This is a genomic window from Sulfuriferula sp., assembly GCF_054605375.1.
On the sequence record NZ_JBTSEG010000008.1, the window covers coordinates 1 to 56,942 of the forward strand.

General features: G+C 56.2%; 55 protein-coding genes and 1 tRNA gene (1 of these 56 running past the window's edge). 28 read left to right on the forward strand and 28 right to left on the reverse strand.

The genetic code is table 11. The features are described 5' to 3' along the window. The first annotated feature begins 169 nt into the window (after positions 1-169). The 3 genes from ACYCZJ_RS06435 to ACYCZJ_RS06445 are packed head-to-tail and all read left to right on the forward strand — an operon-like array spanning position 170 to position 3,463. Positions 170-1,876: a glycoside hydrolase gene (locus ACYCZJ_RS06435; RefSeq protein WP_461553399.1), complete on the forward strand. Its 1,707-nt coding sequence runs from the start codon at positions 170-172 to the stop codon at positions 1,874-1,876. 19 nt (positions 1,877-1,895) lie between these two features. Then, on the forward strand, positions 1,896-2,948 hold the full coding sequence (locus tag ACYCZJ_RS06440) for an alpha-amylase/4-alpha-glucanotransferase domain-containing protein (protein ID WP_461553400.1): 1,053 nt from the start codon (positions 1,896-1,898) through the stop codon (positions 2,946-2,948). A gap of 23 nt (positions 2,949-2,971) precedes the next feature. Next, a complete protein-coding gene (locus ACYCZJ_RS06445) occupies positions 2,972-3,463 on the forward strand; it encodes an FKBP-type peptidyl-prolyl cis-trans isomerase (protein WP_461553401.1) in 492 nt (163 codons plus the stop codon). 109 nt (positions 3,464-3,572) lie between these two features. Here the strand turns inward: ACYCZJ_RS06445 and ACYCZJ_RS06450 are convergent, their stop codons facing one another. From ACYCZJ_RS06450 to ACYCZJ_RS06480, 7 genes are all read right to left on the reverse strand, one after another. After that, positions 3,573-4,097 (reverse strand): SCP2 sterol-binding domain-containing protein, encoded by a 525-nt coding sequence (locus ACYCZJ_RS06450; RefSeq protein ID WP_461553402.1) that lies wholly within the window; start codon positions 4,095-4,097, stop codon positions 3,573-3,575. A gap of 75 nt (positions 4,098-4,172) precedes the next feature. Then, positions 4,173-4,337 (reverse strand): hypothetical protein, encoded by a 165-nt coding sequence (locus ACYCZJ_RS06455; protein ID WP_461553403.1) that lies wholly within the window; start codon positions 4,335-4,337, stop codon positions 4,173-4,175. An 8-nt stretch (positions 4,338-4,345) separates the two neighbouring features. Continuing rightward, on the reverse strand, positions 4,346-5,422 hold the full coding sequence (gene tal, locus ACYCZJ_RS06460) for a transaldolase (RefSeq protein ID WP_461553404.1): 1,077 nt from the start codon (positions 5,420-5,422) through the stop codon (positions 4,346-4,348). A 55-nt stretch (positions 5,423-5,477) separates the two neighbouring features. After that, a complete protein-coding gene (locus ACYCZJ_RS06465; protein ID WP_461553405.1) occupies positions 5,478-6,164 on the reverse strand; it encodes a hypothetical protein in 687 nt (228 codons plus the stop codon). After that, positions 6,161-7,108 (reverse strand): MlaD family protein, encoded by a 948-nt coding sequence (locus ACYCZJ_RS06470; RefSeq protein WP_461553406.1) that lies wholly within the window; start codon positions 7,106-7,108, stop codon positions 6,161-6,163. Before ACYCZJ_RS06470 ends, ACYCZJ_RS06465 begins: the two co-directional genes overlap by 4 nt. Next, on the reverse strand, positions 7,105-7,482 hold the full coding sequence (locus ACYCZJ_RS06475; RefSeq protein WP_461553407.1) for a hypothetical protein: 378 nt from the start codon (positions 7,480-7,482) through the stop codon (positions 7,105-7,107). The genes ACYCZJ_RS06470 and ACYCZJ_RS06475 overlap by 4 nt, the downstream gene beginning before the upstream one ends. 77 nt (positions 7,483-7,559) lie before the next feature. After that, complete coding sequence (locus tag ACYCZJ_RS06480; protein ID WP_461553408.1) at positions 7,560-8,354, reverse strand: MlaE family ABC transporter permease; 795 nt, start codon at positions 8,352-8,354, stop codon at positions 7,560-7,562. Positions 8,355-8,451: 97 nt separating this feature from the next. Between ACYCZJ_RS06480 and ACYCZJ_RS06485 the strand changes: the two genes are divergently transcribed. The 11 genes from ACYCZJ_RS06485 (at position 8,452) to ACYCZJ_RS06535 (ending at position 21,632) form a co-directional block, all read left to right on the forward strand. Continuing rightward, positions 8,452-9,000 (forward strand): SH3 domain-containing protein, encoded by a 549-nt coding sequence (locus ACYCZJ_RS06485; protein WP_461553409.1) that lies wholly within the window; start codon positions 8,452-8,454, stop codon positions 8,998-9,000. After that, positions 9,000-9,893: a M48 family metalloprotease gene (locus ACYCZJ_RS06490; protein WP_461553410.1), complete on the forward strand. Its 894-nt coding sequence runs from the start codon at positions 9,000-9,002 to the stop codon at positions 9,891-9,893. The genes ACYCZJ_RS06485 and ACYCZJ_RS06490 overlap by 1 nt, the downstream gene beginning before the upstream one ends. Before the next feature lie 9 nt (positions 9,894-9,902). Next, positions 9,903-12,107, forward strand: coding sequence for a CHASE2 domain-containing protein (locus ACYCZJ_RS06495; RefSeq protein ID WP_461553411.1), 2,205 nt, complete (start codon positions 9,903-9,905; stop codon positions 12,105-12,107). 13 nt (positions 12,108-12,120) lie between these two features. Further along, on the forward strand, positions 12,121-12,885 hold the full coding sequence (locus ACYCZJ_RS06500; protein ID WP_461553412.1) for a 3',5'-cyclic-nucleotide phosphodiesterase: 765 nt from the start codon (positions 12,121-12,123) through the stop codon (positions 12,883-12,885). Positions 12,886-13,060: 175 nt separating this feature from the next. Beyond that, the gene (locus ACYCZJ_RS06505; protein ID WP_461553413.1) at positions 13,061-13,342 is read left to right on the forward strand and encodes a metal-sensing transcriptional repressor; all 282 of its coding nucleotides are present in this window, start codon (positions 13,061-13,063) and stop codon (positions 13,340-13,342) included. Between the two features lie 121 nt (positions 13,343-13,463). Further along, positions 13,464-13,814, forward strand: coding sequence for a hypothetical protein (locus ACYCZJ_RS06510; protein WP_461553414.1), 351 nt, complete (start codon positions 13,464-13,466; stop codon positions 13,812-13,814). A 168-nt stretch (positions 13,815-13,982) separates the two neighbouring features. Further along, positions 13,983-15,095, forward strand: coding sequence for an efflux RND transporter periplasmic adaptor subunit (locus ACYCZJ_RS06515; RefSeq protein WP_461553415.1), 1,113 nt, complete (start codon positions 13,983-13,985; stop codon positions 15,093-15,095). After that, positions 15,095-18,178: an efflux RND transporter permease subunit gene (locus tag ACYCZJ_RS06520; protein ID WP_461553416.1), complete on the forward strand. Its 3,084-nt coding sequence runs from the start codon at positions 15,095-15,097 to the stop codon at positions 18,176-18,178. The genes ACYCZJ_RS06515 and ACYCZJ_RS06520 overlap by 1 nt, the downstream gene beginning before the upstream one ends. Further along, the gene (locus tag ACYCZJ_RS06525; RefSeq protein WP_461553417.1) at positions 18,171-18,473 is read left to right on the forward strand and encodes a DUF3240 family protein; all 303 of its coding nucleotides are present in this window, start codon (positions 18,171-18,173) and stop codon (positions 18,471-18,473) included. Before ACYCZJ_RS06520 ends, ACYCZJ_RS06525 begins: the two co-directional genes overlap by 8 nt. After that, positions 18,470-19,711, forward strand: a complete 1,242-nt coding sequence (locus tag ACYCZJ_RS06530) for a TolC family protein (RefSeq protein ID WP_461553418.1) — start codon at positions 18,470-18,472, stop codon at positions 19,709-19,711. The genes ACYCZJ_RS06525 and ACYCZJ_RS06530 overlap by 4 nt, the downstream gene beginning before the upstream one ends. Positions 19,712-19,745: 34 nt before the next feature. Beyond that, entirely contained in the window at positions 19,746-21,632 is a 1,887-nt protein-coding gene (locus ACYCZJ_RS06535) for a heavy metal translocating P-type ATPase (protein ID WP_461553419.1), read from the forward strand. Between the two features lie 38 nt (positions 21,633-21,670). Here ACYCZJ_RS06535 and mutS read toward each other — a convergent pair whose 3' ends face one another. The 3 genes from mutS to ACYCZJ_RS06550 form a co-directional block, all read right to left on the reverse strand. Beyond that, entirely contained in the window at positions 21,671-24,226 is a 2,556-nt protein-coding gene (gene mutS / locus ACYCZJ_RS06540; RefSeq protein WP_461553420.1) for a DNA mismatch repair protein MutS, read from the reverse strand. 170 nt (positions 24,227-24,396) lie between these two features. Next, the gene (locus tag ACYCZJ_RS06545; protein ID WP_296891922.1) at positions 24,397-24,729 is read right to left on the reverse strand and encodes a helix-turn-helix domain-containing protein; all 333 of its coding nucleotides are present in this window, start codon (positions 24,727-24,729) and stop codon (positions 24,397-24,399) included. Beyond that, positions 24,726-25,070: a type II toxin-antitoxin system RelE/ParE family toxin gene (locus ACYCZJ_RS06550; protein WP_461553421.1), complete on the reverse strand. Its 345-nt coding sequence runs from the start codon at positions 25,068-25,070 to the stop codon at positions 24,726-24,728. Before ACYCZJ_RS06550 ends, ACYCZJ_RS06545 begins: the two co-directional genes overlap by 4 nt. A gap of 463 nt (positions 25,071-25,533) precedes the next feature. Here ACYCZJ_RS06550 and ACYCZJ_RS06555 point away from each other — a divergent pair, with 463 nt between their 5' ends. The 9 genes from ACYCZJ_RS06555 (at position 25,534) to ACYCZJ_RS06595 (ending at position 35,674) form a co-directional block, all read left to right on the forward strand. Next, entirely contained in the window at positions 25,534-26,223 is a 690-nt protein-coding gene (locus ACYCZJ_RS06555; RefSeq protein WP_461553422.1) for a Bax inhibitor-1/YccA family protein, read from the forward strand. A 379-nt stretch (positions 26,224-26,602) separates the two neighbouring features. Then, positions 26,603-28,165: a type I restriction-modification system subunit M gene (locus ACYCZJ_RS06560; RefSeq protein ID WP_461553423.1), complete on the forward strand. Its 1,563-nt coding sequence runs from the start codon at positions 26,603-26,605 to the stop codon at positions 28,163-28,165. Beyond that, complete coding sequence (locus ACYCZJ_RS06565; RefSeq protein WP_461553424.1) at positions 28,162-29,226, forward strand: PDDEXK nuclease domain-containing protein; 1,065 nt, start codon at positions 28,162-28,164, stop codon at positions 29,224-29,226. Before ACYCZJ_RS06560 ends, ACYCZJ_RS06565 begins: the two co-directional genes overlap by 4 nt. Positions 29,227-29,307: 81 nt before the next feature. Continuing rightward, positions 29,308-30,498 carry a restriction endonuclease subunit S gene (locus ACYCZJ_RS06570; protein WP_461553425.1) on the forward strand — a complete coding sequence of 397 codons (1,191 nt, stop codon included), beginning with the start codon at positions 29,308-29,310 and terminating at the stop codon, positions 30,496-30,498. Continuing rightward, positions 30,495-31,523, forward strand: a complete 1,029-nt coding sequence (locus ACYCZJ_RS06575; RefSeq protein ID WP_461553426.1) for a virulence RhuM family protein — start codon at positions 30,495-30,497, stop codon at positions 31,521-31,523. Before ACYCZJ_RS06570 ends, ACYCZJ_RS06575 begins: the two co-directional genes overlap by 4 nt. Next, positions 31,516-31,680, forward strand: coding sequence for a hypothetical protein (locus tag ACYCZJ_RS06580; protein ID WP_461553427.1), 165 nt, complete (start codon positions 31,516-31,518; stop codon positions 31,678-31,680). Before ACYCZJ_RS06575 ends, ACYCZJ_RS06580 begins: the two co-directional genes overlap by 8 nt. Positions 31,681-31,791: 111 nt before the next feature. Continuing rightward, positions 31,792-32,223: a putative toxin-antitoxin system toxin component, PIN family gene (locus ACYCZJ_RS06585; protein ID WP_461553428.1), complete on the forward strand. Its 432-nt coding sequence runs from the start codon at positions 31,792-31,794 to the stop codon at positions 32,221-32,223. Beyond that, complete coding sequence (locus ACYCZJ_RS06590; RefSeq protein ID WP_461553429.1) at positions 32,210-32,458, forward strand: YlcI/YnfO family protein; 249 nt, start codon at positions 32,210-32,212, stop codon at positions 32,456-32,458. Before ACYCZJ_RS06585 ends, ACYCZJ_RS06590 begins: the two co-directional genes overlap by 14 nt. 3 nt (positions 32,459-32,461) lie before the next feature. After that, on the forward strand, positions 32,462-35,674 hold the full coding sequence (locus ACYCZJ_RS06595; protein WP_461553430.1) for a type I restriction endonuclease subunit R: 3,213 nt from the start codon (positions 32,462-32,464) through the stop codon (positions 35,672-35,674). Between the two features lie 298 nt (positions 35,675-35,972). Here the strand turns inward: ACYCZJ_RS06595 and rlmD are convergent, their stop codons facing one another. The 3 genes from rlmD to ACYCZJ_RS06610 form a co-directional block, all read right to left on the reverse strand. Next, positions 35,973-37,277, reverse strand: coding sequence for a 23S rRNA (uracil(1939)-C(5))-methyltransferase RlmD (gene rlmD, locus ACYCZJ_RS06600; RefSeq protein WP_461553431.1), 1,305 nt, complete (start codon positions 37,275-37,277; stop codon positions 35,973-35,975). 57 nt (positions 37,278-37,334) lie between these two features. Further along, positions 37,335-38,636, reverse strand: coding sequence for a hemolysin family protein (locus ACYCZJ_RS06605; protein ID WP_461553432.1), 1,302 nt, complete (start codon positions 38,634-38,636; stop codon positions 37,335-37,337). A 328-nt stretch (positions 38,637-38,964) separates the two neighbouring features. Beyond that, on the reverse strand, positions 38,965-40,320 hold the full coding sequence (locus tag ACYCZJ_RS06610) for an EAL and HDOD domain-containing protein (RefSeq protein ID WP_461553433.1): 1,356 nt from the start codon (positions 40,318-40,320) through the stop codon (positions 38,965-38,967). 129 nt (positions 40,321-40,449) lie between these two features. Between ACYCZJ_RS06610 and pgl the strand changes: the two genes are divergently transcribed. Then, a complete protein-coding gene (pgl, locus tag ACYCZJ_RS06615; protein ID WP_461553434.1) occupies positions 40,450-41,172 on the forward strand; it encodes a 6-phosphogluconolactonase in 723 nt (240 codons plus the stop codon). Further along, positions 41,169-42,602, forward strand: coding sequence for a DUF4139 domain-containing protein (locus ACYCZJ_RS06620; RefSeq protein ID WP_461553435.1), 1,434 nt, complete (start codon positions 41,169-41,171; stop codon positions 42,600-42,602). The genes pgl and ACYCZJ_RS06620 overlap by 4 nt, the downstream gene beginning before the upstream one ends. A 47-nt stretch (positions 42,603-42,649) precedes the next feature. Here ACYCZJ_RS06620 and ACYCZJ_RS06625 read toward each other — a convergent pair whose 3' ends face one another. From ACYCZJ_RS06625 to merR, 11 genes are all read right to left on the reverse strand, one after another. Then, complete coding sequence (locus tag ACYCZJ_RS06625; protein ID WP_461553436.1) at positions 42,650-42,997, reverse strand: hypothetical protein; 348 nt, start codon at positions 42,995-42,997, stop codon at positions 42,650-42,652. Between the two features lies 1 nt (position 42,998). Then, positions 42,999-43,682, reverse strand: coding sequence for an electron transport complex subunit E (locus ACYCZJ_RS06630; RefSeq protein WP_461553437.1), 684 nt, complete (start codon positions 43,680-43,682; stop codon positions 42,999-43,001). A gap of 5 nt (positions 43,683-43,687) precedes the next feature. Continuing rightward, the gene (gene rsxG, locus ACYCZJ_RS06635) at positions 43,688-44,335 is read right to left on the reverse strand and encodes an electron transport complex subunit RsxG (RefSeq protein WP_461553438.1); all 648 of its coding nucleotides are present in this window, start codon (positions 44,333-44,335) and stop codon (positions 43,688-43,690) included. After that, the gene (gene rsxD / locus ACYCZJ_RS06640; RefSeq protein WP_461553439.1) at positions 44,332-45,366 is read right to left on the reverse strand and encodes an electron transport complex subunit RsxD; all 1,035 of its coding nucleotides are present in this window, start codon (positions 45,364-45,366) and stop codon (positions 44,332-44,334) included. Before rsxD ends, rsxG begins: the two co-directional genes overlap by 4 nt. Before the next feature lie 44 nt (positions 45,367-45,410). Beyond that, entirely contained in the window at positions 45,411-47,057 is a 1,647-nt protein-coding gene (gene rsxC, locus ACYCZJ_RS06645) for an electron transport complex subunit RsxC (RefSeq protein ID WP_461553497.1), read from the reverse strand. Continuing rightward, the gene (rsxB, locus tag ACYCZJ_RS06650) at positions 47,057-47,605 is read right to left on the reverse strand and encodes an electron transport complex subunit RsxB (RefSeq protein WP_461553440.1); all 549 of its coding nucleotides are present in this window, start codon (positions 47,603-47,605) and stop codon (positions 47,057-47,059) included. The genes rsxC and rsxB overlap by 1 nt, the downstream gene beginning before the upstream one ends. Before the next feature lies 1 nt (position 47,606). Next, positions 47,607-48,188, reverse strand: a complete 582-nt coding sequence (gene rsxA / locus ACYCZJ_RS06655) for an electron transport complex subunit RsxA (protein WP_461553441.1) — start codon at positions 48,186-48,188, stop codon at positions 47,607-47,609. Positions 48,189-48,341: 153 nt separating this feature from the next. Further along, positions 48,342-49,442, reverse strand: a complete 1,101-nt coding sequence (gene ald, locus ACYCZJ_RS06660; RefSeq protein WP_461553442.1) for an alanine dehydrogenase — start codon at positions 49,440-49,442, stop codon at positions 48,342-48,344. Between the two features lie 40 nt (positions 49,443-49,482). Next, the gene (locus ACYCZJ_RS06665; protein ID WP_461553443.1) at positions 49,483-51,615 is read right to left on the reverse strand and encodes a transglycosylase domain-containing protein; all 2,133 of its coding nucleotides are present in this window, start codon (positions 51,613-51,615) and stop codon (positions 49,483-49,485) included. A 68-nt stretch (positions 51,616-51,683) separates the two neighbouring features. Then, positions 51,684-52,724 carry a quinone-dependent dihydroorotate dehydrogenase gene (locus tag ACYCZJ_RS06670; RefSeq protein ID WP_461553444.1) on the reverse strand — a complete coding sequence of 347 codons (1,041 nt, stop codon included), beginning with the start codon at positions 52,722-52,724 and terminating at the stop codon, positions 51,684-51,686. Between the two features lie 22 nt (positions 52,725-52,746). Continuing rightward, positions 52,747-53,148, reverse strand: a complete 402-nt coding sequence (gene merR / locus ACYCZJ_RS06675; RefSeq protein ID WP_461553445.1) for an Hg(II)-responsive transcriptional regulator — start codon at positions 53,146-53,148, stop codon at positions 52,747-52,749. 159 nt (positions 53,149-53,307) lie between these two features. Between merR and ACYCZJ_RS06680 the strand changes: the two genes are divergently transcribed. Then, positions 53,308-53,667: a mercuric ion transporter MerT gene (locus ACYCZJ_RS06680; protein ID WP_461553446.1), complete on the forward strand. Its 360-nt coding sequence runs from the start codon at positions 53,308-53,310 to the stop codon at positions 53,665-53,667. A gap of 27 nt (positions 53,668-53,694) precedes the next feature. Next, on the forward strand, positions 53,695-53,997 hold the full coding sequence (gene merP / locus ACYCZJ_RS06685) for a mercury resistance system periplasmic binding protein MerP (protein WP_461553447.1): 303 nt from the start codon (positions 53,695-53,697) through the stop codon (positions 53,995-53,997). A 499-nt stretch (positions 53,998-54,496) separates the two neighbouring features. Here merP and ACYCZJ_RS06690 read toward each other — a convergent pair whose 3' ends face one another. The 4 genes from ACYCZJ_RS06690 to ACYCZJ_RS06705 form a co-directional block, all read right to left on the reverse strand. Further along, a complete protein-coding gene (locus ACYCZJ_RS06690; RefSeq protein WP_461553448.1) occupies positions 54,497-54,946 on the reverse strand; it encodes a hypothetical protein in 450 nt (149 codons plus the stop codon). A 2-nt stretch (positions 54,947-54,948) separates the two neighbouring features. Beyond that, positions 54,949-55,281, reverse strand: coding sequence for an STAS-like domain-containing protein (locus ACYCZJ_RS06695; protein WP_461553449.1), 333 nt, complete (start codon positions 55,279-55,281; stop codon positions 54,949-54,951). 3 nt (positions 55,282-55,284) lie between these two features. Beyond that, positions 55,285-56,346 carry a hypothetical protein gene (locus ACYCZJ_RS06700; RefSeq protein WP_461553450.1) on the reverse strand — a complete coding sequence of 354 codons (1,062 nt, stop codon included), beginning with the start codon at positions 56,344-56,346 and terminating at the stop codon, positions 55,285-55,287. Between the two features lie 259 nt (positions 56,347-56,605). Continuing rightward, positions 56,606-56,681 (reverse strand) — tRNA-Arg (locus ACYCZJ_RS06705). A 56-nt stretch (positions 56,682-56,737) separates the two neighbouring features. Between ACYCZJ_RS06705 and ACYCZJ_RS06710 the strand changes: the two genes are divergently transcribed. Then, positions 56,738-56,942, forward strand: the 5' portion of a protein-coding gene (locus ACYCZJ_RS06710) for a hypothetical protein (protein WP_461553502.1). 131 nt of this gene lie beyond the right edge of the window; only the first 205 of its 336 coding nucleotides appear in the window; the start codon lies at positions 56,738-56,740; the stop codon falls past the right edge of the window.

The window sequence follows — 56,942 nt, forward strand, 5'->3', positions numbered from 1 at the left end:
AGGGCGAAGAACGCCAAAAGCAGTGAGGAAAATTGCATTTCCTGAGCATTTCACATTGTCGTTTGAAAATTTGAAGCGGAGCCGTCTGCTGCTGCGCGGCAGGCGGGGTTGTTCAGAGCATCCCTAGGGTGATTTATTTTTTGAGTGATGAATTTTTCAGGGTTAATTGATGGCCACACGTTGTCTTGATCTCATCCTGTGCTGGCATTTTCACCAGCCGGATTACCGCGATTATGCCACTGGCGAGTACCGCCTGCCGTGGACCTATCTACACGCCATCAAGGATTACAGCGACATGGCAGCGCATCTCGAGGCGCACCCGAAAATGCGCGTGACGTGTAATTTTGTGCCGGTACTACTTGACCAGCTGGAGGACTACGCCAGTCAGTTCAGGGAAAACAAACCACGCGATCCACTACTGGCTTTGCTGATCGAATCCGATCTGGAGCACATTACGCAGGCGCAGCGCGATTTGATTCTGGAGTATTGTTTTCGCTGCAATCATTTAACCATGGTACGGCCTTACCCGGCCTATCAACAGCTGTCCGAATTGTTCCAGCTGGCTGAGCGACAGGGGAACGATGCGCTGAACTATCTTTCAGGACAATATCTTGCCGATCTGGTGACCTGGTATCACCTGGTCTGGATGGGCGAGACAGTGCGACGCAGCTATCCATGGTTACTGGATATGTTGAAAAATGGGCGTGGATTCACCCTGGCAGACCGCCGCAGAGTGTATCAACTGGTTGGTGAGGTGATTTCCGGCCTGATTCCACGTTACAGCAAGCTCGCTGCATCAGGTCAGATGGAAATATCCAGTACACCTCATTACCACCCGATTGCGCCGGTTCTGATGGATTTTTCTACGGCCCGCGAAGCCTGGCCGAAATGTGAATTGCCGGTTGAACCGATTTATCCCGGCGGGGAGCTGCGCGTACGGCGTCATCTCGATTCCGCACTGGCCAGTCATAAGGCGCGCTTTGGTACGCACCCCCGTGGCATCTGGCCAGCTGAGGGCGGAATATCGACGGCATTGCTTGGGGTGTTCGATGAAGCCGGGATGATGTGGAGTGCGAGCGGTGAAGCTGTGCTTGCCAATAGTCTGCATGCGGCTTCGGTCCCGGATGCCGAGCAGCGCCAGCTGCGTTATCGCCCATACCGCGTGGCTGCGCACAAGACCCTGTGTTTCTTTCGCGACGACAAATTGTCGGACATGATCGGTTTTGAATTTTCCAAGTGGCATGCCAATGATGCTGTCAGCCATTTTGTCGCCGAACTGGAAACTATTTTGCAGCAGACGCCCGAGAATGAGACACCGGTCGTCAGTGTTATCCTGGATGGAGAAAATGCCTGGGAATACTATCCCTATAACGGTTATTTTTTCCTTGATGAACTTTACTCTGCGCTGGAAAATCATCCAGACATTCATCCTCACAGCTTTTCCAGCTATCTGGACGAGCGTGCCACCCATCCTCACCCCGCGCAACTTGGCGAGTTGCCAGGCCTGGTAGCGGGCAGTTGGGTATATGGCACCTTTTCGACCTGGATAGGCGAGCCGGAAAAAAATCAGGCATGGGATCTGCTGACACGCGCCAAGCAGCAGTATGACCTGATCATGGCCGGCGATACGTTGAATGATGAGGAAAAAACGGCCGCAGAAGCACAGCTGTGCGACTGCGAGAGTTCCGACTGGTTCTGGTGGTTTGGCAGTTATAACCCGCGTCACAGCGTAGAGAGCTTTGATCGCCTGTATCGTGCCAATCTGGTTCAGCTCTATCACCTGCTCAAGTTGCCTGCGCCGGAAGCATTGAGTATTCCTGTCAGCCACGGCGGCGGCGAAGCGGAGGCGGGTGGAACCATGCGCCGGGTAACCTGATCCAGACGAAACGACCATTATGCAGATAAACTCGACGGTTTTTTTCACCGAGGAGGATGACCGCCGTCTGGATCTGTACCCTATTTCAGAAGCGTTGCGGTATCGGCTGCCATTCTCGCCTGCGCATGAAGCCCAGGCCAACGATGCCTGCTGGCATGGTCTGTTTGGCGGTCTGTACCTGCCGCATCCGCGTCGTGCCGTGTACAACGCGATCGTCGAACTCGAACAGTTGCTGGGTATTGCCGCCCCACGCCTGGCAGCATTGCGTGTGGATATGGATATGGATGGCAACGACGAGTTATTCCTGCACAATGCCAGCCTGCAGGCAGTAGTGCGACTGGATGGCAGCGCCAGTGTGATCGAACTGGATGCTTACCGTCTGCATCACAATTTTGGCGATACGCTGCGCCGTCAGCCAGAGCATTACCACCATAAAACCCTGGCCAATGATGCCGGAGCAGTGCATCAGGGTGAGGGCATCAGCTCGGCGCATGACCGCGTCAGTTTCAAACACATCGTGACGCAGGACGATCTGGCCTACGATCAGACCGGCCGTAGCCTGTTCAGGGATACGTTACATGCCGATGGGGGCGTAGTTGGGCTGGATTACGTGCTGCAGGAAGGCACAGGCGATATACTGGACTTTGTTGCCGAGACCAGCGCAGGCGCACTACACAAACGTATTGCCTTGCGGAAGGGAAAGCTTCAAGTGATTTACACCTTTCCGCAGGGTTTGCAGGGGCAGTTCATCACGGAAATCAATCTGGCCATGCCCAGTTGTGATGGGCCGGCGGGCCGCTTTGTACTTGGGGATCAAATAGTCGGGGGATTCGGCCAGCCCCTGATCGTGGAGGCGACGGATCAAATCAGGCTGGAAGATGAAGTGCTGGGAGGCAGTGTAGCGCTGAATGCGAACCAGTCCGTCAGATTGGCTTCGCATCCCCTGTTTACGGTATCGCAATCCGAAGCCGGATTTGAGAAAATCATGCAGGCTGTGACGCTGCAACTGGGCTGGCAACTCCCGGCAGGTGAAAATCAGTTGGAGCTCAATCTGATCATCAAGCCTGTTTGATTACCCTATAACCGGAGTCGTGAATGCTTAAAAAAACAATTGAAAAGAACAAGGTGGTGTACCTGACCTACAGTATTATTGACCAGAATGGAGCGGTGTTTGAACAGTACGATGTGCCCATCGGTTATGTGCATGGCGCGAATAACGGATTGTTCGAGAAAATCGAAGTAACACTGACGGGACATGAGGCAGGCGAGCGCGTGGAAGTCGTACTGCCGCCTGCCGATGGTTTCGGACAGCATCAGCCGGAGCTGACTTATACGGATAGTATTGATAACGTCCCCCCCCAGTTTCGTCACGTTGGCGCTGCCGTCAGTTTTGAAAATGATATTGGCGAGAGCAAGGAATTCCACGTGACCAAAATCGAGGACGGCAAACTCACCGTGGATGGAAACCATCCACTGGCCGGCCAAACCGTGCGCTTTGTTGTCAATATAGTGGATATACGCGATGCAACCGCGGAGGAAATTGCCAACGGCAGACCGGAAGACGCCAGCGCGCCCAGATTGCATTAAGAAAACATAGGCACGCTGGGATTTTTGAGTCACAGCGGCAGTGTTTCGTTAATCCCCGCGACCACAAAAAAAAGCCCAGCTGGGAGGGCGCTTTCTGCGGGTATGAATATTATTCCGGGCAGCCGGTGGTCGCCGAAGGCACTGTTCCGATCAGTTTCAGAAAGCTGCCCAACGGGCCAAGTATGCCAATAGTCTCCATGCGTGGGCCCGATAATTTGAGGCGGCCGAACAACATGGCTTTCATTGGGCCGTAGTCGCCAGCGCCCATTTCAACCCAACGTTGAGTTGTTGCGTGCATCAGATAATCTACCGAGAAGTCGGGTTTTGCAGTTTCCAGTTTGCCGCCGTAAATGCATTTGGCATTGTCATCCTTGTCGGCAATGCGTATTTCCACCGGAGGACTGCTTTCACAATCGGTGCGATACATCTGGATGACTTTGTAGCCTTGGTCATGATCATTTTTGATCCATTTTCCGGCCAAGCCGGTGGTCAGGCTGGCGTCCTTGTTCCATGCTTCACAGGTCTGCGCAGCCCATTCTGCTGACATCAATACCTGTGCTGCATATACTTGGCCTGCAAGCATGGACAAACCGAAACCGGTTAGGGTAACGAGGCGCTTGAATCCAGCATGCATGTGTCATTCCCCGAAGTTTAAAATCATTTGAATCCATCGTGTCCGACAGGCACCGAAGGCAAAAACTTACCTGCTTCAATCCCGGCTGTCAATTTGATCCGGGCCGCAATATCCGGCCTTCAACACGGTATTTTTCAGGTCGTGGTTACCTTGTTTGGTTTGACCGAAATTGTACCGGTCCGGTTCAAAACTGCTTGCGTGCAGCAGAAAACAATCCGGTGATACTTCATTGGTGGTCACACGCTACCTCAACTGGATGCAAGCACCTTGTCAAAGGCGTCAGAAAACAGTTTCAATCCATCGGTCTGCAAAGTATCACCGACAGCATTTAGATCAATGCCGATTTTTTCCAAAGCAATATACTCGGCCTCGACGGCGGCTATGTCATCATTCAGCGTCACCTCGACATAGCCGTGATCGCGAAACGCCGTAAGGGTGGCATCAGGTACGGTGTTGATGGTTTCGGTACCGATCAGGGCTTCCAGATATTTTACGTCGGAATAGGCCGGATTTTTGGTTCCGGTGCTTGCCCACAACAGATACTGAGGCCGAGCCCCCGCCTGTGCCAGTTCCGCAAACATGGCGCCATGAAAAATATCCAGGTAACGTTGATACGCGAGTTTGGCGGTCACCACTGCAGCACACCCGCTCAGGGCTTGCGCTGCATCGCTGTCAATTGAGGAAAGACGTTGATCCACCAGCGTATCCACGCGTGATAAAAACAGGCTGGCAACCGCTTTCACGCTACGCACATCATTACCCTGTGCCAGGCGCTGTTTGAGGCCGCGAATGTACGCCTCAAACACACGTACCGTCTGGCGTAGCGAAAACAGCAGCGTGATGTTGATGCTGACACCTGCGCTAACCAGTTGCTCAAACGCGATTAGTCCAGCCGCTGTGCCGGGTATCTTGATCAACAGGTTGGGGCGGTTTACTGCGGCGCGCAGGCGCTGTGCGGCAGCAATCGTGGCAGCGCTGTCATGTGCCAGTTGCGGGGAGACTTCCAGGCTGACATAACCGTCGTCACCCTGGGTACGTTGAAACGTGGACAAAAGCAGATCGCAGGCTGCCTGGATGTCGGGAATGACCAGCGCCTCATAGCGTTTTTCTGCATCCGCTTCACTGCTTTTAAGACGCGACAGATCATCATGATAGTAGGGGCTGTCGGCCAATGCTTTCTGGAATATGCTGGGATTGGAGGTCACGCCGGAGATGCCGTCATTGTCGATGAGTTGTTGCAATCCGCCTTCACGCAGCAAGGTGCGCGAGAGATTGTCCAGCCAGATAGACTGACCTGATTGATTGAGTTTGCGCAGTGGGTTCATGGCCTGATTCTCCAAAGAATTGGAATGCTCTTCGACTCAATATAGCCTGTGGTATTTACTTTGGTGTGACTGCAGGTTGGGCAGCAGGTTGCATGGATTCCTCCACCAGCCGGATGCGCGCTGCTATGGCCGCCAGTGTGGCCGGATCGCCGCCTTGTTTTTCCTGCAAGCCGAGATAGGTCAGGAGCGGACGCCGCCAGCCTTGCTTCGAAGCGGTATCAATGGCTCCCTGCAAGGTGGCTGTGTCGAATTGCGCGCGCCTGATCATGATTCCGCTGGCGACAAGACGGGAAACGGGATCCTCAATAGCGGTGATGCTGCGATTGATGCTGACCTGCGGCTGGCCTTCACTCGCGATCAGCGAGACATACTGGGCAGGCAGCAATTGGGCATCAATGCCTTTCCAGTCGCCGCTGATAAAACGTGCATAAGCATGGTCAGCCGGGGTGGTGTTGATCGCTGCGAGTTCGGTATAGCCAGTGCATGGCGTAAAATCCAGGGCGGCTACATGCAGGCCGCAGCGCAGGAGTTCGATATGCCCGACGGCCGCGACCTCACCGGTTGCGGCAACCGCGCTACGCGCTTGATGGAAGCTGGTCTCGGCCAATCTTACGTCACCTGCGAGGTAGTGTTGCGTATACCGTTCGGCCGCAGATTGCGCATCGTATTGCCAGTCGGGCGCAGACTGGCCGGCACAGGCACTGAGCAAGCCGCTCAAAATCAGGATAAAAATGATTTTCATGGCAGTTTCACCGTGCCGGGTTTAGAGGAGGGCAGGATGCGGTTGATTTTGGTGATGAGCTGATTGGCTTTGCTCACCGCCTCATCCACTTGTCCGCGCAGTTGCACCAGATCATTGGTGCCGTCTTTCAGATTGGCGGTCAGGCCGTTGACGTTGACCAGAATGGCATCCAGTTTGGCCACGCTCGTGTGCAGGTCGTCCAGCATGGCCTTGATCTGTGCCAGCGACTGGTCAGCCTTGTCGGCCATGCCACCCTGGGAGAATGCCCAGGTGTCCAGTTTGTTCGATATGGTATCCAGCCTGGTCGTTAGTCTTTGAACATTGGTGAGTGAGTCCATCAGCACCTGGGCATTTTTTTCGCTACCCAGTAAACCCTGGGCAATGCCGTATTTTCCCGACATCTGGGTGGTAATGGTTTTGACGTTGACCAGCGCAGTATCAATTTCGCCATTCTTGCGTGTGATGTAAGCCAGATTTTTACTGACGCCGCCAAGTTGATCAAGGATGCCATTGACCTTGGCCACCAGTGCCGGTACATCCAGCGGTGGGTTGAGTATGAGCGGCACACTCGCGTTACTAACGAGTTCAGGATCATCCAGGCTCGACGTATCAAGACGTATCACGGCGGCACCCACCAGTGGCTTATCCAGTGTGAATTGACTGGTGTTACGTATCCAGCGGTGCTCGCGTTCGGGTACGGTGATCGCCACCATCGCCAGACCGCGATCGCTGAGCGACACTTCGGTTACCCTGCCCACTGCAATGCCGCGATAGACGATGGGTGTGCCTGGCGCGATACCGGTCGCATCGGCGGAGATGAGGGTGAAATTGGCTTCGCGTTCAAAGGTGCCACGCGAATACAGGAGATAGAGCAACGCAGCCGCGCTCACAATGGAAAAAATGACCAGGAACAGGCCGGTTTTGAATTGTATGGATGTATTCATATCGAGCCCGGATACAAGGGTTTATTCCAATCGTAATCGAGTATCTGATAGTCGGGAAGCCTATCAGCCAACTTGTCCAGCATGGCGGCCATTAAGTGCGGGTAGGGCGCATCCGGCAGCAGCTCGGCAGGCCTGTCTATGACCAGCAAGGGCCGTGCAAGCATGATGGCACGCACTGTTTTGACAGCAAAGCGCTGCGTGGGGGTCAGGTCTTCATCGCGTTTCAGGGCAATATCAGCATGACCGCATTGATCCAGGAGTTGCTGAGCTTCAGCGCTGGCCTGCGCCCATGTATGGTTGAGATGAAACTGCTTGATTAGCGCAATGTTCTCCAGCGCGGTCAAATTCACCCGCAATGGCAAGTCCGGTGACACCAGCGCACAAGCATCGCCCTGTTCACCCAGCAGTGTTGCCAGTTGGGTGGCGCGTGCAGGCTCGTTGGCGCACCAATTTATATGTATTTGAAAGCTAATGATGCGACCTCGATCAGAACGATGGCAAAGAATACCCGCATCATGCCCTTGAGTACGGCTACCGGTACCAGAAACAGGCGCTTGGGAATTTCCAGTCCGGTTTTGATCGGAATCAGCGTCACGCTTAATCCGAACAGCATGGTCTTGAGTACCAGCCAGCCCAGCAACGGTAAGGTCAATAACTGGCCGATGGCCCGCGCATAGGCAGGAAAATTAGCCGGTTCCAGACCATACATCACGAAAAAGGTGACGCCGAATGCGGTCAGCACCGACAGGCCAGTGAGTGCAAGTACAGATAGCACGCCGCCCACCACGCGTGGCATGAATTCATAACGGACAGGATCAATATGTGCATGTTCGAACGATGCCAGTTCGTTGTTGACATGCATCAGCGCGATCTCGGTATTGATTGCCGCCCCGGAGCGCAGGGCGACAAACAACACCGATAGGAACGGTAGCAATTCCATCACCAAGAAACCGACAATCAGACCGGGCACATACTCCGATAATCCGAAATTGCGGGCTACCGTTACCATGATCTGGATAATCACGGTACTGATGACCAGCGAATAGGCAATGTATATGGGCAGTGCCTGAACAGCCGTAAAGTAAATCTGTTTGACAATAATCCAGCGCGTGGCGCTGTCATAAGTCCGCGGATTGAGTGTCACCACCAGCAATTTCCAGCCGAAATCAGCCAGCCCGACAGCGGAGCGCAGGCGGGTGATCGCGGCATTGCCAATGGTTTCGATCCAGGTGACCAGCATGTTCATTGTCTGGAATAATTATTGAACAGGGAAAGTAGGTGGTGCAAGGTTACCATGCGCAAGTATGCCGGGATGAGGTTAGAATGTTCTACAACAGGAGATCATGAAGATGAAAATCAGACAGGCAAAATGGCTATTGCTGGTCGGCACGCTATTTACCTCGCTGGCATTTGCGGCATCCAGTGGCGTACTGATCAAGAACGAAACACTCTATGCCAAACCCGCCGTGCGCAGTGCCACGGTTGGCAAAATAACACGTGGAACCCCGGTTACCGTGGTAACACGCCAGGGTGGCTGGGTGGAAGTGAGCAGCGGACGCACGCGCGGCTGGGTGCGCATGTTCTCGGTACGCAGCCGCGTCGGTGGCGGCGGTAATGCAGCATCTGAACTGGCCGGCCTGGCACAGGTCGGGCAGCGTCGTCCCGGTAACGTTGTCGCTACAGCAGGTGTACGAGGACTCAATGAAGAAGACCTCAAGACGGCCAAATACAATGCGCGCGGCATTCAGGAACTCGCATCCTACGCAGTTTCAGCAGGGGCAGCGCGTCAATTTGCAGGCAACGCCGGGCTTGTCCGTCAACCCGTCACATTGCTGCCGGATCCATCCGGGTCTAACGACACAAGCAGTAAAAACTCCTGGGAGGTGCAGTAATGAAAAAAACCATTTTGATTATTGCGGTTGGCGCCCTGTTCGCTAGCAGTGTTGTACAGGCAGCCAATTGGCAGGATTTGTTGAAAGATGAGCTGAACAAGCAAATTGCACCACAACAAACCGAGCCCAAGCAGACAAATCCGGCGGATGCCGGTGCGCAAGACAACACGGTCACGACAGTGTTGGGCGCCTTCTCGAAAACCTCCACCGAGGACGAAATTCGTATCGGGCGTCAGATTTCCGGCGATTTGCTGGGGGCCGCACCGCTGGTGCCGGATCCCAAGCTGCAGCGTTATGTCAATGAGGTGGGGCGCTGGGTTGCGTTGCAAAGTGATCGTCCGGACCTGCCCTGGCATTTCGGGGTGATAGATACGGCCGACATCAATGCTTTTGCTGCCCCCGGCGGGTATGTGTTCGTCACCAAGGGTCTGTATCAAAAGCTCAACAGCGAAGCTGAGCTGGCCGGTGTGCTTGCGCACGAAATCAGTCACGTGGTGCACCGCGACCACCTTAAAATTCTGCAAAAAACCCAGTTGCTCAACCTCGGTGCGCAATACCTCGGCAAACAGGCAAATGATCAGGCTGCGGTGCAGAAGCTGATAGGTAGCGGTGCCGAAATCGTGGCGCGCGGACTCGATAAAAATGCCGAGTTTGCTGCCGATCGTATGGGCGTCGTGCTGGCTGCCCGCGCCGGATATGATCCCTACGGCTTGCCTGCCGTACTCGAAGAGATCGGGCATAGCTCACCGAACGATAACCGCGTTGCGCTGCTGTTCAAAACCCATCCGGCGCCTGCCGAGCGTTTATCCAGGCTGGGTGATGCGATCGGCACCCATTTTGATGGCCTTACCGCAGGCAAGGAACTCAAAGACCGCTTCTACCGGATTCGTTAACGAGTCTGGATGCAGTTCGCCAAGCTTAAACGTGCCTTTCCGCGCATCGTAGTTAGCCTGCTGATTACCTTGTTGCTGGTGCTCGCCATTCAGGGTAGCGTGCGGCTCGGTTTTCTAGATCGTCTTGAAGCCTGGGCCTACGATACCCGTCTCCAGCTCACCATGCCGCACACGGTTGATCCACGTGTGGTGATTGTGAACATCGATGAGAAAAGCCTGAAACAGATCGGACGCTGGCCGTGGGGGCGCGACAAACTGGCTGAGCTGACGACGCGTTTGTTCGAGCACTATAGTGTCGCTGCGGTGGGGTACGACGTGGTATTCGCCGAACCGGATACCAGCTCGGGCTTGCCCGCGCTGGAAAAGCTTTCCGCGACACGCTTCAAGCATGACCAAAGCTTTGCCCATGCGCTCAAAAATGCCCGCCCGTTGCTGGATTATGATGGCCGCTTTGCAGCGTCGCTGCATTCCGGCCCGACCGTGCTGGGCTACTATTTCACACCGTATCCGGGGACGTCGGGAGTACTGCCAAAACCGGCATTTGCACCGGGCGCAATGGCAGGGCAGGACAAGGGCTTTATCAATAATCAGGGGTATGGCGGTAATCTGTCTGCCTTGCAGGCAAACGCGGCGGGCGCCGGTTTTTTCAACATGCTGGCGGATTTCGATGGCGTCACCCGGCGTATGTTGATGTTGCAGAAATATCAGGGCGCGGATTACGAAGCGCTTTCGCTGGCTACCCTGCTGACCGCGTTCGGCTCACCGCTGAGTTATGAGCGCGTCGCCGATGCCGGCTCGCACTACACCCATCTGGCATTGGTTGCCGATGGCTTGCGTGTACCGGTGGACAGTCAGGCGGCAGTATATGTGCCGTATCGTGCTTACCCCGGCTATCGTTATTATTCAGCGGCTGACATATTGGCGCAGCGCATTCCGGCCGGTGAGCTGGAAAATGCCATTGTGCTAGTGGGCACCACTGCGCCCGGCCTGCTTGATCTGCGCGTCACGCCGGTAGCACGCAGTTACCCCGGTGTGGAAATCCATGCCAATCTGATTTCCGGCATTCTCGATGACACCATCCGTTATACGCCGGGCTATGCGCGGGATCTGACCATGGCGATACTGGGTGTGCTGGGTGTATTGCTGGCGCTGATATTGCCGCGCCTGACCCCGTTACGCGGCGCGATCTTGTCGCTGATACTGGCCGGACTGATGGTGGCAGGTAATTACTGGGCATGGCAGCACAGGCTGGTATTGCCGCTGGCTGCACCGCTGGTGCTGATACTGGGCTTGATGCTGCTCAATATGGCGTGGGGGTTTTTCTCCGAAACCCGTGCCAGACGCCAGATTACCGGCCTGTTTGGCCAATACGTGCCCCCCGACCTGGTGGAAGAAATGAGCCAGGATCCGTCGCGCTTCAATATGCATTCCGAAAGCAAGGAACTTTCCATCCTGTTCTCGGATGTACGCGGTTTTACCACCATTTCCGAGACGCTTGCGCCGCAACAGCTATCTGATTTACTGAACGAATTCCTCGGCGCCATGACCCAGGTGATTCATCAGCGTATGGGGACCATCGATAAATACATGGGCGACTGCATCATGGCATTCTGGGGCGCGCCCATGGATAACCCCAATCATGCCCGCGATGCAGTATTGGCGGGAATGGAAATGCAGGCTGCATTGACCGAGCTGAACAAAACCTTTGCCGCCAAAGGCTGGCCGGAACTGCACGTGGGGGTCGGTATCAATACCGGCCGGGTCAGCGTGGGTAATATGGGTTCCAAATTCCGTATCGCGTATACCGTGATGGGCGATGTAGTCAATCTCGCATCGCGTCTGGAAGGCATCACCAAGTTTTATATGGCGCCGGTGGTGGTAGGCGAAGGTACGCGCGCTGCGCTGCCTGACATGGAATTCATCGAACTAGACCTGGTGCGTGTCAAAGGCAAAGAGCTACCGGTCGCCATCTTCCAGCCGCTGGGTCTGCAAGGCGAGGTGGACGCTGCCACACTTGCCGCCGCGCAACGCTTCGCCGGCGCGCTGGCCGCATACCGCGCCCAGCGCTGGGACGAGGCGGAAACGCTCCTGAGTGCGCTGCAAGCTGAAACGCCTTCGAAACTCTACACCCTGTATATTGAACGCCTCACCCACCTGCGCGACAATCCACCCGGCGAGGATTGGGACGGTGTATGGATCTACGAATCGAAATGAAAGACAGGACACATTGAAAGTCACCATCCTCGGTTGCAGCGGCGGCATTGGCGGCGCTCGGCACACCACCGCGCTGCTGGTGGATGACGACATTCTGATCGACGCCGGTAGTGGCGCGACTAAACTTTCATTGGAACAGCTCGCCGCGATTGATCATGTATTCATCACCCATACCCATCTGGATCACATCCTGGCATTGCCGCTGATGCTCGACTCGGTGGGAGCGATGCGCGACCGCCCGGTGACGGTATACGCCATTGATAGCGTGATCGAGATCCTGCGCCAGGATATTTTCAACTGGCGCATCTGGCCGGATTTCACTGAATTGCCGGAGGGGCAACCCTACTTGCGTTACCAGGCGGTCGAAGTCTATCAGCCAACCCGTTTAGGCAAGCGCAGCATCACCGCGCTGCCTGCCAGCCACACCGTTCCGGCAGTCGGCTACCAGCTCGACAGCGGCGCGGCCAGCCTGGTGTTCAGCGGTGACACCGGCCCTAACCCGGCATTATGGGATTGGGTTAACCGCATCGAAAACCTGTGCACGGTTATCATCGAAACCGCTTTCCCGCAGGACGAACACAGCGTTGCCGTCGCATCCAGGCATCTTTCCCCCGTGTTGCTGGCAGCCGAACTGGCGCAACTCAAGCGGCCTGCGCAAGTCTATATTACGCATCTCAAACCCGGGCGCGAACAGGTCATCATGGAAGAAATCGCCCAGTGCGCCGGCAATGACCATCAGCCCCGTGTACTGGAGGAAGGCCATGTTTTCGAGCTGTAATCAGAATCGGAGCGCGAGTTACTGTAAAACCAACGCATTGGCTGAGCGGGTTGCAATAACATCCGGGCCTCTCTATTGTTAATCAGCATCCCGGTAATGAATCTATTATTTGGCTTTATCCAGTGCTGTCAGTACCTGTTGACACATCCTCTCCAGGAGGATAGGATAAATCAGTATGAGTGAGCATCATAATATCCACCAAGCCCAGCCAGAGATCGTTAAGCGTTTAAAACGTGCAGAAGGACACCTTCGGACAATCATCGCCATGCTTGAAGAACAGCGCCCCTGCCTCGATGTCGCGCAGCAATTGCACGCGGTCGAGAAGGCGGTAAGTGCCGCCAAAAAAGTGCTGATTCACGATCATATCGATCATTGCCTTGAGCACGTAGTTGGCGTATCTTCCGGTGAGGGACGTTCGGCCATTGATGAGTTTAAGGAAATTACCAAATATCTATGAAATTGGCCATGTACTCCGCAATCTCCTGATCTGGCTCGGCTGTACCCAATATTGGTATGAGGAAATGATAAAGTCATAAAATGAAATGAGTAGGCTATTCACAAAATATCTCGCGCTTGCAATGCTCGTCATTTTCATGACGAATATGGGCGTATGGAGTTTTCATTCGAACTGGCTTGCGCATGAACTTGAACACAGCGGCACGCTCGAACTGACGACGGCATCGGTCGACCATACCGATGTGCACGAGATCGGCGCATTGGCCGATGACGATGAGAAATCAACCGGCGCCATGGAGCATCAGTTGATGCACGCTGTCGACCATCTGCAGCTTTTACACGGTGCGGTCATTGACGGGATTTTTTCATTCCTGCCCAGTGCCGTCCGCTATCATTTCACCTCCTTCGATGTGGCGCTTGCGACATTCGAAGCGCCATTCCGTCCCCCCTCGCACTACCCTTCCTTAAGCTAGCCGCACGTCTGAGCGTTGGGCACAGGCGAGTCTGTGCCTGGAATTTCGTCCGTGGAGTAAGGATGCGCATCCTTTTGCGCACCTTCATGGGCCAGTTCCGACTATCCGTTTCCATGCCGTTCCGGCGCATATTTTTTGCGTTGCCGGGTTATTCAGGATGAATGAAATATGAAAAATAGCGATTTTGTCTCGCACCTGTGTCTCGCTGTTGTGCTTGCATTTGGCCCGGTTGCAGGGGCAGCTGAACGGCAAGCCAAATTTTCTGTTACCGACAAACAAATGCAGACGCTGGCTATCCGGGTCATGCCCTTGCAGAGCCAGGCAGCACCGGTCATGTTGAGTTTGCCGGCGCAAGTCGTGGTGCCGCCAGGTCGCGAGCAAGTCGTTAGCGCGCCCCTCGCCGGTTTGGCGGTCCAGCTGTTTGTGCAACAAAATCAGGTGGTGAAGCGAGGCGCACCGCTGTTGCGGCTGGTCAGCCCGGAATTGGGGCAGTTGCAATTACAGTTAATGCAAACCGCCACCCGCGCCACACTGGCGCGCCAGGCCGCGCAGCGCGAACGCGCCTTGTTCGACGAAGGCATCATTCCCCGGCGGCGCGTACAGGAAACGCATGCAGCATTGCAGGAAAGCGAAGCGGCGCTACGCCAGGCCAAGGCGGCGTTACGCCTGGCCGACATGTCAACAGCGGCGATTAACCGGATTGCCGCCGGCAAGCTGGAGGACAGCCTGACATTGCGCGCGGCGCAGGCAGGCACCGTCACCAGTATCGACGTCAAGCCCGGTCAGCGGGTGGAAGCGAGTACCGCGCTATTACGTCTGGCTCAGACCGATATCTTGTGGCTCGATATCCAGGCGCCGGTTGCCGACGCCGCCAACTGGCAGCCGGGCGCCAGACTGAAAATCCAGGGGCGCGATAGTGCGGCACGTATCGTCAGCGTCGGTTCAAGCGTGTCGGCCGGCAGCCAGACCGTTGCGCTGCGCGCCGTGGTTGAAACGGGCGCAAAGGGTCTGCGTGCCGGTGAATTCGTTAGCGTCGAATTGCCATCAGCCAGCACCTCGGAAGGATGGGATATCCCGCTGTCGGCGGTCGCTCATGACGGCAACCAGGCTTATGTATTCGTCCGCAGCCCAGATAGCTTTGAAGCCCGTCCCGTTAAGGTGATAGCCAGTGCCGGCCAGCGCGTACGCATACAGGGCGCCCTCAAGGCCGGAGAAAATATCGCTGTGAGCGGCGTAGTCGCGCTCAAGGGTGCCTGGCTCGACGAGAAGGGAGGCAACTGATGCTTTCCCGTCTCGTTCAATTCTCCTTGTCGCAGCGCCTGTTCATCCTGCTGGCGACGCTGATTGTCGCTGGTGCGGGATGGATGGCCTACCTCGGATTGCCGATTGACGCGTTCCCCGATGTGTCGAGCACCCAGGTCAAAATTATCATGAAGGCTCCCGGCATGACGCCGGAGGAAGTCGAAAGCCGTATCGCGGTGCCGATCGAAGTGGAAATGCTCGGCATCCCGAAAACCAAAATCCTACGCTCGATCACGAAGTACGGCCTGGTTGATGTAACCATCGACTTCGAGGACGGCACCGACCGCTATTGGGCGCGCCAGCAAGTCAGCGAACGCCTGGGCGGGCTGACGGGGAGTCTGCCGGCCGGTATCACGGGCGGTATGGCGCCGATCACGACGCCGCTCGGGGAAATGTTTATGTTCACCGTCGAAGGCGAAGGGTTGTCTCTGGCAGAACGGCGCAGCCTGCTTGATTGGGTCATCCGACCGGCACTGCGCACCGTGCCCGGCGTCGCCGACGTGAATGCGCTGGGTGGCGTCGTTCGCGCCTTCGAGGTCGTGCCCGATTTGCTCAAAATGGCTGCCAGCGGCGTGAATATGGCGCAGCTCAAGGAGGCGATTGAAGCCAACAATCGCAACGACGGCGCAGGACGGCTCGGCGAAGGCGACGAAGTGCTGCTGGTACGCAGCGAAGGCAGCATCAAGAGCCTAGACGACCTGCGTGCAATCGTGGTGACGATAAAGGACGGCTCGCCAGTCCGACTGGGCAATTTGGCCGAGGTCAAGATCGGCACCGTCACGCGCTACGGTGTGGTGACGCAAAACGGCAAGGGCGAAGCCGTCCAGGGGCTGGTGTTGGGATTGGCCGGCGCCAACGCGAAACAGGTGGTCGAAGGGGTGCGCAAGAAGCTGGAAGAGCTGCAACCGACGCTACCCAAAGGCGTGCAGATCAAGACGTTCTACGATCGCGCCTCCCTCGTCAGCAAGGCGGTCAGTGCGGTCTCGTCCGCGCTGCTTGAAGCGACCGTCTTGGTCGTCGTGTTGCTGGTGTTGTTCCTGGGTAATCTCCGGGCGGCATTGACGGTCGCTCTGGTATTGCCGCTGGCAGCACTGATTACTTTCATTTTAATGCGCAGCTTCGGCATGTCGGCGAACCTGATGAGTCTGGGCGGCCTGGCGATCGCGATCGGCATGCTGGTCGATGCCGCCGTGGTGGTGGTCGAAAACATCGTGCAGCGGCTGGCGACCGACCCTACCGCCGGCAAGCTGCCACGGCTGCATACGATTTATCGCGCGGTGCGCGAAGTGGCGGTGCCGGTGACGTCGGGGATTTTGATCATCATTACCGTGTTCCTGCCATTGCTTACCTTGCAGGGGCTGGAAGGTAAATTCTTCGTGCCGGTGGCGCTCACTATCGTGTTCGCGCTGGCCGGGTCTCTGGTATTGTCGCTGACGGTCATTCCTGTGCTGGCGTCGTACCTGCTGCGCGAGGTCAAGCATGAAGACCCGTGGCTACCGCGCAAGCTGCTGGCGCTCTACGAGCCGGCGCTTGCCTGGGGCCTGCGTCGGCAGCGCGTCGTCGCCGCGGTGGCGGTGGCGATGCTGCTGGCGGCTGGCGTGATCTACACTCAGGTCGGTAAAACCTTTATGCCGACCATGGACGAAGGCGACCTGATCGTCGGCATCGAGAAACTGCCCTCGGTCAGCCTGGAACAGAGTGCCGCGCTTGATCTGAAGATTCAACAAGCCATCATGCAGGCCATCCCGGAAGTGCATGGCATCGTTGCCCGTGCCGGCTCCGATGAAATCGGCCTCGACCCGATGGGCCTCAACCAGACCGACACCTATTTGTTGTTGAAGCCGAAAGGCGAATGGCGCATGAAGAGCAAGGAAGCGCTGATGGACGAAGTGCGCAAGGTGCTCGACCCCATGCCCGGCATCAAGTACAGCTTCACACAGCCGATCGAAATGCGGGTATCCGAAATGATCATCGGCGTGCGCGGCGACCTGGCGGTCAAGATCTTCGGTCCCGACCTCGGCAAGCTCAATGAGTATGCAAGCCAGGTTGAAGCGCTCCTCAAGACGGTTCCCGGCAATCAGGACGTTTACACCGTCCAGAACGACGGCGTGCAGTATCTGCGGGTGACTGTGGATCGCTTGCAGGCCGGACGTCTGGGCCTGAGCGTCGAGGAAATCCAGGACGCGCTGCGCACGCAGATCGAGGGTCAGCGGGCCGGCATCGTGATCGAGGGCAACCGGCGCACGCCGATCGTATTGCGCGGCGCTGAGGCGGTTCGCATGTCGCCAGCCGAGTTTGGCGCCATGCGGATCACGACCAAGGACGGCAGCACGGTCCCATTGACCAGTGTCGCAAAACTGGAGCGTGCCGCAGGTCCTGTCAAGATCGATCGGGAAATGGGTAGCCGCTATAGCGTGGTCATCGCCAACGTCGGCGGCCGGGATCTGGTCGGTTTCGTCGAAGATGCCAGGGCGCTCGTTGCGCAGAAGCTGCCCCTGCCCACCGGCTACCGTATCACCTGGGGTGGACAGTTCGAGAACCAGCAGCGCGCGGCGGCACGTTTGACGGTGGTGGTGCCGGTCGCACTCGGGCTGATCTTCGTATTACTGTTTGCGACCTTCGGTTCGGTGCGCCAGGCGCTGCTGATCCTCAGCAATGTCCCGTTCGCGCTGGTCGGCGGCATTGTCGCGCTGTGGGTCACCGGTGAATATCTGTCGGTACCGGCGTCGGTCGGCTTCATCGCGCTGCTGGGGATCGCGGTACTGAACGGGGTCGTGCTGGTCAGCTATTTCAATCAATTGCAAAGCGAAGGAATGAAATTGGCCGAGGTCGTCGTTCAAGGGGCGAAACGACGCTTGCGACCGGTGATGATGACTGCGGCGATTACCGCGTTTGGCCTGATCCCGCTGCTGTTCGCGACCGGGCCGGGTTCCGAGATTCAGCGGCCGCTCGCCATCGTGGTAATCGGGGGTTTGATTACTGCCACGGCGCTCACGTTGATGTTGCTCCCCATTCTGTATTTACGCTTCGCATTTTCGAAACGAGAGGTTCCCCATGTCTGAACTTTGTTTAACCCTGCTGTGTCCGCCAGAAGCCGAAGAAAGATTGCTCGATCTGCTGCTGATGCTGCCCAATACGACGGTCTTCACCAGCACACCTACCGCCGCGCACGGCCTGACCCACGAGAATATGGATCAAACCGAACAGGTGTTGGGCCGCGCGCGCGCCACCGAGGTGGAAGTCATCTTTGCTGTAGCCGACAAAGCGGCGCTGCTCGAAGCCATTCGCCAGCAATTTGCCGGCGCAGGCCTGCGTTATTGGGTGACGACGGTCGTCGAAGCGGGAGAGATCGCATGATGATTCGATTGCTCCTGATCGGCCTGTTGACCGTCTCTGGTACCACGCAGGCGGTGCAGCCTGTGAATCCGCCAGGACTCTTGCCAACCGAAATTGCACGCCCGCTGCTCGAACAGGACCCCGGCGTTGCCGCCGCGCGCGCCGGCTTGGAAGTGGCACTGCAAGAGGCGGGCATCCTCGATAAATCGCCGTATGAATGGACCACACGCGTCTTGAGTCAGCAGCGGAGATTGGAAAACGGCCCCCGCTATAACGAATGGAACGCGGGCATAGAGCGGACGATCCGGTTGCCCGGCAAAGCCGCAGCCGATCGCAACCTCGGCAAGGCAACCGTCGAAGAGTCCCAGGCGCGCTATGGCGAGGCACTGCACGAATCGGCGCGTGAACTGATGGCATTGTGGGTGGACTGGCTGGCGACGGAACGTGCCCGCGAGCTGGCCGAGAACAGTCTTCAGTCGACACAGGCCAGCCTTGCAGCCGTGGAAAAGCGCGCCCGCGCCGGCGACGCCTCGAAATTGGACGTGAACATCGCCCGCGCCGAACTGGCCGAGCAAAGGCGTATGGACAATGATGCGAAGACGCAGGCTTCCGCCGCTTGGTCGCGTCTATCCACGCGCTTTCCCGGGGTGAAGCGTCAGGTCACGGCCTTGCCCATCCCATTGCCGATCGGGGAGGACGCGGCGTCTTGGCGCGACCGCATCCTGGAGCAAAGCGATGAGTTCAAGGTCGCCAAAGCGCAAATGCAGAAGGCTCAGGCTCATGCAGAACGGGCGCGTGCGGACAAGATCCCCGATCCGACGCTCGGGGTCTATACGGCCTCGGAGATCGGTGGTCGGGAACGCTTTTCCGGGGTCATGATCAGCATTCCGATCCCAGGGGGTATACGTGACTTGCGCAGTGCCAAGGCGGTTGCTGCGGTAGAGGTTTCACGCCAGGAAGTCGAACTAAAGAAGCGCCAGCTTGAGACCGGGATCGCGAGCGCGGTCATGACTGCGCGAGGCGCCTATGACAGCCTGCTAATCGCCAACGAAGGCGCGGCGGCTATGCAAGAGAACGCCGGTCTGATGCAGCGGGCTTATGCGCTCGGTGAAGCAGAGCTGCAAGCTTTGCTGCTGGCACGTCGCCAGGCGACCGCTGCGATGAACAACGCGCTGCAAGCGCAAGTCACGGCGCTGAAGGCTTACTACGGCTTACTCGTCGACGCGCATCTCATTTGGGATTTGGAACACGACGACTAAACATTATACGGATACATCAAAAGGAGAGGTCAAAATGAATGTGAACAATGCAGAGGTAAACGAACAAACAAGCGCGTTGGGATGGCGCGGGTTGATGACGCATGAACGCTGGATCGAAGTCGGGCGCATTGTATTGACCGGCTTGATTGCGTTTTTGTATTGGCGGCAATGGGTGCCCATCGAGCTGCTGTGGGGAGCGGTCGCGATTGGTTTGTATCCGCTGGTCAAAACCGGTGTGATCGACCTGGTGCGCGAACGCAAAATCGGTACCGAAATTTTCGTCACAGTGGCCACGCTGGTCGCGATGTTCGGCGGCGAAACGGTGGCAGGCGCGGTGCTGATGGTGATTATTCTGATCGCGGAATTCATCGCCGACCTGAATATGGATCGCGCCCGCGCGTCGATCAAGTCGCTGATTGGCTCGGTGCCGCAGGTGGCGTTGATGCGCGGGGCGGACGGTGAACGCGTAGTGCCCATCGAGCAACTGAAAACAGGCGATGTGGTGCTGGTACGTGAGGGTGAAAAAATCCCGGTGGACGGCAGCATCATCGGTGGGGCGGCGTCGATCAATGAAGCACCCATCACTGGCGAAAGCCTCCCTAAGGACAAGACTATCGGCGACATTGTGTTCGCGGGCACCATCGTCGCCTCGGGCGCAGTGGATATTCAAACCGAAAAGGTCGGCGGCGATACCACCTTTGCCCGCATTATCGGCCTGGTAGAAAACGCCGAAGCGGCGCAAGCCCCGGTGCAAAAACTCGCCGACAAAGTGGCGTCGTGGCTGATCCCCGTGGTGTTTGTATTCCTGATCGCGGTCTACTTCATCACCGGCGACGTGCGCATGATTGTCACCTTGCTGATTTTTACCTCGCCTGCCGAGCTGGGGCTGGCGACGCCTTTGGTAATGATCGCCGCCATTGCGCGTGCTGCCCGCCATGGGATTTTAGTCAAGGGTGGACTGTATCTGGAGTCGCTGGCGAAAGTGGATGTGATGGTGTTCGACAAAACCGGCACGCTGACTGCGAATAAGCCTGAAGTCGTTCGAGTGGAGGCACGCGACACCCGGTTTTCCGAGCTGGAACTGTTGAGCCTGGCTGCTGCCGCCGACCGCCGTTCAGCACATCCGCTGGCCAAAGCCGTGGTGGATTACGCCACGCTTAAACAGATCGCCGTGCCGGAGCCGGACCAATATGAGCAGCTGCAAGGTCGCGGCGTTAAAGCAACCGTCTCGGGTCGCGCCGTGCTGGTCGGCAATGCTGCATTGCTGCGTGAAAACGGCGTGCAACTTACCGCAGCAATTGAAGACGGCGGACAAACGCCGGTTCATGTGGCAGTTGATGGACAATTTGCCGGGGTCATCTTTATTGCCGACTTGTTACGGCCGGGTGCGCGTGAAGCGCTGGAAAAGTTGAAAGAGACTGGCGTCAAGCGCATCGTGATGTTGACCGGCGACAACGAGGCCACCGCACGCGCGGTGGCCACGGAACTCGGCGTGGACGAAGTGCGCGCCGACTTGATGCCAGAAGACAAAGTCACCGCGATTGAAGAGTTGAAAAAGCAGGGGCATCGCGTCGCAATGATAGGTGACGGCATCAACGATGCGCCAGCATTGGCACGCGCAGATGTAGGCATCGCGATGGGCGGCGGCGGCACCCAGGCCGCGCTGGAAGCGGCTGATATTGTTTTGATGACGGATGATTTATCTAAAATAGTCAGTGCCCGTGCCATTGCCCGTCGCGCTTATCGCACGATTCAAGAGAACTTGTTTGTTGGCGTCGGCGTAGTCCATGTGTTGGGTATCACGGCAGCGCTGATGGGCTGGATTGGCCCTATCCAAGCCGCACTTCTGCATCTGGGACCGGATGTTCTGGTGTTTGTGAACTCTGCCAAATTGCTGCGTGTTCGGATTGATGGAGCTTGAACCTCCTTATATGTGCAAACAAAAAGTCGCCGCAAGGATTACTCTGCCAGCAGGTTTTTGAGTTGGTAGAGTGCCTCCAACGCAACCTTCGGGCTGAGGCTGTCCGGTTCAATCCCGGCTAGTTGTATCAGTGCCGGGTGCGGTGCGGTTTCAACAGCGGGTGCGGCGAACAGGTCGGGCTGCAGGTCGTTGCGTGTGGCGCCTTGCTCCAGCGTTACCAGATGCCTGCGCGCAGCCTGGATGACGTTGCCCGGCACGCCCGCCAGTGCGGCCACCTGCAGGCCGTAGCTCTGACTGGCCGGGCCTTCTTTCACGCTGTGCAGAAACACGATCCGGTCCTTGTGTTCGACGGCTTCGACGTGCACGTTGGCGATCTGGCGCCATTCCAGCGGCAGCCGGGTGAGCTCGAAATAGTGCGTGGCGAACAGGGTGTAGGCGCGGGTTTTTTCCGCCAGCTGGCGTGCCACCGCCCAGGCCAGCGCAAGGCCGTCAAAGGTGGAGGTGCCGCGTCCGATTTCGTCGAGCAGCACCAGGCTATTGTCGGTGGCGTTGTTCAGGATATGCGCGGTCTCGGTCATTTCCACCATGAACGTGGAACGCCCCCCGGCCAGATCATCGGAACTGCCGATACGGGTAAAAATCTGGTCGACCGGGCCGATACGCGCACTTTCTGCCGGCACCAAACTGCCACAGCAGGCCAGCAGCACGATCAGCGCTGTCTGGCGCATGTAAGTGGATTTTCCGCCCATGTTGGGGCCGGTAATCAGCAGCATCTGGCGCGTGCGCGACAGCAGCGTGTCGTTGGGGATGAAGTCGTCGATACGCGATTCCACCACCGGGTGACGTCCGCCACAAATCTCGATCACCGCCTCGTCGGTGAATTGCGGTACGCAGTAGCCCAGCGTCTGGGCGCGTTCTGCCAGGGTGCACAACACATCCAGATCGGCCAGCGCGGTCGCCAGAATTTGCAGTGCCGACAGGCCGGGCAGCAGCGCCTGCAGCAAGGCTTCGTAGAGCAGTTTTTCCCGTGCCAGTGCGCGCTCGGAGGCCGACAACGCCTTGTCCTCGAAGGCTTTCAGCTCCGGTGTGATATAGCGCTCGGCATTTTTCAGGGTCTGGCGGCGCCGGTAATCGTCGGGCACCTTGTCGCTTTGTGCGCGGCTCACCTCGATATAGAAGCCGTGCACCTTGTTGTATTCGACCTTGAGATTGGCGATACCGCTGCGTTCACGTTCGCGCGCTTCAAGGGCGATCAGAAACTCGCCGCTGTGGGTTTGCAGGCCGCGCAGTTCGTCCAGATCGGCATCGTAGCCGTCGGCAATCACGCCGCCCTCGCGGATGATGCTGGCGGGTTCCGGGCGGATGGCGCGGGTGAGAAGTTCATGCATCGCGTGTTGCGGCGTACAGGCAGCCGCGGCGGTGGCCAGCAGCGGGCTATCCCATTGCGCCAATTGGGTACCGATGTCCGGCAACAGGGCCAGGGTATCGCGCAGGCCGGACAAATCGCGCGGACGCGCGCTGGCCAGCGCGATGCGTCCGCCGATGCGCTCGATATCCACACAGCCTTGCAGCACGCGGTGCAGCTTGTCGCGCGCGCCGAATTGTTCCAGCAGGCGGCTGATCGCATCCTGGCGCTGGCGCAGCATGTCACGATCCCGCAGCGGATGATGCAGCCAGTGGCGTAGCCGCCGCGTACCCATGCTGGTGACGCATGTATTGAGTAAGGAGAGCAGGGTGGGACTGGCTTCGCCGCGCAGGGTTTCGGAGATTTCCAGATTGCGGCGGGTAGCGGCATCCATCAGCACAAATTCGCTCAGGCGTTCCACTGCCAGCCCGTTGATATGCGGCAACAGGCCGCGTTGGGTGGCCTGTGCGTATTGCAGCAAGGCCCCGGCGGCGGCAATCGCCGCAGGCATCTGCGCGCAGCCGAACGCCTGCAGGTCATGCGTGCCGAATTGCCGGGTGAGCAGTTCGGCCGCGCGTTCATTGTCAAACTGCCAGGCGGGCAGGGCACGCAGCGCGGGGTAAGTCGCCAGCGCCGCATGGGCAAAACCTTCCGCCAGCAGCAATTCGGCGGGGCGGATGCGCTCCAGTTCGGCGGCGAGCTGCGCAGCAGGGATTTCGGTCACGCGGAGGCTGCCGCTGGACAAATTCAGCCATGCCAGCCCCAGCGTGTCGCGCGCGGCGCATATCGACAGCAACAGGCTGTCGCGCTGGTCGTCGAGCAGCGCTGCATCGGTCAGCGTGCCGGGCGTGACAATCCGCGCCACGCGGCGCTCCACCGGACCTTTGCTGGTCGCCGGGTCGCCCACCTGTTCGCAGATGGCGACCGACAGTCCGAGTTTCACCAGGCGCGCCAGATACTGCTCGGCCGCGTGGTAGGGGACCCCGGCCATTTTGATCGGCGTGCCCGCCGATGCGCCGCGCGTGGTCAGGGTAATCCCCAGCAATTGCGAGGCGCGCGCGGCATCCTCATAAAACAGCTCGTAAAAATCCCCCATGCGGTAGAACAGCAGCATATCGGGATGTTCGGCCTTGATGCGCAGGTATTGCTGCATCATCGGGGTGTGCGTAGATAAGTCTTCTTTACCCATAAAATCAATTATCTATATTGTTTTATTATTTTTATTGGGGCAAATTTTGGGCAATTTGAACGAGTTTTTTCATGCCCTGCCAGATGCGCCCCAGCACGGCTGCTTTCGTTTTCCAGGTGTGGCCGTTGGACAAAATGATCGCTATCGCCATGTAACACCCAACATCGACATCAACCGATGGCCAGCTTGACCGGCTTGCCGACGCGGCTGAGCATTTCGACCAGCGTGTCGATGGTGAACTTGGCCGTTTTCTTGTTCACCACGTCGGACACGCGCGGGCGCGAGACCATCAGGATCTCGGCGGCCTCGGCTTGCTTCAGGTGATGCTCGGTAATCCAGGTGGACAGTTCTTCCATCAGTTGCTGCTTCAGCAACTGGGTGTCGTTGATCTGTTTGCGAGAGGCTGCCTGCAAACGCTTGGCTTCAGCGGGTGCGAAGCCAAGCTCCAGGAAGAGGTTCGCTCCCGGCTTCGTCACATGGCGGATTTCGGTGTCGATCTTCATTTCTGTGCCTTTCTCGCGTTGACCACGGCGCGGTAGCGCGCCTCGGCAATGCCCTTGTCCTGCTTGTTGGTTGCCTGCGTCTTCTTCTGGAAGCAGTGCAGGACATACACTGCTTCCTCAAACTTGGCGACGTACATCACCCGATAGATGCCGCTGGTTTCACGAATGCGGATTTCTTTGGTGCCGACCCCGACATCATCGAACGGCTTCCAATCGTCCGGGTCCAAACCAACTTGAACCTTGCCCAACTGGAAACCGGCAGAGCGACGTGGCTCGTCCGGGAATTCCAGCAAGTCGTCATAGGCCGAGCCCACCCAGCGAATTTCCTTTTCGTTGCTCATCGCTTCATTCCGTATAAAATATTATACGCGCCAGGGACGCAGGTCAAGCTCTATGCGACGAGTGCGAGTCAGACAGTTACTCTTGTGAGAACGTCAATCGCGCACCGTCAAAGCCCGGCGCGGCACCGCGTGCCTCTCGAAAACTACGCTCGCACACGACTGTCTATGCCCCAGTATTCGGCCCGATTTCGTGGGGCAAATTTGGGGCAATTTGAGCGCCAAACCATGCCAATCCGGGGCTTCGGCGTGGTTGGGCATAGTTGAAAGTAAGATGTTGTGTATAAATAAAAATACTCTATTCGTGGCAGTTGGTGATCGTTGCAGCTACACAATCGGGGTGTGGGCGGCGGGTGCATTCATGGTGATATTTTACCGTGCCGGCGGCATGTTCCTAATAGTGTTTGCAACTTAATGCCACGTCGGCTAGTCTGTATCAGTGTGTACTGAATAAATGGAGGTAACCATGCAACCTGATCTGCAAATGAACAGCCAGTCCGCTCAACTGGCACAGGCGCAAAACAAAGTCCTGCGCAACACCTATATGATGCTGAGCCTGACCATGATCCCGACGGTGATCGGTGCTTGGATCGGCCTGAGCCTGAATTTTTCCTTTATGGCAGTTCATCCGGTGCTGTCCATAGTCGGCATGCTGGCCGTCATGTTCGGCATGTTCTACGGCATCCAGAAAAATCGCAACAATAGCCTGGGCGTGATTCTGCTGCTGGGGGTGACCTTCCTGTTCGGCTTGATGCTGGGTCCGATCCTGCAGGCGGCGCTGCACTTCAGTAATGGCGCGCAGCTGATCGGCATGGCGGCGGGCGGCACTGGCGTGATTTTCTTCACGCTGGCCGGTATCGCCACGGTGACCAAGAAAGACTTCAGCTTCATGGGCAAGTTTTTGTTCGTGGGCCTGGTAATGCTGGTAATCGCCTCAGTGGCGAATATTTTCTTCCAGGTACCGGCTGCATCGCTGGCGATTTCGGCCATCGCCATCATGATTTTCTCCGGCTATATCCTGTATGACGTGAGCCGGATCGTGAATGGCGGCGAGACTAACTACGTGATGGCGTCGCTGGCACTTTACCTGGACATCTACAACATCTTCGTCAACCTGCTGAACTTGCTGATGGCATTTTCCGGCAACCGCAACTGACCGGTATGGGTCAGCAAAAAAGGCGCACTTCGGTGCGCCTTTTTTATGGGTATCTATTTCGGGGCTGGAAACGTCACGACAAAGGCCGACGGCTTCAATTTGCGTAAATCGGGATTCTGTGGTGCTCAGATTGAGGATACGATTGGTGCCATGAGCGGTAGGTCACGTGAGGCAGGTTTCTGGCAATAGAAAAATAAGATATCTTTTTACGGTCAAAATTAATGTCTATGGTGGTTTTTGTATGCCGTTTGGATTGAACTTTCTTTATTCGGCGTGCAAGATGTTGCCCCACAAGCTGGTACTTAGGTTGGTAAATACTTGTTACCCCTCTACACTCCTAGGCACATCCCACTGCTAGATAAAGAAATCAAAAACAATCATGGCTAAAGCAGCAAAAGAAAACAAAGACGAGCCGCTGGAAAAGCAGCTCTGGAAAGCCGCCGACAAGCTACGCAAGAACATCGACGCCGCCGAATACAAGCATGTGGTGATGGGGTTGATCTTCCTGAAATACATTTCCGATTCCTTCGAGGAAATGTTTGCCAAGCTGCAAGCAGGCGTAGGCGAAATGGCTGGTGCAGATCCCGAAGATAAAGACGAATACAAGGCGGAGAATGTTTTCTTCGTACCATCCGAGGCGCGCTGGTCTTTCCTTGTCGCCAAAGCCAAGCTGCCCAACATTGGCAGCGTGGTCGATGAGGCGATGGATGCCATCGAGAAGGAAAACCCCTCGCTCAAGGGCGTGCTGCCCAAGGTGTTTGCGCGGCAAAATCTTGACCCCGCCAGCCTCGGCGGCTTGATTGATCTGGTGGGCAATATCGCGCTGGGCGATGCCAAATCGCGCAGTGCCGATGTGCTGGGGCATGTTTTCGAATATTTCCTCGGTGAATTCGCGCTGGCCGAAGGCAAGCAGGGCGGGCAGTTCTACACGCCGCGCAGTATTGTGGAATTGTTGGTGATGATGCTTGAACCGTACAAAGGCCGTGTGTTCGACCCCTGCTGCGGCTCGGGCGGCATGTTCGTGCAGTCGGAAAAGTTCGTCGAAGAACATCAGGGCCGCGTCAACGACATCTCCATCTATGGGCAAGAGAGTAACCAGACTACCTGGCGGCTGGCCAAGATGAACCTCGCCATCCGCGGTATTGATTCATCCCAGGTGAAATGGAATAACGAAGGCTCCTTTCTCAATGACGCTCACAAAGACCTGAAAGCCGACTTCATCATCGCCAATCCGCCCTTTAATGTCAGCGACTGGAGCGGCGAACTGCTGCGCGGCGATGGCCGCTGGCAATACGGCGCGCCGCCAGCGGGCAACGCCAACTTCGCCTGGTTGCAGCACTTCGCCTATCACCTCAACCCACAGGGCAAGGCGGGCGTGGTGCTGGCCAAAGGCGCGCTCACCAGCAAAACCAGCGGCGAAGGCGAGATACGCAAGGCGCTTATCACCGACGGCAACCTCATCGACTGCATCGTCAACCTGCCCGCCAAACTGTTTTTGAATACGCAGATACCGGCAGCGCTCTGGTTCATGAATCGCGCCCGCAACAATGGCCACCCGCGCAAAAACGAAATCCTGTTCATCGACGCACGCAATCTCGGCCATTTGATCAACCGCCGCACTAAAGAACTCAGTCACGAAGACATCCAGCAAATCGCCGACACCTACCACGCATGGCTCAACTCCTCCGTCATTCCCGCGCAGGCGGGAATCCAGTTGTATGAGGACATCAAAGGCTTTTGTGCTTCCGTGCCGCTGGCGCGAGTGCAAGAACTGGACTATGTGCTTACGCCGGGGCGCTATGTCGGCCTGCCCGATGAAGAGGACGACTTCAATTTTGCCGAACGCTTTGCTGCGTTGAAAGCCGAGTTCGAGGCGCAGTTAAAAGAAGAGGCAGCGCTGAATAAAGCCATTGCGGAGAACCTGGCGAAGGTGAAGATATGAAACCGCCAATTCAGCCGCTCCCAACCCACATTGACACCCTGCATGGAGAGATCAGGCAACTGATTGAAACGGCCAAAATCCATGTGGTCTCGCAGGTCAATCAAGCACTGGTGCTCACATATTGGCAAATCGGGAAGAGGATTAAAATAGAGGTGCTGGAAGCTGGGCGGGCGCAGTATGGCGCTACCGTACTGAAACAACTGGCACAACGCCTGACCCGCGAATATGGCAGCGGTTTTAGCCACTCCAGCCTAACTAGGATGGCGAAGTTTTATGACTATCTGCCCGGTCACGAGATTGTTGCGACACTGTCGCAACAATTGAGCTGGTCGCATTTTGTCGAACTCATCAAGATTGAAGAGGATGTCAAGCGCGAGTTTTACACCAGCATGTGCGTCAGCGGACGCTGGTCGGTGCGCACACTGCGCGAGCGCATGGACAGCATGCTCTTTGAGCGAACAGCCATTTCCAAACAACCCGATGAGGTCGTGCAAAACGAGTTGGCTTCGCTACAACAGCACCAAACTTTTGCCCCACAACTGTTTCTGAAAGACCCGTATCTGCTGGATTTTCTCGACCTGAAGGATAACTTCACCGAAAAGGATTTGGAAAATGCCATCCTGATGGAGCTGGAGCGTTTCATTCTGGAGCTGGGCAGCGACTTTGCCTTCATGAGCCGCCAGAAGCGCATCCAGATCGGCGGCAACGATTACTACATTGACCTGCTTTTCTACCACCGCAAACTGCGGCGACTGGTTCTGCTTGAACTCAAGCTGGGCGACTTCAAACCCGACTACAAAGGCCAGGTAGAGCTGTATTTGAAATGGCTCGCCAAGCACGAACAACAGCCCGGTGAACAATCTCCCATCGCCATCATTCTGTGTAGCGGCAAGGATGCCGAAGTGGTGGAACTGATGGATTTGGAGCCAGACCACATCCACGTTGCCGAATACTGGTTGCAACTCCCGCCCAAGGAAACCCTGCAAGCCAAGTTGCACAAGGCCATGCAGGAAGCCAAGGCGCGGCTGGAGTTCCGGCGTAACGGAGAGCAGGATGAATAAGGCGTGGAATTTCGAGGCGCAGTTGCTGGAAGAGGCGGCGCTAAATAATGCCATAGCCGAGAATTTGGCGAAGGTGAAGGCATGAGCGAGTGGGTTAAAACTTATCTAGGTGAGTTAACAGAGTTAGTAACTAAAGGAACCACACCATCTGAAAAAGATGGTGCTTTTTCTGACTCCGGTATCAATTATATAAAATCAGATGCGGTTAATTATGACGGCAGAATAGATGCGTCAAAATTTGTATATATAAGTAAAGATATTCATGAAAAATTTAAGAGATCACAGTTAAAAGTAGATGATGTTTTGTTCTCAATGGCGGGCGCTTTCTTGGGTAAGACCGGGATAGTCAAGGAAGATATGCTTCCAGCCAATACAAATCAGGCTATCGCAATAATTAGGCTGGATAAGTCCAAAGCGCAGCCAAGATTTATTAATTATTTTTTGAGACAGGATGCTGTTGTTGACTTTGTTAACAACATGTCAGGACAGTCAGCACAGCCAAACATAAATTTCCAAGAAATCAAGAGTATTGAAATTGATCTTCCGCCGCTGGAAGAACAAAAAGAAATTTCTGCCGTGCTCAGCAGCCTCGACGACAAAATCGACCTGCTGCACCGCCAGAACCAAACCCTCGAAGCCATGGCCGCAACCCTGTTCCGCCAGTGGTTCGTGGAAGAGGCGCAGGAGGATTGGGAAGAGGTTGCTGTAGGTGATTATGTTGAGCTAAATCGTGCAAGCATCGACAAAAACTATACGCATAAAATAATTGAATATTTAGATACAGGTTCACTGACAGAAGGACAAATTGAGGACCTTCAATTGCTTACTTTGGATGAAGCACCAAGCAGAGCAAAGCGTATTGTGGAGCATAACGATGTTCTGATCTCAACGGTAAGACCTGACCAAAATCACTATGGGATTATTAAAAATCCAATTGATAACTTGGTGGTCTCTACTGGTTTCTGTGTTTTAACATGCACGAAAATTGACCCGCACTTTATCTATTTGCTGTTGACAAATGATGAGATGACGGACTATTTGCACACGATTGCTGAAGGTTCTACATCAACTTATCCATCTTTGAAGCCTTCCGATATTAGCGCTATTGTTTTTCAATTACCGCCAGATGACAGGTTGAAAGAGTTTGCAGTCATTGCCCACAATTCTTGGGAAAAAATCGAGAAGAACCATATTCAAATCCACACCCTCGAAAAACTCCGCGACACCTTGCTGCCCAAGCTGATGAGCGGCGAAGTTCGGGTGGTCGCATGAAAAAAATGCCCCCCAAAACATTGCAAATCCGCAACAGCACCGCCGAATTCCTGATCTTTACATCGCAGGTAGGCGAAAACAGCATCGAGGTGCGGGTAGAAGAAGGGACGGTATGGCTGACGCAGAAGCTGATTGCGGAGCTGTTTGATAAAGGCCGAAGCACTATCACGGAACATTTGCGCAATATCTTCGACGAGGGGGAGTTGGAGGAAGATTCAGTCTGTCGGGATTTCCGACAGACTGGCCCGGATGGCAAGAATTACCAAACCAGGTTCTATAATCTGGAGGTCATTATTTCGGTGGGCTACCGGGTAAACTCCCTCCGTGCAACGCAATTTCGCCAGTGGGCAACTGGAGTACTGCGGGAATTTGCCATTAAGGGCTATGTGCTCGACAAACAGCGTCTTAAGAATGGCAGCTTTTTGGGCGAGCAGTATTTTGAGCGTCTGCTGGAAGAAATCCGCGAGATACGCCTGAGCGAGCGCCGCTTCTACCAGAAGATCACCGACATCTATGCCACCAGCCTTGATTACAACAAGGATGCAGGAATCACTCAGGCATTTTTTGCCAAGGTGCAGAACAAGCTGCATTTTGCGATTCATGGCGGCACGGCGGCAGAGCTGATAGTGCAGCGCGCGGATAGCGGCAAAGACTACATGGGACTGACCAGTTGGGAAAAAGCGCCGGATGGCAAGATACTGAAAACTGATGTGGTCATCGCCAAAAACTACCTGAATGAAACCGAGCTATCAGCCTTGAGCCGCATCGTGAGCATGTATCTGGATTATGCCGAAGACATGGCGCTGCGGAAGATACCGATGTCCATGGAAGATTGGGCTATTAAACTGGACGCCTTCCTGCAATTCAACGAGCGCGATATTCTGGATAACCCCGGCAAGGTGACGGCGGAAATGGCCAAAGCTTTTGCTTTGACGGAATTTGAGAAATACCGTGTGGTTCAGGATCGCTTGTTCAGCTCTGATTTCGACAAGGCCGTACAGGCGTTGGGAAAAAAAGATGACTAAGTTGACCGAATCCGCCATCGAAGACTTCGCCATCAAGCTGTTCGAGCGCATGGGCTGCGACTGCATCCATGACCGGATGGCTATAGATTGTAGTCAACTGAAAATGGCAGTGACGAATGACAGGGGCATCAGTTGTCCGGAATTGCCGGACAACTGATGCGGAGGGCACGTCATAGAGTCAACTGTTCGGTGATTCCAGACAGTTCAAGGGCGATCAACAACGGGATGGTTGCCATGTTTACCGATTAAGAATAATATTGCTGGCAATATGATAATAATTCTTGATACCAATGTTTTAGTGGCGGCTGTGCGTAGCCCCGCAGGGGCTGCGGCGGAAATCATGCGACGCATCTTGCGGAGCGAAATAAAAGCAGTTGCAAGCGTACCGCTGTTTATGGAGTATGAGGCGGTGTTGCTTCGCCCCGTTCATTTAAAGGCGGCGCGGGTTTCGGCGGCGGACGTGAATAATTTGCTGGATGTGTTGGCTGGCGTGGTTGTGCCGGTTGAGGTGTTTTATCTGTGGCGTCCGCAACTCAAGGATGCCAACGACGACATGGTGTTGGAGGCGGCGGTGAGCGGCCAGGCCGATGCCGTTGTGACGTTTAATATCAGGGACTTTTTGCCATCGGCGCAAAAATTTAATTTAAAAGTGATGAAGCCGAGTGACTTTTTAAAGGAGCTACGCGATGGGAACCACTAGCAATTACGCTTTGCGTTTGCCTGCTTCACTCAAGCATTCCGTTGAGCAGGTCGCGCGGGATGATGGCACTTCGCTCAACCAGTTTATTGTGACTGCGATTGCAGAGAAACTGGCAGCGATCAAGACGGCGGGTTATTTTCAGGAGCGGGCAAAGCGCGGCAATCTGGATGCGGCGCTGGCTTTGCTGAACCGCAAGGGTGGCGAGCCGCCGCAAGCAGGCGACGAGATTTTATAGACGATGCCTAACAAGCTGACCGAAAACGCTATCGAGGACTTTGCTATCAAGCTGTTCGAGCGCTTGGGCTACAGCTACGTTTATGCGCCGGACATTGCGCCCGATGGCGAGCAGCCGGAGCGTGGGCATTACGGTGAGGTGTTGCTGGCAGGGCGGCTGGCGCAGGCACTCAAGCGTATCAACCCCAAGTTGTCGCCTGCGCTGTTGCAAGATGCGTTGAAGGAGGTGCAGCGCATTAGCTCCCCCGACCTGTTAGCGAATAACGAAGCCTTTCACCGTCTGCTCACCGAAGGCGTGAAGGTGAGTCGCCAGCAAGACGGCAATCAGCGCGGCGATCTGGCATGGCTGATCGACTTCGCTCATCCAGAGAACAATGAATTCGTTGTTGCCAATCAATTCACAGTAATCGAGAACCATCAGAACAAGCGGCCCGACCTGGTGTTGTTTATCAACGGCATTCCGTTGGTGGTGATCGAACTCAAAAACGCCATCGATGAAAACGCCACGATCAAGACAGCGTACCAGCAGTTTGAAACCTACAAACAGACTATCCCCAGCCTGTTTACTCCCAATGCATTTTTGGTGATCTCAGATGGACTTGAGGCCAAGGCAGGTTCTTTGTCGGCAGGATCGTCGCGTTTCATGTCCTGGAAAAGCGCCGACGGCAAGGCGGAAGCCTCGCATCTGGTGAGCCAGTTGGAGACGCTGATACTGGGCATGCTGAACAAGGCCACGCTGCTGGATTTGCTGCGCCACTTCATCGTGTTTGAAAAGAGCAAAAAGGAAGACCCGCAAACCGGCGTCATCAGCATCAGCACGGTAAAGAAGCTGGCGGCTTATCACCAGTATTACGCGGTGAATGCGGCGGTGGCTTCCACGTTGCGTGCGGCAAATATGAGCGATAGTTTGCTGGTTGAGCAAACTCCGGCTAGCTATGGCTTGCCTGGGGTGGCGCAACAGCCCAAGGGCGACAAGAAGGCCGGGGTGGTGTGGCATACGCAGGGTTCGGGAAAGTCGCTCTCGATGGTGTTTTACACCGGCAAGATTGTGCTGGCGCTGGATAATCCGACCGTGCTGGTGATTACCGACCGCAACGATCTGGACGATCAGCTGTTCGATACTTTCGCTTCATCCAAACAACTGTTGCGTCAGGAGCCGGTGCAGGCAGCGGATCGCGGGCAGTTGAAAGAATTGCTGAAGGTGGCCTCCGGCGGGGTGATCTTTTCCACCATACAGAAATTCCAGCCCGATGAGGGCAATGTGTACGAGCAGTTGTCCGACCGGCGCAACATCGTGGTGATTGTCGATGAAGCGCACCGCACACAGTACGGTTTTAGCGCCAAGACCGTGGACGAGAAAGACGCCAACGGTGAGGTGATCGGCAAGAAGGTGGTGTACGGCTTTGCCAAATATCTGCGCGATGCGCTGCCCAACGCGACCTATCTGGGATTCACCGGCACACCGATTGAAAAAACCGATGTGAACACGCCGGCGGTGTTCGGTAACTATGTGGATATCTACGACATTGCTCAGGCAGTGGAAGATGGCGCCACCGTGCGGATTTACTACGAAAGCCGCTTGGCCAAAGTCGGCTTAAGCGAAGAAGGAAAAAAGCTGATTGCCGAACTGGACGAAGAGCTGGATCAGGAGGATCTGACTGATACGCAGAAAGCCAAGGCCAAGTGGACAAAGATGGAGGCGCTGATCGGCAGCGAGCAGCGCATCAGGAATATTGCCAAGGACATCGTGGCGCACTTCGAGGCGCGGCAGGAGGTGTTTGCAGGCAAGGGCATGGTGGTGAGTATGTCGCGGCGCATTGCCGCAGAACTGTACAAAGAGATCATTGCGCTCAAGCCTGAGTGGCACTCCGATGATTTGAACAAGGGCGCAATCAAGGTGGTGATGACGGCGGCCTCAAGCGATGGCCCGCTGCTGGCCAAACACCACACCACCAAGGAACAGCGCAAGCAACTGGCCGAGCGCATGAAGAACGACGACGACCCGCTCAAGCTGGTGATCGTGCGCGATATGTGGCTGACCGGCTTTGATGCGCCGAGCATGCACACGCTCTACATCGACAAGCCGATGAAGGGGCACAACCTGATGCAGGCGATTGCGCGGGTTAACCGGGTACACAAGGACAAGCCGGGCGGCCTGGTGGTGGATTACTTGGGCATTGCCGCCGACCTGAAGGCGGCGCTGTCGTTTTATTCCGATGCGGGCGGCAAGGGCGACCCGGCACTGGCGCAGGAGCAGGCGGTGAGTCTGATGCTGGAGAAGCTGGAAGTGGTGTCCGCCATGTATCACGGCTTTGCTTATGAAAATTATTTCGAGGCAGAAACTTCACAAAAGCTGTCGCTGATACTGGCGGCGGAAGAACACATACTCGGGCTGGAGGATGGCAGGAAGCGCTATATCAACGAGGTGACGGCGCTGTCTCTGGCGTTTGCCATCGCTGTGCCGCACGAGCAGGCGATGGATGCACGCGACGAAGTAGGATTTTTTCAGGCGGTGAAAGCGCGCCTCGCCAAGTTCGATGGCACGGGTACAGGGCGCAGTAATGAAGAGATCGAAACCACCATTCGCCAGGTAATCGACAAGGCGCTGGTATCGGAACAGGTGATCGACATCTTCGACGCGGCGGGCATCAAGAAGCCGGACATTTCGGTCTTGTCCGAAGAGTTTTTGGCGGAGCTTAAAGGTTTTGTGCACAAGAACGTGGCGTTGGAGGTTCTGAAAAAGTTGCTCAGCGATGAACTGAAAGCGCGAGCTAAAAAGAATCTGGTGCAGAGTAAATCTTTGATGGAGATGTTGGAAAACGCCATCAAGAAATACCACAACAAGATTCTGACCGCCGCCGAGGTGATGGAGGAGCTGATCAAGATCAGCAAGGAAATCGTTGCTTCCGATGCCGAAGCTTCACACATGGGTTTGAGCGATTTTGAATATGCGTTCTATACGGCGGTTGCTAGCAACGCCAGCGCAAAAGAGTTGATGCAACAAGACAAGCTACGCGAACTTGCGGTGGTATTGACACAGCGGGTGCGTGAGAATGCATCGATAGATTGGACGATTAAGGAAAGCGTGCGGGCCAAACTAAAGGTAATTGTGAAACGCACCCTGCGCCAATTTGGTTATCCGCCGGATATGCAGCTACTTGCCACCGAAACGGTATTGAAGCAGGCAGAGATGATTGCGGATGAGCTGGCGAGCTAGTCGCAAAGGATATTCAAGGCGTTGCGCCGGAGGTAATTACGCTGTGCTTCATTACTGCTGGTGAGCTTAATTGTTGAACGTCTCCTTCGGGTAGGCTGCTGCACATTACGAAGGTCGGCATTTGGGCAAAGTTTTTACAAGGCCGTCTGACTCCTTTGGGGCGATTTGAGACTATCGCCTACCGGCAGAAACGTGCACCAAGCAGCCGCTCACGCTTTGTTTCTACACGGGGGGTGATGGAATTCAGTGTCGATTAATCTGATATTTTCACACTGCGTTCCAGATGCATTTTTATAAGTCAGCGTTCAAATATCGCGATGGATTCCACATGAGCGGTATGCGGGAACATGTTGGCAATGCCCGCTGCGCGCAGACGGTAGCCTTTTTCATGCACCAGCACAGCGGCATCACGGGCCAGTGTGGATGGATTGCAGGATACATAGACAATACGGTTTGGGGCATCGGTGCCGAGTGACTCCACCAATTTGGACGCGCCGTCGCGTGGCGGATCAATCAGCATTTTGTCGAAATGGCCGAGTGCAGTCAGTTGCTCTGCGCTGATTTCGAACAGGTTTTCCACCCTGAATTCGGTGTTGTGAATACCATTGCGTTCGGCGTTCTGGCGGGCGCGGGCGACCAGTTCCTTGCTGCCCTCGATGCCCACCACCTGTTTGGCGCGACGCGCGATGGGCAGGGTGAAATTTCCTAATCCGCAGAACATGTCGACAATACGCTCAGTGGGTTGCGGGTCGAGCAACTGCATGGCGCGCCGCATCAGCACCGGATTTACCGCGGTATTGACCTGGGTGAACTCGCTCGGGCGGAACGGCATCACCAGATTGAATTCGGGCAGCGTATAGGCCAGCTCCGGCGCGTCCAGCGGATAAAACGGCACGATGGTGTCGGGCCCCTTGGATTGCAGCCACCATTGAATCCGGTGAGTGTCGGCGAAACTGCGTAACAGGACTTCGTCGGCTTCAGCCAGCGGCACCATGTGGCGAATCACCAGCACATCCACCGCATCGGTCGCGGCGAGTTCGAGCTGCGGGAGCTGGTCGCGAATGGTGAGCTGCATGATCATTTCGCGCAGATGCGGAATGAGCGCCGAAATGCGCGGCGGCAGCACCTCGCAACTGGTCATCTCGGCCACAAAGCTGCTCTTTCTTTCATGAAAGCCAACCAATACCCCACCTTTCTTTTCAACCAGCCGCACCGACAGCCGCGCCCGGCTGCGGTAGCCCCAGGCCGGGCCGTGGATGGGCGAGAGCATGGTTTCCGGGCGGACCTTGCCGATGTGCGCCAGATTGTCTTCCAGCACGCGTTGCTTGGCGGCGATCTGCGCCGACGGTTCCATGTGTTGCAGGCTGCAGCCGCCGCATACGCCAAAGTGCTTGCAGCGCGGTTTCACGCGGGCCGGGCTCTCGCGCAGGATGCGGGTGATCTGCGCCATTTCGAACGACTCTTTTTTGCGGTATACCGAGTAGGTGACGGTTTCGCCGGTGAGCGCGCCATCCACAAAAATGGCTTTGCCGTCGCGATGCGCGACGCCGCGGCCTTCATGGTTGAGGGATTCGATATCGAGGGTCAGTGCAGTGGGATTCATCTGGATGGAAAGTATTAACTGAATGCGTGAATAAAAATATGCTTTGCGGAATGACGATTACGGCACGGGCTTTTGATGGACACGTACCAGTACGATGCGCGGGCCGCTCATTTTTTTGACCACCACGTCGAAATGCTCGAATTCAATCTTGTCGCCTTCCTTGGGGAGATTGCCGAGTTTCCACATGATCAGGCCACCGATCGAATCCACTTCTTCGTTGTCGAGCTCAATACCCAGTGCGCGTTCCAGGCTGAATATCGGCAGGCTGCCCTTGCCGATCAGGGTGCCATCATCGAGTTTTGTCCAGTCGTTCTGGCTATGGCCGAATTCGTCACGGATTTCGCCAACCAATGCGCTCAGCATGTTGTCCAGCGTGATAAACCCCAGTGGCGGGCTGCCTTTGTGGCCGATGACGGCGAAGTGCGACGCGCCATTCCGAAAGCGGCGAAACAGCTCCATGGCCGATGTTTCCGGCGTGACATGCAGAACCGGGCGGATAAATCTTTCCAGGTCTTTAACATTGCCTTCCTTGAGCTCGGCCAGGAACAGGTTTTTCAGATGAATAACACCTTTGACCTCGTCATTTTCATCCAGATACGGATAACGGCTGAAACGATGGTGGGAAATGAGTTCGAGATTTTCCGCCAGGGTATGCGTGGCAGATAATGCGATGGCCTCATTAAATGGCCGCATCAACTCGGTGACCTCCAGATCGCTGAAGTCCAGGGTATGGGCGAGCACGTTCCATTCGTCACGGGTCAATTTCTCGGACGCCCGGCTGCTTTTCAGGATGAGCTTTAATTCATCGGAGGAATAATGCGCATCGTGACCATGCGAGCGATCCAGTCCGGTAATTCTTAGTACCCAGTTGGCACTGGCGTTAAGCACCCAGATCGGCGGATACATCAGCCAGTAAAAGCCATACAGGGGGATGGCCGTCCACAGCGCCACTTTCTCGGTCAGGCGGATTGCCATGGACTTGGGGACCAATTCGCCGACCACGATATGCAGGAATGAAATGGTGAAAAACGCGAAGAAAAAAGCGATGGCGTGAACCAGTTTGGGTGATCCGACCCCAATCCAGGTCAGCAAAGGTCTCAGCAATTCGGCAAAGGCCGGTTCGCCGATCCAGCCCAAACCCAGCGAGGCCAGGGTAATGCCGAGCTGGCAGGCAGACAGGTAGGCATCGAGCTGGGCGTGAACCCTGGCAAGGATGCGGCCGCGTAGCCCATAGACCTTGGCGATTGCCTTCACGCGAGTCTGGCGTAGTTTGACCATGCCGAATTCGGCGGCCACAAAAAAACCGTTCAGCGCCACCAATAGCAGCGCAACCAAAATCAAAAACAGGTTACTACCCATAACAAGAACGCAACTCGCCCCTGTCTTTTCTGGTTGTCGGGTTGTGTTTTGTAAAGTGCAATGACATGAGAAGCTGGATGCAGCAAGGCTCAGGATTCGGCTGAGCGACCGTACTACCAGCTATTTGAGCCATTGGAGCGCGCGTGTTGTCTGGGCGTGTTCTTGTATCCATGCGTGAAGTTAATGCTCTGCAAATGCATTGGTTGGTACTGGTTACGGTTTCGATATCAAAAGCAGAAATGGGGGGCATGACAACGCGCCGCGAATCGGGAGAGGCTATTTTACCCGATTACACGGCGCGTTCGGATGACGCCTGTGGAAACAGCGTTTACAGTGCGGCTTCTTCCGCGCTGATCAAGGCATTGATCAGTGCAATATTCACATCGATGTAGGCCACCATGCATTGTGCCGAGCCGCTCTCGATGCGGGCATCGTTGTTGGCTTCGCATGCCAGGGCCAGTTCCAGGAATCCGGCATGGACGCCGCTGCCATCTACCAGTGCCTGCTGGATATCGCTCGCCAGGTTGAGGTCGGCAATGGCGTCCTGGATCGGCATGTCGAGCATTTCACCCAGTACCGAGAACAGGCCGGTCAGATAAAGTTCGTCGCCATTCACAGGCTGCATGCTTTTACCGGCCAGTGCCTTCATGAAACTCGCACGGGTCAAGGCGCGTTTCAATAATGTCGGGCTGATGCTTGCTGATTTGCCGCTGCTATGCAGCAGCAGGGTGAGCCAGCGATACAGCCCGGCATGCCCCATGCGTTGCAGTACCTGGCCGATCGAATTGATTTCGTTAACGACGCCGTTGCCTGCGCTATTGGCAAAACGAATCAGGCGATAGCTGAGTACCGCATCCATTCTCAGCAGCGATTCCACTTCAGCCATATCGGAATGGGCCATGACGCGGTCGATGAGCTCAAGTAAACGCAGACGATTTACCGGCACATCCGTACCGGCTTTCCCACCGGTCTGGGTGACGAAAGCGCCTTGAAACAGGCCAAATCCGAGTTGGCGCGCTACTTCCATGGTTTCGGCGTTGCAGATGTCTGTAGCGATTAGCTGGCCAGCCCCCATGCTGCGCAGGTTGCGCACCAGGTGGTCAAGATGAATGGCGTCATAGCGGCTGACATCGATGCGTACTGCCTGGGTCACCGCAACCAGCGCTTGCCAGGCGGCGTCGCCGTTAATTTGATCCAGGATGATACGATAGCCGCGTTCGCTCAGGTGCTGGATTCTGGGCAACAGGGCCGGGATGTCGGCCACTTCGGCATGTACAGCGAAGATGATATTTTGCGGGGGCAGATATTCGATATCAGCTGACATCAGGGTGTCGGTTGTCACGCTGGCCAACAGGATGTTTTTCCTTAGTGCGCCTTCTTCAGCCAGCGAATACAATCCTGCAAGCAGGGTTTCGTCTTCGGCATTGCGTAATTTCGGCATGGAAGCCTGGCCGTGGCTATAAGCCAGCTTGACGCGCAACGTCAGTTCGGCGGCATGAATTTGCCCATCACGGTCGTATATTGTCTGCTGCAACAGCAGGCGCTCGCGGATTTCATCCTGACGCGACGGGAGACCTTCCGTTTCGACGGCCAGCACATGGGTGGATATACCATGCCAATCCCCGGCAACCGTGTTGACGATACGGGTCTTGTCGCAGGAATTTTGAATGACGTCGTTTCTCATGATGATCTCCGGCACTTGTTTACGTCTAGAGATAAGCAGCAATTGTGCCACCCCTGAATTCCAGTTTATTGGCGGGCGAAAAATGCCTGCAAGCTAGGATTGACGCCATGACTAGGCTAAACTGAAAACATGAAATCCGAGTCCTTGGAAGCTGCCACCCGTTGGCATTTCGTCAACGCTGTCGAACAACTCGTCGAAGCGGCGCTGATTCGTGTCCACACCGCGGCCAATGAGGCACTGCGCTTGCGCGGTGCCTTCCATCTGGTGCTGGCGGGCGGCACCACGCCGCGTGTGCTGTATGCACGCATGAACGAGCTGGATACCGACTGGCGTGGCTGGCATATATGGTTTGGCGATGAACGCTGCCTGCCTGCCGATCACCCCGGGCGCAACAGCCGAATGGCACGCGATGCCTGGCTGGCAGGTAGCGCGATTCCAGACGCACAAATTCATCCGATACCGGCCGAATTGGGCGCATCCGCTGCGGCTGCAGCCTATGCCGGCAGTCTCCATGATGTGGGGGAATTCGATCTGGTACTGCTGGGGTTGGGGGAAGATGGGCATACGGCCAGCCTTTTTCCGGGCCATGATTGGGGTACCTGCCCGGATAGCCCTGAAGTGCTAGGGGTACATGACGCTCCCAAGCCGCCTCCGGAACGGGTGAGCCTGAGTGCGCGCCGCCTCGGCCGTACACGTGCATTGCTGTTTCTGGTGAGTGGTACGGGTAAATGCGATGCTGTCGCGGCCTGGCGCCGCAATGAGCCGATACCGGCGGCATCGGTTCGGCCTGCGGCAGGCGTGGATGTGCTGGCTGAACGTATTTGTATCCGGCAAAATGGGGATGATGCATGAATCCGTTCAAGTACCTGATCGTACCCTTGGCCCTGTTAACCGGTATCGTCCAGGCGGCACCGTTGGACGAAAAACTCACGACTCAGGACGATCAGAAGGCCATTGCGATCACCATCTACAATAATGACCTGGCACTGGTTAAAGATCAGCGCCAGGTCAATCTGGGCGCAGGCTTCAACAAACTCGCATGGCGCGATGTGGCGGCGCGCATGCAGCCGGAAACCGCTCTGCTGCGTAACTTGTCCGATGCAAAAGGCTTCCACTTGCTGGAGCAGAATTTCGACTTCGACTTGCTTACGCCGCAAACCCTGCTGGAAAAATACGTCGGCAAACAGGTCAGCGTGATCAGCACCAACCCGGCGACCGGCGCAGAAACGCGTGAACCGGCGACGGTGCTGGCCACCAATGGCGGTACGGTGCTCAAGTTCGGCGACCGCATCGAAACCGGCGTACCGGGACGTCTGGCATTCGCCGGGGTGCCGGATAATCTGCGTGACCGGCCCACGCTGGTGATGAGCATGATGAATCCGCGTTCGGGTGTGCAGAATCTGGAGCTGTCTTATCTGACCGGTGGCCTGTCATGGCGTGCCGATTATGTGGCGGAGTTATCCGGCCAGGATGACACAATGGATTTGAATGGCTGGGTTACCCTCACCAACCAGAGCGGCGCCAGTTACCGCAATGCCCGGCTGCAATTGGTTGCAGGGGACGTCAACCGGGTGCAAACAGCCATGCCAGCCAACGTGTTGCGCGGGAAAATGCAAACCCAGGTAGCCGAAGCGGCACCGCTGGCACAGGAAAACCTGTTCGAATACCATCTCTATACTCTCAACCGCCCAACCACGCTGGCCGAGCAGCAAACCAAACAGGTTGCGCTGCTGTCTGCCACGGCTATTCCGGTGCGCAAATCGCTGGAACTGCATGGTGCAGAGTATTACTACCAGGGCAGCTATGGCGAGCTTGGGCAAAAGCTGAAGGTTGGCGTGTTCCTTGAATTCGACAACAAAGGCGGCGGCCTGGGCGTGCCCTTGCCCAAAGGCGTGATTCGTCTGTACAAGAAAGACAGCGCAGGCAACGCCCAATTCATCGGTGAAGACCGTATTGATCACACCCCGAAAAACGAGCAGGTGCGGTTGAAACTGGGCGATGCATTCGATGTGACTGCAGACAGAAAGCAGACCGATTTTCAGAAGATTGGCGCGGGCGGACGCAATAACAACGTGTTTGAATCGGCCTACCAGATTACCCTTAAAAATGCCAAAAACCAGCCGGTGACCGTCAAGGTATTCGAGCCCATGCCGGGTGACTGGCAGGTGCTGTCGGAATCGCTACCGCATACCAAAGAGGCGGCGGGAACGGCATTGTGGAAAGTGCCGGTGGCGGCTGAAGGCAAAACGGTGCTGACTTACCGGGTGCGGGTGAAGTATTGAGGCCCGGGATGTTGTTCAGCCTGGCTACTCCCGGCCGATTGTCTGAATCACTGGTCAGTCAGTAACGTGAATCCGGCCTCCGCTGTGGCTGTATCAATATCAATCTGCACGACACAGTACTCATTATTTTCATCGATGGGTGTGGGATCGTCTGCACAACTGCAACCGGCAATGATGCTGGTATAAAAAATACCCAGTTTGACGCGTAGGTGACCGTCTGTTTCAGTCGTGCCGATGACGATCACATCGAGTATGTTGTCCAGCGCATAGCTGCCCGTGGTTAAACCCTGCTGCAAGGGAAGCTGGCTGGCATCGAGCTGTTTAATTTCGTTTTTGAGCGCGTGGTTGAAGCCGGGCGTTCCCCAGGCCTGTAATGAATCTGCTAACTTTGGCATATCAGTTGGCGCCTTGTGCAAGCCCTGCGGGCAGCGGTTGCGTCGCCTGTCTTTGGCTGCGCAGGTCCCACCAGTTGCGTAATGCGATCAACAGGCCCAGTCCAAAGAATGCGCCGGGAGGCAGAATGGCCAGCAAAAAACCTTTGTAATCGGGAATGATGTGGATAACAAAGATTTTTGCATCCGGGCCGAATGCCAGATCCAGGCCTGCAAACAACGTGCCCTTGCCGATCACTTCACGCATTGCGCCGAGCAGGGTGATAACCATGGTGAGGCCGATACCCATCATCATGCCGTCGAGCATGGAGGGCAGCACCGGATTCTTGGCGGCGAAGCTGTCGGTGCGTGCCAGCACGATGCAATTGGTCACGATCAGCGGCACAAAAATACCCAGCACCAGATACAGCGGATGGACAAAGGCATTCATCGCCATGTCGATCACGGTAACCAGCGCGGCAATGACCAGGATGAAAACCGGGATGCGGATTTCATGGGAGACCAGGTTGCGAATGGCGGAAATTGTGCCATTACTGAAGGTCATGACCAGCGTCGTGGCAAGTCCCAGTCCGACCGCGTTGACCACCGAATTGCTGATGCCGAGTAGCGGGCAAAGCCCCAGCAGTTGGACGACGCCGGGGTTCTGTTTCCACAGACCGTTGACAATGATGTCGCGATATTGGCTCATGGGCTTTACTCCGGGGGTGTTTTCGGGCGCGGCGCGGGCGCATACAGGGCTTTGCGATGCGCTGCTTCGTATTGTAGGGCATGGTGTACCGCCTTGACTACCGCGCGCGGAGATATCGTGGCACCGGCCATGTAATCAAATTGGCCGCCGTCTTTTTTGACCTTCCATCCATCTCTGCCGGGATTGTCCAGCGTCTTGCCGTCGAAGATGTGTATCCAGGTACTTTTGGCGACATCGATGTAATCGCCTAATCCGGGCGTTTCCTTGTCGCTGACTACCCGTACGCCGATAATACGGCCATGGGTATCGACGCCTACCAGCATGTCGATATCGCCGCTGTAGCCATCCGGGGCTACAACCTCCAGTACCATGGCTACCGGCACACCGGCTTTGCGTGCGCGCCAGACATGGCTGGGAAACGTGGTGCCCAGCAGCTTATGCGGTGGTAGCAACAGCGCATCATGCAGAGGGTTGTTGTCATAGCTGCCGGGAACCAGTGTTTCGCTGATGAGTTTCAGCCGCGCTGCATCCTCGTTATGCTTGATGATCGCGCGCGTAATGTTGTAAGTGAATGCCAGCACGGCCGTACCGACAATGGCGAAACCCAGCAGGACCAGCGCGGCACGGGTTGCAGAACGCAATAACGGGGTCATTCGTCAGGTTCTTTCTGCTTGTGCCCGTACACTTTGGGTTGCGTGTACGCGTCAATCAGCGGCACCGTGATATTCATCAGCAGGACTGCAAATGCCACGCCATCCGGATAGCCGCCCAGAGTACGGATCAGATAGGTGAGCATGCCGATACCGGCACCGAAAATCAGTTTGCCGCGTGGTGTCGTAGCGCCGGATACCGGGTCTGTCGCGATGAAAAATGCGCCCAGCATGGCCCCGCCGGTGGCGAGATGAAACCAGGGCGAAATATAGCGATCCGGGTCGGAAATATGGAACAGGCCACCGGTAATCCACAGCCCGGCGATAAAGGCTGCCGGTATATGCCAGGTAATGATGCGTGCCCCCCACAGGTAGAGTCCGCCGAGCAGGAACATCAACACCACGGCTTCGCTGCCCGTGCCGCCGATACTGCCGAAAATGGGCAAGCGGGTGATTTCACGAACCGTGTGCTCCAGTTGCAATTGCGTGCGCAGCGTATCCAGCGGCGTAGCGGAACTGATCGCATCGAGTGTCAGGCCGTCCGGCAATATGCCGGTAAAAATGTAATGCGCCGAGTCCAGCAGATTCAGGTGTGCACCTGCCAGCGACAGCGGTGCGGGCCACTGCGTCATCTGCACCGGGAACGAAATAATCAGGACGGCATAGCCCACCATGGCGGGATTGAACAGGTTGTTGCCCAGGCCGCCGTACAAATGCTTGGCCACGACGATCGCGAAAAATGTGCCCACTACGATCAGCCACCAAGGTGCGATCGGCGGTAACGACAATGCCAGCAGCCACGCGGTGACCATTGCGCTGCCATCCATCAGGAATGGTTTGGCCGGCCAGCCACGCAGTCGCACCGCAATGGTTTCCAGCACCAATGCCGTGACGCTGGCGATGGTCAGGGTGACCAGAATCGCGGGGCCGAACAGCCAGGCGTAAACCGCTATGCCCGGCACCAGCGCCGCCAGCACCTTGAGCATGATGATGGAGACGCTGGTTTTTTCCGCGATGTAGGGTGAGGAGAGCATGGCTTATTGGTCTGTCAGGGTGAGGAGTTGTGCATGTAGCGGATTCATTTGTCTACCGTATCCTGCGCCATTGCGCGGATTTTGGCGCGGCGCGCTTCGATGTCGGCAATTTCCTGCCGCTTTTCCGGGGGTAAATTTTCGACATTGCGCGGGGCCACGTCGTCCTTTTTTTCTTTGGTACGTGCGATCGCGGCCTGGATCGCGGCTTTTTTTGCGGCATCGGCATCATCCGGCTTGTCCGCGGTCGCTTCAGCGAGTTTGGCACTGGCTTTCAACGCCAGTTTGGCGGCGCGTTCCTGCTGCTCGCGCTCAATGCGCAGCTGACGAAACTCATGCCGGTCACGTGCCAGATCGGCGGCCTTCTTGTCTTTTTCCTTGGCCCAGATTTCGCTCTTGGCATAGCGATAGTATTGAACCAGCGGGATATGGCTGGGGCAGACATAACTGCAACAGCCGCATTCGATGCAGTCGAACAGATTGTATTCCTGCGTTTTGCCGAAATTTTTCGCACGCGCGAACCAGTATAACTCCTGGGGTTGCAGATCCGCCGGGCAGGCTTGCGCGCATCGCCCGCAGCGGATGCACGGCATGGCTGGCGGTGCGGGTGGAAACAGCACGGGCGATTTGACCAGAATGCAGTTGGCCGCCTTGACCATCGGTACCTCGGTGCTGGTCAGGTCGAAGCCCATCATCGGGCCACCCATCACGTAGCCACTGGTATCGTCGCGGGTTGAACCGGTCAACCGCACCAACTCAGTGAGCGGGGTACCGATCAATGCTTCAAAATTTTGCGGGCGGTGCACATTGCCGGTGATGGTGACGATGCGTGAAATCAGCGGTTCGCCATGATTGACTGCGCGATGCAATGAATAGGCGGTGCCGATGTTGAAAGTGGCGACGCCGATGTCCGTGGAGCGTCCGCCCGACGGCACTTCCTTGCCGGTCAGGGTCTTGATGAGTTGCTTGGCGCCGCCGCCAGGGTAAAGGGTGGGTACGGCGACCACTTCCACCGCGAAATCGCATTGGCTGGCGGCGGCTTGCATCGCGGCGATGGCTTCGGGTTTGTTGTCTTCGATGCCGACCAGCACTTCGTCGCTGTGCAGCATGTGGCGCATCACGGCGGCGCCCGCGAGGATTTCGGCGGCGCGTTCGCGCATCAGCATATCGTCGCAAGTGATCCATGGCTCGCATTCGCCGCCATTGAGAATCAGGGTCGGCACCTTTTGCGTCGCGCCCGGGTTGAGCTTGATAAAGCTGGGGAACACCGCGCCGCCCAGGCCGGCGATACCGAGTTCGCGCAGCAGGTTGCGCAGATGGCTCGGGTCCATATTGCGATAATCCAGCGCGCTGTGCTCGATCCAGCGATCTGCGCCGTCCGGTGCGATGGTCACGCACAGGTCAGTGAGTCCGGATGGATGCGCGACGACATGATGCGCAATTTCGGTCACCGTGCCGGAGGTCGGCGCATGCACCGCTATCGAAACATAGCCGTCAGCCTGGCCGATCATCTGGCCTTTCAATACCTGCTCGCCTACCACCACCACCGGTTTGGCAGGCTGGCCGATATGCTGGCGCAACGGCACGATCAATACCTTGGGTAACGGCGCGATGCCGATCGGGCGGCTGGTGGATGCGTGTTTGTGTCCTTCGGGGTGGACGCCACCATTGAATTCGTAGAGTTGGCGGGTCATCAAGCGACTTTCAGTTTGATCACCGGATACTTCCATTTCCAGGAGGCGACATCCTCTGCAGTCGGCGCCATGCTGATGCAATCCACGGGACAGGGGGCGACACACAATTCACAGCCGGTACATTCGGGGGCGATGATGGTATGCATCTGTTTGGCTGCGCCGAGAATGGCATCCACCGGGCAGGCCTGGATGCACAACGTGCAGCCGATACAGGTGGTTTCGTCGATGACGGCTACCGATTTCGGCTTGGGTTCGCCATGTTCGGCGTTGAGCGGTTTGAATTCCACGCCCAGCAGTTCGGCCAGTTTGTGGATACCGTCTTCGCCGCCGGGCGGGCACTGATTGATTTCCGCGTCGCCATTGGCAATGGCCGTTGCATAGGGTTTGCATCCGGGAAATCCGCATTGGCCGCATTGGGTCTGCGGCAGGATGGCGTCGATTTGTTCGACAATGGGGTCTTCATGCACCTTGAAGCGCACGGCCGCAAATCCCAGCGCAGCGCCAAGGAATACAGCCAGACCCGACATCACCAGGATCGCGGACAGCACCTTATTTCACCAGACCGGCAAAGCCCATGAATGCGAGACTCATCAGGCCGGCGGTCACCATCGCAATGCTGGTACCGCGGAATGCGGCGGGTATGTCTGCGCCATCCAGGCGCTCGCGCATGCCTGCAAACAGCACCAGCACCATGGAGAAACCCACCGCGCCGCCAAAGCCGAAAAACAGCGACTGGATGAAGTTATGCTGAGCCTGCACATTCAGCAGCGGAATCCCCAGTACTGCGCAATTGGTCGTGATCAGCGGCAGATAAATGCCCAGCACGCGAAACAGCACCGGGCTGGTCTTGCGTACGAACATTTCGGTGAAACCGACGATGCCCGCAATCACCACGATAAACGACAGCGTGCGCAGATAAGTCAGATCGGTACCCAGCAGGTACTGGTTGATCAGATAACTGGAACCGGATGCCAGAGTTAACACAAAGGTCGTGGCGGCACCCATGCCGATGGCGGTTTCCAGGCTTTTGGAGACGCCCATGAACGGGCACAGCCCCAGGATTTTCGCCATGACGATGTTGTTGACGAAAACCGTGCCGATCAAAATCAGAATGTAGTTCTGGATATCCATTATTGGTTCAGATGCAATATGTCCGCCATTATCCTTCCCATGGCTGCTGTATTCAAGCATGCGTAAGGTTTAAGTAGGGGAAAACGAGCCCTATCCGGTCGGATAGACGGCAAATAGTCTACGGATTTCCCCTGACAGGGTTCTGACAGCGTTCTACTGGATGTTGGGCGCCACGTAGGTATGCCCGGTATCTTCCGCGACAGCGGGGTGGGTAACCGCCCCCAGATAGACATTCAAGCCATCCAGGAATCCCTTGTCGGCAAGCAAGGCTGCCATGCCCTGATTTGCCAGGCGCAGCGCATACGGCAGCACCACGCTGGCCAGTGCCCGGGTTGCAGTGCGGGCGCAGGCGGCCGGCATATTGGTCACGCAGTAATGCACCACACCTTCCTCAACATAGGTGGGATGGGAATGGCTGGTGGGGCGTGAAGTCTCTGCGCAGCCGCCCTGGTCGATCGAGACATCCACCAATACCGATCCCGGGCGCATCGTGGCCAGCATTTCCCGGGTAATCAGCTTGGGTGCCTTGCGGCCCGGCAACAACACGGCACCAATGACCAAATCAGCCTCGGCTATCAACTCGACCAGCGCCGCCGTGTCGGAATAACGCGTCTTGAGCCGGCCCTGATAGAGGTCATCGAAATAGCGCAGCTTGTCCATGCTCCGGTCAAGCACGGTGACCTCTGCGCCCATCCCGGCGGCGACCCGCGCGGCGTTGGCGCCGACCATGCCGGCCCCGACGATGGTGACTTTGCCGGGCGCCACGCCGGCCACCCCCGGCAGCAGCGTGCCGTTGCCGCCGCTCGCCATGGTCAATGCCTGCGCGCCCGCTTGTACTGCGATGCGCCCGGCTACTGCGGACATGGGCGCAAGTAGCGGTGTGCCGCTGGCACTGGTGACGGTTTCGAAACCGATCCCGATTATTTTTTTGTCGAGCAGTTGCGCAGTCAGTTCGGGCGCGGCGGCCAGATGCAGATAGCTGAATAGCATTTGTCCTGCGCGCAGCAGCGGGATTTCCGCGGCTTGCGGCTCTTTGACTTTAACGATGAGTTCCGCCTCGTACACGGCCGCTGCGTCATTCATAACCTGTGCACCTGCCGCGCGGTAATGGTCGTCGGTAAAGCCGATGCGCGCAGCGGCGCCGCTTTGCACACGGACCTGATGCCCTGCCGCCAGTAGTGCAGTGACACTATCCGGGGTGAGGGCGACGCGATATTCGTGATCTTTGGTTTCCTTGGGGATGCCAATCAGCATGTGAATGTCCTCGCTACGATGATGAGGTTAGCATAGGCCCTTATGGGGCGGAGTGTGCCTGTACCGTGAAAGATAGCGTGTCCAGTATTTGATCCTGTCCATCAACAAGCCTGATCTGATGCGTCCCCGACTGGGGTGTATAGAGCAGGCTGCCATCCGGTTGGAGCCATTCCAGCGGTGCGGGTTCACCGTCTACCAGCCAGTTCCACTGCCAATGCATAGGCCGGCTATAGAACCGTATTTTCTGCCATGCTGAAGGTATATCGGTATTCAGGGTCAACGATACAGGGCCGATAATCTGCGGCGCCCCTGTATTGCCTGCAAGGGTAACCACGCTGTGCTCGGTACCGGGCAGAAACAATTCGCGTCGCGGAGATTCCAGTGGCGGCTCGAAACGCACTGTCTGCACGACGACCCCACCAGGCAGTACCGGAATATGGCTCGGCTGGACGGCATTCAGTTTGTTGATTAATGTCTGCCATACACGTGCGGCACCGTTAACGTCGGAAACATTCAGCATGGTTCCGCCCGAGACATTGCCCACCCAGACGGCCACCGTGTATTTTTCTGAAAAGCCCACGCTCCAGTTGCTGCGTTTATCCTGGCTGATGCCGGTTTTCACGGCCGCAAAGCCGGATGTCGTCAGGGCGCTGTCCAGCCCGGGCTTCATCGCGCGTGCGCCGCTGTCAGCCAGAATGCTGGTGACAATGGCGGCGACCGGCGCAGGCATGATTTGCCTGGTGCCCGCCAGGCCACCGACACGGAAACTCAAGGGTTTGAGTATGCCGCCATTGGCCAGTACCCGGTATGCATTGGCCAGATCAATCAACGAAACGGCCGCATCGCCTGGCGTGTAAGCATCGCGCGGCGGTATGGGATTATTCGCTGGAAATAACCCGAGTACGCGCAGGCGAATATAAAAAACGGCCGGGGTGACCAGGTCCAGGGTTCGTGCTGCGGGGGTGTGTAACGAAGAAGCCAGCGCCGTGCGCAGGGTGACCCGGTTATCGAGTTCATCGCTGTCGTTTTGCCATGCATCTTCATCGGCCGGAGTTTGCAGCGCCAATGATGAATTATTCAGAAAAGAGGCGGCAGTCAACTGGCGGTTCTCGATCGCCAGGCCATACAGGAACGGCTGGAGCGTTTCGGCCGCTGGTTGCGGGAGGGCGGCATAGTCGACTGGTTGCGTATCGGATGGGCAGGAACCGGAATTCGCGTAGGCAAGCACTTCACCCGTCTGGTTGTTGAGTATCACCACAGCCCCCGCGTCAACCTTGTTGCTTCTAAGTGACATCAGCTTGCCTTGCAGCGTTTGAATGGCAAAGCGCTGCAGTCCGGCATCCAGACTGACCTGCATCCGTTCACCGGGCGTATGCAGAAACATGCGTGCGACGCTGGGCGCCAGTTGCTCGCCAAAATCGATATGGGGTGGTATGTCCAGGCTTTTGTAGGCCAGTGCTGTGACGGTTGCGCATGAGGGGCGCGGTATGGAAAGTTGCCGCGCCACACCGCAGGCGCGTTCTGCCACGATTGCGGCTTTAACATTGGGCCCGCGCAGCAGCGCCGCGAGTATGCTGGACTCGGCCTTGTTCAGTTTGGAGGGCTCCTGACCGAACAGGCCCTGGGCGGCGGCATTGATGCCGGACAGATTGCCGCGAAATGTCACGGTGTTCAGATAGGCATCGAGTATCTGCGCCTTGCTCCAGGTTTTTTCCATGCTGCGCGCAGCCTTGATTTGATCCCATTTCTGCGTGTAAGTCCGGCCCCCGGCGTGGCGATACAGCGCCGGATCGAGCATGCCCACCAGTTGCATGGTGAGTGTGGAAGCGCCGCGATGCGTGTCATACACCAGATTTTCCCAGGCGGCGCCGATGAAGGCGCGCCAGTCCACGCCGGAATGCTGATAAAAACGTTTGTCCTCCGACACAATCAGCGCGTGCCGCATTGCCGGTGACAGCTCACGCAGGGGCACCCAGGGCAGACGGCGTATTCTGGGATCGATATTCAGTATGTCGAGCGGTGCGCCATTGCGATCCACCAGCCAGGCTTCGGATGGACGATGCGCGGCTTCAACCTGGTGGAAGCTGGGGAGAACATCGGAGAATGCAATGCCTGCACCGCTCCATGCGAGTAACAGCCAGAAAAAAAGATGTGCAAACGCCTTGCCGCTCATGTGAGCATGTCCTTGTCGCCAAGTCACTCTGACCTTGCCTGGTGTCGGTTGTTCACGGCTTTGTGGAATTATCCGGCAGTATTTTTAATATGCATCTCATCGCGCAGCGCTTCTACACATTCCGCCACCAGCGCCGGGCCGCGATAAATGAGACCGCTGTAGAGCTGGATCAGGCTCGCGCCGGCACGGATTTTTTCGCTCGCATCGTGTGCCGCGAGTATGCCGCCAACGCCGATGATGGGTACTTCTCCGGCCAGGGCAGTCGCCAGCTTGCCGATGACCCGGGTGGCAGCATCGCGCACGGGCGCCCCGGACAAACCGCCGGTTTCGTTGCCGTGGGGCAGTTTTTCCACACCATCGCGAGCCAGCGTGGTATTGGTGGCGATGACGCCATCGAGCTGGTGCTTGCGCAGCAGCTGGGCGATTTCGGCAATCTGCTCATCGTTCAGGTCGGGGGCGATTTTTACCGCCAGTGGCACATACCGGCCATGTTGCTGCGCCAGCTGGGTCTGCCCGGCTTTCAGCTTGCCCAGCAGATCGGACAAGGCCGCGCCGGATTGCAGGTCGCGCAGATTTTTGGTGTTGGGCGAGGAAATATTCACCGTGACATAGCTGGCATGCGGATACACCGCCTGCAAACAGGCCAGATAATCGTCGGCGGCGCGGGTGATCGGCGTATCGAAATTCTTGCCGATGTTGATGCCGAGCACGCCGCTAAATTTGGCGGCGCGCACATTGGCGATGAGTGCATCCACGCCGTCATTGTTGAAGCCCATGCGGTTGATGATGGCCTCGGCTTGCGGCAGCCGGAACAGGCGCGGTTTGGGGTTGCCCGGCTGCGGGCGCGGCGTGACGGTGCCGATTTCGATAAAACCGAAACCGAGCGCGGCGAGCGCGTCGATATAGGCGCCGTTCTTGTCCAGGCCGGCGGCCAGGCCCACGCCATTGGGGAAATCGATGCCCATGCAGGTAACCGGGGTGCCATGCGTAGGCGGCGCAATCAGTCGTGACAAACCCAGCCGATAGGCCAGTTGCAACGAAGTCAGCGTGAGGTGATGGGCGGTTTCAGCATCAAACCGGAACAGCAGAGGGCGGAGGAGGGTATACATGCGGGCATTTTAACCCGGCATGTCAGCTTTCCAGCAATGAGGCAATCAAAGGGCAGTGCACGTCGCCTTTCTGGGTCGCACATTCGCTTACCAGCTTTTGCAGGGATAGCTCGATTCCGCGCAGCCCTTCCAGACGTTTTTTCACATCGGCCAGCTTTTCGACCGCGATGCTGCGCGCTTCGGTGCAGTGGGTGCCATCCTCCAGTTTCAGCAGCGCGCCGACTTCCTCCAGGGTGAAGCCCAGATGCTGCGCGCGCTTGATGAACTTGATGCGCGTCATGTCAGTATCGGTGTAGCGCCGGATACCGCCGAGCGGCTTGGCAGGCGCTGTGAGTAGTCCGCGGCGTTGATAGTAACGGATGGTTTCCAGATTGACGCCGGCCTGGCGAGCCAGCATGCCGATGGTCATGTCCCGGTGATGCATGTTGATCAGCTCCTCTAAAATCTCGTTGACTCCGTACCATAGTACGGAATTTATCCTGAATTTTCCAACCGTATCGGGCAGCAAAAATCGCCTCTCATACGGTGCTTGGGTAACGCAACGGGATCATTCGTTCCCTCGATAAAAATTGAAGGAGAAGTCATGTCTCAAGGTAAACAGGCGGGTAGCTGGCCACTCATTGGTGGCATCGCAGCCGCGATTGCGGCTTCCCTGTGTTGTGTGGCGCCACTGGTGCTGGTGCTGATGGGTATCGGCGGTGCATGGATCGCCAATCTGGCGGTGTTCGAGCCGTATCGGCCGCTATTCCTGGGCGTCGGCATTGTGTTCATGGTGCTTGCCTACCGGAAAATTTATGGTGCCCCCGCTGCGCAGGACTGCAAACCTGGTTCGCTGTGCGCGCTGCCGCAAACCAACCGCGTTTACAAAGTGCTGTTCTGGGTGGTGGCGGCGGTCATGACCATCGCCCTGGTTTTCCCCTATATCGCCCCGTTATTTTATTAATTCAATTTGTTCAAGGAGAATCTGAATATGAATACCCGCCTTTTACTGCTTGCCGCTATTTTCTCTGTTTCAGGCTTGTCCATCACTCCCGCGTTTGCCGCACAGAAGACGGTGACACTGGATATCCCGAATATGGATTGCGAAATATGCCCGATTACCGTCAGGGTAGCGCTGAAAAAACTGCCCGGCGTGATCAGCGCGACCGCAACACCCGAGACAAGAGAAGAAGTCGTGGTCTACGATGATGCGAAAACCAATATCAAGCAGATAATCAATGCCACGACGCAGGCAGGTTATCCTTCCACCGTTAAAGGTGCGAAGTCAAAATAACGGCGGCGTAATGATGTCAGCGCACCCATCAAAATTATGGTGCGTGGCTGGCATTTGTTGTGACAAATAAATAGTGACCACAATGCTCTGTTTACGAGTGGATCAAGGTTTTGGAAGCAATTAACATGGTGCATCGAGGAGATGAAACTTGGCATTGGGAATGTCGGCGTTTATTCAATCTGCTGGCGGTTGACTGAGTTGTACCAAGAAAAGGCTGTTGAGTACGTTCGTCGAAAGTCCGTTCAGTGGTAAGGAGCCATCTGTAAACGGCTGCATTGATCTAAGGAAACTCTGCAAAACCCCCACTTTCGCGCCCCGCACCTGAGCACATTGTGTCAATATTGAGCCCATGAAACAAACCACCCTGAACCTAGACCTCAGGATGCTCTGAACAACCCCGTCTGCCGCTGCGCGGCAGACGGGGTTGTTCAGAGCATCCCTAACACCAATTCTATTTTCAACATCGGCTGAAACAGTGGAATGCTGAAAAACGGCGCCATTATTTCCATTTTCTCTCGCGACTATCTTCAATAACCTCAATCAAGTCTGATATAGCATCCCGTATGTTTCGTACTAAGTCGCTATCAGCAGTTTGAGCCGAAAAATCACTTGGATCTGCATTTTTGCGAGTTATGCTTTGACGGAGCTGGATCAAACTCTGATTGCGGATTTCTAGTTCTTTTAATGGTGCACGTTGAAGATGGCTGATTAGTCGTGCGACACCCTGTCGCAGATCTGTAGCATTTCTACTGTCGTGTCCCAGCGCTGTATGGAAGTTTATGGCTAAACGTTCTAACTCGCGCAACTCAATGCAAACTTTATGAGCAGCCTCCCGCTTTTCCTTGCGGCGCTCTTGCCTGAGGGTGATTTTGTGAACGACAAACCAGCCTAAAAATATTAGGCCCCAACTTACCGCATTGGTCCAACCAGCTACGCATGCATCGGACATCCCTAGCGAGAGCCTGCACTAGATTGGCTAGAAATATATTCTTTAATTTCCTGGACAAGAGTGGGATCATTGCTCTGTAATTGCAACCTATCTAGCAGTGTTTGCGAATTATAACCTTCACGTACCAACCCCCCGAACGCTTCTTCAAGAAAAGAAGATGCCAGACCACGCGCGCCGTCGAATTCAATGTATACAATTTCGTTGCCACTGCTAAGCGCAGGCTTCAAAATATTTTCGCGGAAAGCCTGACCGCTATAGGGGCCGTCGGTCAAATAGCGACCAGCTGGATAGCGACCGAAGTCACGTGCAATGTTAATCACAATTTTTTGCTCCATATATTAAACCTCGCTCAAAAGCGACATTTCTTGCAACGGTACGTGCCAGTATATCAATGTGCCCATAAGGCTATCCCGATAATTAGCCAAATGCGCTTTACCTTCACTCGAACGATAGTATCCTCGGTTGCTGGATACAATAGCAATCCCGCCATGGACTTTCTCAACTACATCGATGATGTTTCCTAGACCATGGCCTCGACCTGACAGACCGGTCTGACTACGACCTTCATTAATTGCTTCCCTAATGCAGATAGCGTCGTTGATGGGGTAACCAAACTTTTCAATCTGCTCAATTAACCAGGGCCGTTTGACCGGAAGAGTTGCCGGGATGCCAACTCCGAGGTCGCAAAACACAACGCTAAGGTAGCCGTCTTTCTTTTGAGAAAACATCCACCAGTCGCGTATGACTGTGTAGTTTAACCCGTCCTCACGGGGGCCATCGTAGGCATGATGGACGGCATTTGCCATGGCTTCTGCTAGACCGCCGAGCAGCCCATCCACGAGAGGCGTAGCCAACTGGCCCTCAAATTCCTCGATCGCGGGAGCGCAGATCGTGTTATCAACCAAGTGACCACGTGCTACTCGCCAATGCACAACATCCTGCCGTGTTGGTGTTCCATATGACCGATGGTTGCAGAGCTTGTAAACCCCAATCTGTTCCAAGACTTGGCTGGCGCGGTCATTGCCTGGTGTCGTGCAGCGGATTTTGACAGAGTTATCGCGATATTCAATCAGGCGGGTGAGCTCCGCATAAAACAGCAATGTTCCGCTAGCGTCGAAGTGTTTTGTCCTTGAGAAGTCAATCAAAAGGGTGCGATCTGGATTGTCGCGAAAATGTTTCCGCAGTGCGGCAAGAAAAGTTGCTAATTCGCTGTACATTTGGAGATTGTAAGCATCAAACGCTTGCGGGGCATGAATACGCAGTGCTGGCAGACGATTTGGGTCACGCAGCTTCCGCCTTTTGTGATTCCGTCTAGCACGTGTTATTTTTGCGAGCGTTCGAGCAAGCCGGTTACGCTTACGCTTTTGACGTTCGCGGTCATCGCTCGATAAATGTTTCATGGCTTGCTAAAAATCAAAAGGGTTCAGACTCAGAATAAGAATTGGCGTACGAAAAATTATTTTAACACTTGAAGCCAGATGGCGTCCGTTTACAGAAGGCCGTTGTTTACTGCTAAACGGACGTTCAAACAGCAAACCACGACGGCCTATTGAGGGTCGATTTACGTCATTGGCACTTGCCATTTGGCGCCCAGATTCATCGCCCATGTTCGAAATGCAAAAAGGCCGACTCCTTGATGAAGTCGGCCTTTGTGGTGTGTGGTGCCCCCGACACGAATCGAACGTGTGGCCCTTCCCTTAGGAGGGGAATGCTCTATCCACTGAGCTACGGGGGCAAGCCTCGCATTCTAGCTTATTATGTCGTTTCAAATAAGCTGCCATAGAGACTTCCATGCCCCTTCCGCGTCTGCCTCGTACCGTTATCGTCCTTAGTTTGGTGAGTTTTTTCAATGATCTGGCCTCGGAAATGGTGGTGCCGTTGATCCCCATTCTGCTGGCCACGGTATTGGCGGCCGGACCTGTCGCGTTGGGATTGGTTGAAGGTGTGGCGGATGCCGTCGCATCCTTGCTCAAGCTGTGGTCGGGACGGCGCGCTC

Bases quoted from the DNA above. Each gene is read 5' to 3' on its own strand.
- ACYCZJ_RS06605 (WP_461553432.1), bottom strand. From the start codon at position 38,636: ATGGGTAGTAACCTGTTTTTGATTTTGGTTGCGCTGCTATTGGTGGCG.
- rsxA (WP_461553441.1), bottom strand. From the start codon at position 48,188: ATGGATATCCAGAACTACATTCTGATTTTGATCGGCACGGTTTTCGTC.
- ACYCZJ_RS06505 (WP_461553413.1), top strand. From the start codon at position 13,061: ATGAGTGAGCATCATAATATCCACCAAGCCCAGCCAGAGATCGTTAAG.
- ACYCZJ_RS06695 (WP_461553449.1), bottom strand. From the start codon at position 55,281: ATGGAGCAAAAAATTGTGATTAACATTGCACGTGACTTCGGTCGCTAT.
- ACYCZJ_RS06465 (WP_461553405.1), bottom strand. From the start codon at position 6,164: ATGAAAATCATTTTTATCCTGATTTTGAGCGGCTTGCTCAGTGCCTGT.
- ACYCZJ_RS06625 (WP_461553436.1), bottom strand. From the start codon at position 42,997: ATGCCAAAGTTAGCAGATTCATTACAGGCCTGGGGAACGCCCGGCTTC.
- ACYCZJ_RS06570 (WP_461553425.1), top strand. From the start codon at position 29,308: ATGAGCGAGTGGGTTAAAACTTATCTAGGTGAGTTAACAGAGTTAGTA.
- ACYCZJ_RS06665 (WP_461553443.1), bottom strand. From the start codon at position 51,615: ATGAGCGGCAAGGCGTTTGCACATCTTTTTTTCTGGCTGTTACTCGCA.
- ACYCZJ_RS06575 (WP_461553426.1), top strand. From the start codon at position 30,495: ATGAAAAAAATGCCCCCCAAAACATTGCAAATCCGCAACAGCACCGCC.
- ACYCZJ_RS06440 (WP_461553400.1), top strand. From the start codon at position 1,896: ATGCAGATAAACTCGACGGTTTTTTTCACCGAGGAGGATGACCGCCGT.
- ACYCZJ_RS06490 (WP_461553410.1), top strand. From the start codon at position 9,000: ATGAAAAAAACCATTTTGATTATTGCGGTTGGCGCCCTGTTCGCTAGC.
- rsxD (WP_461553439.1), bottom strand. From the start codon at position 45,366: ATGCTCTCCTCACCCTACATCGCGGAAAAAACCAGCGTCTCCATCATC.
- ACYCZJ_RS06670 (WP_461553444.1), bottom strand. From the start codon at position 52,724: ATGTATACCCTCCTCCGCCCTCTGCTGTTCCGGTTTGATGCTGAAACC.
- merP (WP_461553447.1), top strand. From the start codon at position 53,695: ATGAATACCCGCCTTTTACTGCTTGCCGCTATTTTCTCTGTTTCAGGC.
- rlmD (WP_461553431.1), bottom strand. From the start codon at position 37,277: ATGAATCCCACTGCACTGACCCTCGATATCGAATCCCTCAACCATGAA.
- rsxG (WP_461553438.1), bottom strand. From the start codon at position 44,335: ATGACCCCGTTATTGCGTTCTGCAACCCGTGCCGCGCTGGTCCTGCTG.
- ACYCZJ_RS06510 (WP_461553414.1), top strand. From the start codon at position 13,464: ATGCTCGTCATTTTCATGACGAATATGGGCGTATGGAGTTTTCATTCG.
- ACYCZJ_RS06590 (WP_461553429.1), top strand. From the start codon at position 32,210: ATGGGAACCACTAGCAATTACGCTTTGCGTTTGCCTGCTTCACTCAAG.
- ACYCZJ_RS06470 (WP_461553406.1), bottom strand. From the start codon at position 7,108: ATGAATACATCCATACAATTCAAAACCGGCCTGTTCCTGGTCATTTTT.
- ACYCZJ_RS06630 (WP_461553437.1), bottom strand. From the start codon at position 43,682: ATGAGCCAATATCGCGACATCATTGTCAACGGTCTGTGGAAACAGAAC.
- ACYCZJ_RS06700 (WP_461553450.1), bottom strand. From the start codon at position 56,346: ATGAAACATTTATCGAGCGATGACCGCGAACGTCAAAAGCGTAAGCGT.
- ACYCZJ_RS06620 (WP_461553435.1), top strand. From the start codon at position 41,169: ATGAATCCGTTCAAGTACCTGATCGTACCCTTGGCCCTGTTAACCGGT.
- ACYCZJ_RS06525 (WP_461553417.1), top strand. From the start codon at position 18,171: ATGTCTGAACTTTGTTTAACCCTGCTGTGTCCGCCAGAAGCCGAAGAA.
- mutS (WP_461553420.1), bottom strand. From the start codon at position 24,226: ATGGGTAAAGAAGACTTATCTACGCACACCCCGATGATGCAGCAATAC.
- ACYCZJ_RS06445 (WP_461553401.1), top strand. From the start codon at position 2,972: ATGCTTAAAAAAACAATTGAAAAGAACAAGGTGGTGTACCTGACCTAC.
- pgl (WP_461553434.1), top strand. From the start codon at position 40,450: ATGAAATCCGAGTCCTTGGAAGCTGCCACCCGTTGGCATTTCGTCAAC.
- merR (WP_461553445.1), bottom strand. From the start codon at position 53,148: ATGCATCACCGGGACATGACCATCGGCATGCTGGCTCGCCAGGCCGGC.
- ACYCZJ_RS06580 (WP_461553427.1), top strand. From the start codon at position 31,516: ATGACTAAGTTGACCGAATCCGCCATCGAAGACTTCGCCATCAAGCTG.
- ACYCZJ_RS06550 (WP_461553421.1), bottom strand. From the start codon at position 25,070: ATGAGCAACGAAAAGGAAATTCGCTGGGTGGGCTCGGCCTATGACGAC.
- ACYCZJ_RS06555 (WP_461553422.1), top strand. From the start codon at position 25,534: ATGCAACCTGATCTGCAAATGAACAGCCAGTCCGCTCAACTGGCACAG.
- ACYCZJ_RS06515 (WP_461553415.1), top strand. From the start codon at position 13,983: ATGAAAAATAGCGATTTTGTCTCGCACCTGTGTCTCGCTGTTGTGCTT.
- ACYCZJ_RS06560 (WP_461553423.1), top strand. From the start codon at position 26,603: ATGGCTAAAGCAGCAAAAGAAAACAAAGACGAGCCGCTGGAAAAGCAG.
- ACYCZJ_RS06610 (WP_461553433.1), bottom strand. From the start codon at position 40,320: ATGAGAAACGACGTCATTCAAAATTCCTGCGACAAGACCCGTATCGTC.
- ACYCZJ_RS06495 (WP_461553411.1), top strand. From the start codon at position 9,903: ATGCAGTTCGCCAAGCTTAAACGTGCCTTTCCGCGCATCGTAGTTAGC.
- ACYCZJ_RS06585 (WP_461553428.1), top strand. From the start codon at position 31,792: ATGATAATAATTCTTGATACCAATGTTTTAGTGGCGGCTGTGCGTAGC.
- ACYCZJ_RS06690 (WP_461553448.1), bottom strand. From the start codon at position 54,946: ATGTCCGATGCATGCGTAGCTGGTTGGACCAATGCGGTAAGTTGGGGC.
- ACYCZJ_RS06595 (WP_461553430.1), top strand. From the start codon at position 32,462: ATGCCTAACAAGCTGACCGAAAACGCTATCGAGGACTTTGCTATCAAG.
- tal (WP_461553404.1), bottom strand. From the start codon at position 5,422: ATGAACCCACTGCGCAAACTCAATCAATCAGGTCAGTCTATCTGGCTG.
- ACYCZJ_RS06520 (WP_461553416.1), top strand. From the start codon at position 15,095: ATGCTTTCCCGTCTCGTTCAATTCTCCTTGTCGCAGCGCCTGTTCATC.
- ACYCZJ_RS06485 (WP_461553409.1), top strand. From the start codon at position 8,452: ATGAAGATGAAAATCAGACAGGCAAAATGGCTATTGCTGGTCGGCACG.
- ald (WP_461553442.1), bottom strand. From the start codon at position 49,442: ATGCTGATTGGCATCCCCAAGGAAACCAAAGATCACGAATATCGCGTC.
- ACYCZJ_RS06480 (WP_461553408.1), bottom strand. From the start codon at position 8,354: ATGAACATGCTGGTCACCTGGATCGAAACCATTGGCAATGCCGCGATC.
- ACYCZJ_RS06545 (WP_296891922.1), bottom strand. From the start codon at position 24,729: ATGAAGATCGACACCGAAATCCGCCATGTGACGAAGCCGGGAGCGAAC.
- rsxC (WP_461553497.1), bottom strand. From the start codon at position 47,057: ATGACCCGCCAACTCTACGAATTCAATGGTGGCGTCCACCCCGAAGGA.
- ACYCZJ_RS06435 (WP_461553399.1), top strand. From the start codon at position 170: ATGGCCACACGTTGTCTTGATCTCATCCTGTGCTGGCATTTTCACCAG.
- ACYCZJ_RS06565 (WP_461553424.1), top strand. From the start codon at position 28,162: ATGAAACCGCCAATTCAGCCGCTCCCAACCCACATTGACACCCTGCAT.
- ACYCZJ_RS06450 (WP_461553402.1), bottom strand. From the start codon at position 4,097: ATGCATGCTGGATTCAAGCGCCTCGTTACCCTAACCGGTTTCGGTTTG.
- ACYCZJ_RS06530 (WP_461553418.1), top strand. From the start codon at position 18,470: ATGATGATTCGATTGCTCCTGATCGGCCTGTTGACCGTCTCTGGTACC.
- ACYCZJ_RS06680 (WP_461553446.1), top strand. From the start codon at position 53,308: ATGTCTCAAGGTAAACAGGCGGGTAGCTGGCCACTCATTGGTGGCATC.
- ACYCZJ_RS06535 (WP_461553419.1), top strand. From the start codon at position 19,746: ATGAATGTGAACAATGCAGAGGTAAACGAACAAACAAGCGCGTTGGGA.